The organism is Mycetocola sp. CAN_C7, from assembly GCF_015752285.1.
Classification (GTDB): domain Bacteria; phylum Actinomycetota; class Actinomycetes; order Actinomycetales; family Microbacteriaceae; genus Mycetocola_A.
The window spans coordinates 1-57,202 of the sequence record NZ_JADOUY010000007.1 but is presented as its reverse complement, the minus strand read 5'-3'; the positions used below and the strand labels follow the sequence as shown (position 1 = coordinate 57,202).

The 57,202-nt window shown below is 65.5% G+C and carries 55 protein-coding genes and 1 pseudogene (1 of these 56 cut by a window edge); 40 read left to right on the top strand and 16 right to left on the bottom strand.

Features of this window, described 5'->3' with window-relative positions; genetic code table 11:
• Both IWX78_RS14540 and IWX78_RS14535 read right to left on the bottom strand, forming a co-directional pair.
• On the bottom strand, positions 1–940 hold the 5' portion of the coding sequence (locus IWX78_RS14540) for a glycoside hydrolase family 15 protein (RefSeq protein WP_196834354.1). 851 nt of this gene lie to the left of the window's left edge; 940 of the gene's 1,791 nt are visible here — the first part of the coding sequence; it begins with the start codon at positions 938–940; the stop codon falls past the left edge of the window.
• 67 nt (positions 941–1,007) lie between these two features.
• Positions 1,008–1,724: a TIGR00645 family protein gene (locus tag IWX78_RS14535; RefSeq protein WP_334684760.1), complete on the bottom strand. Its 717-nt coding sequence runs from the start codon at positions 1,722–1,724 to the stop codon at positions 1,008–1,010.
• Positions 1,725–2,036: 312 nt separating this feature from the next.
• On the opposite strand from IWX78_RS14535, the gene IWX78_RS14530 reads away from it, so the two are divergent.
• From IWX78_RS14530 to IWX78_RS14500, 7 genes are all read left to right on the top strand, one after another.
• Positions 2,037–3,038, top strand: coding sequence for a TerC family protein (locus IWX78_RS14530; protein ID WP_196834353.1), 1,002 nt, complete (start codon positions 2,037–2,039; stop codon positions 3,036–3,038).
• 212 nt (positions 3,039–3,250) lie between these two features.
• The gene (gene leuC / locus IWX78_RS14525) at positions 3,251–4,732 is read left to right on the top strand and encodes a 3-isopropylmalate dehydratase large subunit (RefSeq protein ID WP_334684759.1); all 1,482 of its coding nucleotides are present in this window, start codon (positions 3,251–3,253) and stop codon (positions 4,730–4,732) included.
• A 2-nt stretch (positions 4,733–4,734) separates the two neighbouring features.
• Entirely contained in the window at positions 4,735–5,331 is a 597-nt protein-coding gene (leuD, locus tag IWX78_RS14520) for a 3-isopropylmalate dehydratase small subunit (RefSeq protein ID WP_196834352.1), read from the top strand.
• Positions 5,332–5,395: 64 nt separating this feature from the next.
• A complete protein-coding gene (gene murA / locus IWX78_RS14515; protein WP_442929259.1) occupies positions 5,396–6,721 on the top strand; it encodes a UDP-N-acetylglucosamine 1-carboxyvinyltransferase in 1,326 nt (441 codons plus the stop codon).
• 7 nt (positions 6,722–6,728) lie between these two features.
• The gene (locus tag IWX78_RS14510; RefSeq protein ID WP_334684758.1) at positions 6,729–7,490 is read left to right on the top strand and encodes a lysophospholipid acyltransferase family protein; all 762 of its coding nucleotides are present in this window, start codon (positions 6,729–6,731) and stop codon (positions 7,488–7,490) included.
• A 32-nt stretch (positions 7,491–7,522) separates the two neighbouring features.
• On the top strand, positions 7,523–8,614 hold the full coding sequence (locus tag IWX78_RS14505) for an NAD(P)H-dependent glycerol-3-phosphate dehydrogenase (RefSeq protein ID WP_196834350.1): 1,092 nt from the start codon (positions 7,523–7,525) through the stop codon (positions 8,612–8,614).
• A complete protein-coding gene (locus IWX78_RS14500) occupies positions 8,517–9,617 on the top strand; it encodes a D-alanine--D-alanine ligase family protein (protein ID WP_196834349.1) in 1,101 nt (366 codons plus the stop codon). The genes IWX78_RS14505 and IWX78_RS14500 overlap by 98 nt, the downstream gene beginning before the upstream one ends.
• Positions 9,618–9,631: 14 nt before the next feature.
• Here the strand turns inward: IWX78_RS14500 and IWX78_RS14495 are convergent, their stop codons facing one another.
• Entirely contained in the window at positions 9,632–10,141 is a 510-nt protein-coding gene (locus IWX78_RS14495; RefSeq protein ID WP_196834348.1) for a DUF3515 family protein, read from the bottom strand.
• A 24-nt stretch (positions 10,142–10,165) separates the two neighbouring features.
• On the opposite strand from IWX78_RS14495, the gene thiL reads away from it, so the two are divergent.
• The gene (gene thiL / locus IWX78_RS14490; protein ID WP_196834347.1) at positions 10,166–11,188 is read left to right on the top strand and encodes a thiamine-phosphate kinase; all 1,023 of its coding nucleotides are present in this window, start codon (positions 10,166–10,168) and stop codon (positions 11,186–11,188) included.
• A gap of 5 nt (positions 11,189–11,193) precedes the next feature.
• Here the strand turns inward: thiL and rsmD are convergent, their stop codons facing one another.
• Positions 11,194–11,760, bottom strand: a complete 567-nt coding sequence (rsmD, locus tag IWX78_RS14485; RefSeq protein WP_196834346.1) for a 16S rRNA (guanine(966)-N(2))-methyltransferase RsmD — start codon at positions 11,758–11,760, stop codon at positions 11,194–11,196.
• 57 nt (positions 11,761–11,817) lie between these two features.
• On the opposite strand from rsmD, the gene IWX78_RS14480 reads away from it, so the two are divergent.
• From IWX78_RS14480 to mutM, 9 genes are all read left to right on the top strand, one after another.
• Positions 11,818–13,998, top strand: a complete 2,181-nt coding sequence (locus tag IWX78_RS14480; protein ID WP_196834345.1) for an ATP-dependent DNA helicase RecG — start codon at positions 11,818–11,820, stop codon at positions 13,996–13,998.
• A 63-nt stretch (positions 13,999–14,061) separates the two neighbouring features.
• Complete coding sequence (gene coaD, locus IWX78_RS14475) at positions 14,062–14,544, top strand: pantetheine-phosphate adenylyltransferase (RefSeq protein WP_196834344.1); 483 nt, start codon at positions 14,062–14,064, stop codon at positions 14,542–14,544.
• Positions 14,541–15,578, top strand: a complete 1,038-nt coding sequence (locus tag IWX78_RS14470) for an AAA family ATPase (RefSeq protein ID WP_196834343.1) — start codon at positions 14,541–14,543, stop codon at positions 15,576–15,578. Before coaD ends, IWX78_RS14470 begins: the two co-directional genes overlap by 4 nt.
• A 5-nt stretch (positions 15,579–15,583) precedes the next feature.
• Positions 15,584–16,924, top strand: coding sequence for a DUF58 domain-containing protein (locus IWX78_RS14465; protein WP_196834342.1), 1,341 nt, complete (start codon positions 15,584–15,586; stop codon positions 16,922–16,924).
• Positions 16,911–19,217 (top strand): transglutaminase family protein, encoded by a 2,307-nt coding sequence (locus IWX78_RS14460; RefSeq protein WP_196834341.1) that lies wholly within the window; start codon positions 16,911–16,913, stop codon positions 19,215–19,217. Before IWX78_RS14465 ends, IWX78_RS14460 begins: the two co-directional genes overlap by 14 nt.
• Before the next feature lie 151 nt (positions 19,218–19,368).
• The gene (locus tag IWX78_RS14455) at positions 19,369–19,863 is read left to right on the top strand and encodes a YceD family protein (RefSeq protein ID WP_196834401.1); all 495 of its coding nucleotides are present in this window, start codon (positions 19,369–19,371) and stop codon (positions 19,861–19,863) included.
• 3 nt (positions 19,864–19,866) lie between these two features.
• The gene (rpmF, locus tag IWX78_RS14450) at positions 19,867–20,070 is read left to right on the top strand and encodes a 50S ribosomal protein L32 (protein ID WP_108391343.1); all 204 of its coding nucleotides are present in this window, start codon (positions 19,867–19,869) and stop codon (positions 20,068–20,070) included.
• A 33-nt stretch (positions 20,071–20,103) separates the two neighbouring features.
• Complete coding sequence (gene rnc / locus IWX78_RS14445; protein WP_196834340.1) at positions 20,104–20,802, top strand: ribonuclease III; 699 nt, start codon at positions 20,104–20,106, stop codon at positions 20,800–20,802.
• Positions 20,786–21,682: a bifunctional DNA-formamidopyrimidine glycosylase/DNA-(apurinic or apyrimidinic site) lyase gene (mutM, locus tag IWX78_RS14440; protein ID WP_196834339.1), complete on the top strand. Its 897-nt coding sequence runs from the start codon at positions 20,786–20,788 to the stop codon at positions 21,680–21,682. Before rnc ends, mutM begins: the two co-directional genes overlap by 17 nt.
• A gap of 102 nt (positions 21,683–21,784) precedes the next feature.
• On the opposite strand, the gene IWX78_RS14435 is transcribed toward mutM, so the two are convergent.
• Positions 21,785–22,873: a GNAT family N-acetyltransferase gene (locus IWX78_RS14435; RefSeq protein WP_196834338.1), complete on the bottom strand. Its 1,089-nt coding sequence runs from the start codon at positions 22,871–22,873 to the stop codon at positions 21,785–21,787.
• Between the two features lie 251 nt (positions 22,874–23,124).
• On the opposite strand from IWX78_RS14435, the gene smc reads away from it, so the two are divergent.
• From smc to IWX78_RS14420, 3 genes are read left to right on the top strand one after another with little or no spacing between them, the layout of a single operon-like run.
• Complete coding sequence (gene smc / locus IWX78_RS14430; protein ID WP_196834337.1) at positions 23,125–26,682, top strand: chromosome segregation protein SMC; 3,558 nt, start codon at positions 23,125–23,127, stop codon at positions 26,680–26,682.
• A 36-nt stretch (positions 26,683–26,718) separates the two neighbouring features.
• On the top strand, positions 26,719–27,594 hold the full coding sequence (gene ftsY / locus IWX78_RS14425) for a signal recognition particle-docking protein FtsY (protein ID WP_196834336.1): 876 nt from the start codon (positions 26,719–26,721) through the stop codon (positions 27,592–27,594).
• Positions 27,594–28,091, top strand: a complete 498-nt coding sequence (locus tag IWX78_RS14420) for a DUF2004 domain-containing protein (RefSeq protein ID WP_334684757.1) — start codon at positions 27,594–27,596, stop codon at positions 28,089–28,091. Before ftsY ends, IWX78_RS14420 begins: the two co-directional genes overlap by 1 nt.
• A 1-nt stretch (position 28,092) precedes the next feature.
• On the opposite strand, the gene lipA is transcribed toward IWX78_RS14420, so the two are convergent.
• Both lipA and lipB read right to left on the bottom strand, forming a co-directional pair.
• Positions 28,093–29,112, bottom strand: a complete 1,020-nt coding sequence (lipA, locus tag IWX78_RS14415; RefSeq protein ID WP_442929257.1) for a lipoyl synthase — start codon at positions 29,110–29,112, stop codon at positions 28,093–28,095.
• Positions 29,109–29,762 (bottom strand): lipoyl(octanoyl) transferase LipB, encoded by a 654-nt coding sequence (gene lipB / locus IWX78_RS14410; RefSeq protein WP_196834335.1) that lies wholly within the window; start codon positions 29,760–29,762, stop codon positions 29,109–29,111. The genes lipA and lipB overlap by 4 nt, the downstream gene beginning before the upstream one ends.
• Before the next feature lie 103 nt (positions 29,763–29,865).
• On the opposite strand from lipB, the gene ffh reads away from it, so the two are divergent.
• Complete coding sequence (ffh, locus tag IWX78_RS14405; protein WP_196834334.1) at positions 29,866–31,425, top strand: signal recognition particle protein; 1,560 nt, start codon at positions 29,866–29,868, stop codon at positions 31,423–31,425.
• Here ffh and IWX78_RS14400 read toward each other — a convergent pair.
• A complete protein-coding gene (locus IWX78_RS14400; RefSeq protein ID WP_196834333.1) occupies positions 31,422–32,564 on the bottom strand; it encodes a glutamate--cysteine ligase in 1,143 nt (380 codons plus the stop codon). The two genes, ffh and IWX78_RS14400, sit on opposite strands and share 4 nt — an antisense overlap.
• 73 nt (positions 32,565–32,637) lie before the next feature.
• Between IWX78_RS14400 and IWX78_RS14395 the strand changes: the two genes are divergently transcribed.
• The 4 genes and pseudogenes from IWX78_RS14395 to rimM all read left to right on the top strand — a co-directional run.
• Complete coding sequence (locus IWX78_RS14395) at positions 32,638–33,426, top strand: LLM class F420-dependent oxidoreductase (protein WP_196834332.1); 789 nt, start codon at positions 32,638–32,640, stop codon at positions 33,424–33,426.
• A 178-nt stretch (positions 33,427–33,604) separates the two neighbouring features.
• On the top strand, positions 33,605–34,027 hold the full coding sequence (gene rpsP, locus IWX78_RS14390; protein WP_196834331.1) for a 30S ribosomal protein S16: 423 nt from the start codon (positions 33,605–33,607) through the stop codon (positions 34,025–34,027).
• A 3-nt stretch (positions 34,028–34,030) separates the two neighbouring features.
• Positions 34,031–34,267: an RNA-binding protein gene (locus IWX78_RS14385; protein ID WP_090709355.1), complete on the top strand. Its 237-nt coding sequence runs from the start codon at positions 34,031–34,033 to the stop codon at positions 34,265–34,267.
• Positions 34,224–34,865 (top strand): annotated as a pseudogene (rimM, locus tag IWX78_RS14380) (ribosome maturation factor RimM); the annotation flags it as partial. The gene IWX78_RS14385 and the pseudogene rimM, both read left to right, overlap by 44 nt.
• A 567-nt stretch (positions 34,866–35,432) precedes the next feature.
• On the opposite strand, the gene IWX78_RS14375 reads toward rimM, so the two are convergent.
• Complete coding sequence (locus IWX78_RS14375; protein ID WP_196834329.1) at positions 35,433–35,891, bottom strand: molybdenum cofactor biosynthesis protein MoaE; 459 nt, start codon at positions 35,889–35,891, stop codon at positions 35,433–35,435.
• Between the two features lie 119 nt (positions 35,892–36,010).
• On the opposite strand from IWX78_RS14375, the gene moaA reads away from it, so the two are divergent.
• Both moaA and IWX78_RS14365 read left to right on the top strand, forming a co-directional pair.
• Positions 36,011–37,102: a GTP 3',8-cyclase MoaA gene (gene moaA / locus IWX78_RS14370; RefSeq protein WP_196834328.1), complete on the top strand. Its 1,092-nt coding sequence runs from the start codon at positions 36,011–36,013 to the stop codon at positions 37,100–37,102.
• A 3-nt stretch (positions 37,103–37,105) separates the two neighbouring features.
• Entirely contained in the window at positions 37,106–37,372 is a 267-nt protein-coding gene (locus tag IWX78_RS14365; protein WP_196834327.1) for a MoaD/ThiS family protein, read from the top strand.
• On the opposite strand, the gene IWX78_RS14360 is transcribed toward IWX78_RS14365, so the two are convergent.
• From IWX78_RS14360 to nirB, 4 genes are read right to left on the bottom strand one after another with little or no spacing between them, the layout of a single operon-like run.
• Positions 37,336–38,445: a ThiF family adenylyltransferase gene (locus IWX78_RS14360; protein WP_196834326.1), complete on the bottom strand. Its 1,110-nt coding sequence runs from the start codon at positions 38,443–38,445 to the stop codon at positions 37,336–37,338. The two genes, IWX78_RS14365 and IWX78_RS14360, sit on opposite strands and share 37 nt — an antisense overlap.
• Before the next feature lie 6 nt (positions 38,446–38,451).
• Positions 38,452–39,585, bottom strand: coding sequence for a uroporphyrinogen-III synthase (locus IWX78_RS14355; RefSeq protein WP_196834325.1), 1,134 nt, complete (start codon positions 39,583–39,585; stop codon positions 38,452–38,454).
• Positions 39,582–40,361 carry a uroporphyrinogen-III C-methyltransferase gene (gene cobA / locus IWX78_RS14350; protein WP_196834324.1) on the bottom strand — a complete coding sequence of 260 codons (780 nt, stop codon included), beginning with the start codon at positions 40,359–40,361 and terminating at the stop codon, positions 39,582–39,584. Before cobA ends, IWX78_RS14355 begins: the two co-directional genes overlap by 4 nt.
• The gene (gene nirB, locus IWX78_RS14345; protein ID WP_196834323.1) at positions 40,361–42,970 is read right to left on the bottom strand and encodes a nitrite reductase large subunit NirB; all 2,610 of its coding nucleotides are present in this window, start codon (positions 42,968–42,970) and stop codon (positions 40,361–40,363) included. The genes cobA and nirB overlap by 1 nt, the downstream gene beginning before the upstream one ends.
• A 237-nt stretch (positions 42,971–43,207) precedes the next feature.
• Between nirB and nirD the strand changes: the two genes are divergently transcribed.
• The 8 genes from nirD (at position 43,208) to IWX78_RS14305 (ending at position 47,998) form a co-directional block, all read left to right on the top strand.
• A complete protein-coding gene (nirD, locus tag IWX78_RS14340; RefSeq protein ID WP_196834322.1) occupies positions 43,208–43,573 on the top strand; it encodes a nitrite reductase small subunit NirD in 366 nt (121 codons plus the stop codon).
• Entirely contained in the window at positions 43,570–44,316 is a 747-nt protein-coding gene (locus tag IWX78_RS14335) for a sirohydrochlorin chelatase (RefSeq protein WP_334684756.1), read from the top strand. The genes nirD and IWX78_RS14335 overlap by 4 nt, the downstream gene beginning before the upstream one ends.
• Before the next feature lie 111 nt (positions 44,317–44,427).
• Entirely contained in the window at positions 44,428–45,156 is a 729-nt protein-coding gene (gene trmD / locus IWX78_RS14330) for a tRNA (guanosine(37)-N1)-methyltransferase TrmD (RefSeq protein WP_196834320.1), read from the top strand.
• Positions 45,157–45,165: 9 nt separating this feature from the next.
• Positions 45,166–45,669: a hypothetical protein gene (locus tag IWX78_RS14325; RefSeq protein ID WP_196834319.1), complete on the top strand. Its 504-nt coding sequence runs from the start codon at positions 45,166–45,168 to the stop codon at positions 45,667–45,669.
• A gap of 173 nt (positions 45,670–45,842) precedes the next feature.
• On the top strand, positions 45,843–46,187 hold the full coding sequence (gene rplS, locus IWX78_RS14320) for a 50S ribosomal protein L19 (protein WP_196834318.1): 345 nt from the start codon (positions 45,843–45,845) through the stop codon (positions 46,185–46,187).
• 75 nt (positions 46,188–46,262) lie between these two features.
• Complete coding sequence (gene lepB / locus IWX78_RS14315; protein WP_196834317.1) at positions 46,263–47,018, top strand: signal peptidase I; 756 nt, start codon at positions 46,263–46,265, stop codon at positions 47,016–47,018.
• Positions 47,018–47,662: a ribonuclease HII gene (locus IWX78_RS14310; protein ID WP_196834398.1), complete on the top strand. Its 645-nt coding sequence runs from the start codon at positions 47,018–47,020 to the stop codon at positions 47,660–47,662. Before lepB ends, IWX78_RS14310 begins: the two co-directional genes overlap by 1 nt.
• 12 nt (positions 47,663–47,674) lie before the next feature.
• Positions 47,675–47,998 carry a DUF2469 domain-containing protein gene (locus IWX78_RS14305; protein WP_196834316.1) on the top strand — a complete coding sequence of 108 codons (324 nt, stop codon included), beginning with the start codon at positions 47,675–47,677 and terminating at the stop codon, positions 47,996–47,998.
• Positions 47,999–48,012: 14 nt separating this feature from the next.
• On the opposite strand, the gene IWX78_RS14300 is transcribed toward IWX78_RS14305, so the two are convergent.
• Positions 48,013–50,598 (bottom strand): DUF4062 domain-containing protein, encoded by a 2,586-nt coding sequence (locus tag IWX78_RS14300; RefSeq protein ID WP_196834315.1) that lies wholly within the window; start codon positions 50,596–50,598, stop codon positions 48,013–48,015.
• 109 nt (positions 50,599–50,707) lie between these two features.
• Between IWX78_RS14300 and IWX78_RS14295 the strand changes: the two genes are divergently transcribed.
• From IWX78_RS14295 to IWX78_RS14275, 5 genes are all read left to right on the top strand, one after another.
• Positions 50,708–51,982, top strand: a complete 1,275-nt coding sequence (locus tag IWX78_RS14295; protein ID WP_334684754.1) for a low temperature requirement protein A — start codon at positions 50,708–50,710, stop codon at positions 51,980–51,982.
• Positions 51,983–52,082: 100 nt separating this feature from the next.
• Positions 52,083–52,439: a YraN family protein gene (locus IWX78_RS14290; protein ID WP_196834314.1), complete on the top strand. Its 357-nt coding sequence runs from the start codon at positions 52,083–52,085 to the stop codon at positions 52,437–52,439.
• Positions 52,439–53,896: a YifB family Mg chelatase-like AAA ATPase gene (locus tag IWX78_RS14285; RefSeq protein ID WP_196834313.1), complete on the top strand. Its 1,458-nt coding sequence runs from the start codon at positions 52,439–52,441 to the stop codon at positions 53,894–53,896. Before IWX78_RS14290 ends, IWX78_RS14285 begins: the two co-directional genes overlap by 1 nt.
• A gap of 272 nt (positions 53,897–54,168) precedes the next feature.
• Positions 54,169–54,654, top strand: a complete 486-nt coding sequence (locus tag IWX78_RS14280; RefSeq protein WP_196834312.1) for a hypothetical protein — start codon at positions 54,169–54,171, stop codon at positions 54,652–54,654.
• A complete protein-coding gene (locus IWX78_RS14275; RefSeq protein ID WP_196834311.1) occupies positions 54,605–55,261 on the top strand; it encodes an HIRAN domain-containing protein in 657 nt (218 codons plus the stop codon). Before IWX78_RS14280 ends, IWX78_RS14275 begins: the two co-directional genes overlap by 50 nt.
• Before the next feature lie 49 nt (positions 55,262–55,310).
• On the opposite strand, the gene IWX78_RS14270 is transcribed toward IWX78_RS14275, so the two are convergent.
• Positions 55,311–55,745 carry a hypothetical protein gene (locus IWX78_RS14270; RefSeq protein WP_196834310.1) on the bottom strand — a complete coding sequence of 145 codons (435 nt, stop codon included), beginning with the start codon at positions 55,743–55,745 and terminating at the stop codon, positions 55,311–55,313.
• Positions 55,746–56,176: 431 nt separating this feature from the next.
• Positions 56,177–57,040 (bottom strand): hypothetical protein, encoded by an 864-nt coding sequence (locus IWX78_RS14265; protein WP_196834309.1) that lies wholly within the window; start codon positions 57,038–57,040, stop codon positions 56,177–56,179.
• Positions 57,041–57,202: the final 162 nt, after the last annotated feature.

The window sequence follows — 57,202 nt, the reverse complement described above, 5'->3', positions numbered from 1 at the left end:
GCTCGCCGCCGATGCCGTACATGATCTGGACATCCTTCGGGTCGCCGGCGATCGCGCGGAGCAGCCAGGCCCTCCAGCGGTCGACGCCTTCGGTGATCCCGCACGACAGGAGCGCGGTGACGGCGAGGGAGGCATCCCGCAGCCAGACGTAACGGTAGTCCCAGTTGCGACTGCCGCCGAAGATCTCAGGAAGCGACGTCGTGGCCGCCGCAACGATGCCGCCGGTCTCCTCGTGCGTCAGCGCGCGCATGACGAGCAGCGACCGGGCCACCTCGTCTGCGTATGCTCCGTGCTGCTCGAAAATGCCCGACCAGTCCTCCCACCAGTCGCGGGTGAGCGCGAACTGGGCCTCAACGTCGAGAGGCACGGGTAGTTCGCGGTGAGAGGGGAACCAGGTCAGGGTGATGTCGACGATCTCGTCTTCGGCCACGGTGAACGAGCCGGCGTGCTCGTGGTCGGTGGCGAACATCTCCGGCCCTCGAATGATGACGGCATCCGGTCCGGCGACCGCAACGATGGCGGTGCTGCCGTCATCGTCGTGCACTTTCCTCACCCACGGCATCGCAGTCGCGTAGTCGAACCTGATGCGCACCCGCTGGGTCATCTCGACCCGCCCGGAGACCCCGCGAACCCGACGGATGACGTCGGCGCGATGATCACCGCGAGGCATGACGTCGGTGACCTCGACCACTCCGCTGCCCGTCGTCCATCGAGTGATGAGCGTGAACGAGTCACCCTCATAACGACGCTGGGCGGTTGCGGTCTCGTCGGCGGGAGCGAGCAACCACCTGCCGTGGTCCTCCGTGCCGAGTACGGCCCCGAACATCGACGCGGAGTCGTAGCGCGGCATGCATAGCCAGTCGATGCTCCCGTCGGAGCCGACGAGTCCTGCCGTGTAGCAATCGCTGATCAGTGCGTAGTCTTCGATTCCGAGGGTCATCAGTTCAGTTTGTCAGCCGCGTCTGCACAGATCCTGCACCCGCCGGGTCAGAGCCACCCCGTCGGATTCAGCGATGGACGCCGGGGTGCTCTGCCGCCCGGGCGATCGCGTCAGGAGCGACGTGCCCGTCGGCCAGTCGGTACTCAGCCGCGCCGGACCCGGCCGGGCCGGAGATTTCAGGTGTTCCTCCGACTGCGACCGGCGGATGCCCCGAATTCTTCGACATCCGATCGATGGCGGCCAGTGCAAGCGCAGACACGATGAACACCATGTGGATGACGACCTGCCAGAGAACCCCCTGTGAGGTGTAGTTCTCACCGGTGAGATCCTGCCCGCTGCCGGCATCCGTCATGTCTCCGACCTCGATGAAGGTCTTGAGCAGGTGGATCGAGGAAATACCGATGATGGCCATGGCCAGTTTGACCTTGAGAACGTTCGCATTGACGTGCGAAAGCCACTCGGGCTGATCGGGGTGGCCGTTCAGGTTGATCCTGGACACGAAGGTCTCGTAGCCGCCGATGATGACCATGATGAGGAGGTTCGCGATCATCACGACGTCGATCAGGCCCAGCACGGCGAGCATCACGCTTGCCTCGGTGACGTCTGCGGAGTGGCTGATGACCTCGTCTCCGAGATGCCACAACTCCTGCACGAAAACCCAGACGTAGATGAGCTGGGCAACGATGAGCCCGAGATACAACGGAGCCTGCAACCAGCGGCTGAGGAAGATCATGTAGCCGATGCTGGAAACGGCAAGGCTGCGTGAGGGCGGGGATGACGACACAGGGGCTCCTGGGGACAGTGAAGGCGAGAGGATGCCGCGGAGATCCGCGCGTCTAGATCTTAGAGCGCCCGACCTGCGAGTTCTCGTCGTCGTGGAACAGCACGACGATTCGCACAGCGGCTGCCGGTGCGAATCACGGTCGGACAATCGACTACAGTAAACCTGCGAAGGGGAGTATCCCTCAGCACGGCATCCGTCATCACGGGTCACATCGATGAGACCCCGGGCGTCGTGGCACGGTCGTATCCGACCGATGCGGGAGAGACTTTCGGGCGTTCGCCGCACCCACACCACCCCCACCGAAAGGCCCGGATGCACCCGGTATTGCCCCTCTGGTTCGAAATCGGCTCGTATGTCGTTCTCGGACTGATCCTTCTCGCCGACCTGCTGCTCGTCGTCAAACGACCGCACATCCCGTCGATGAAGGAATCGACCCTGTGGGTCGTCTTCTACGTCACTCTCGCGCTGGTCTTCGCCGGGCTGATGTTCCTCATCTCAGGCGGTGAGTTCGCCGGTCAGTTCCTGGCGGGATGGCTGACCGAGTACAGCCTGTCGATCGACAACCTCTTCGTGTTCGTGATCATCATGGCTCGATTCTCGGTGCCGAAGAGGCTGCAACAGGAAGTCCTCATGGTCGGCATCATCATCGCCCTGATCTTCCGTGGCATCTTCATCGTCCTCGGGGCGCAGCTGATCGAGAGCTTCAGCTGGGTGTTCTACCTCTTCGGTGCTTTCCTGCTCTACACCGCATGGAAGCAGGCGTTCGGGCACAACGAGGATGCCGAAGACGGCGAAACCGCGCTCATCACCTACATGAAGCGCCACATCAGCATCTCCCCGGAGTTCCACGACTCGAAGCTCCGAACCGTCATCGACGGCAAGAAGGTGTGGACTCCGATGCTCGTCGTGTTCATCGCCATCGGAACCACAGACGTGATGTTCGCGCTCGACTCGATCCCGGCCATCTTCGGAATCACCCAGAGCCCGTTCATCGTGTTCACCGCGAACATCTTCGCCCTCATGGGGCTTCGCCAGCTCTACTTCATGCTCGGCGGACTGCTCGAACGTCTTGAGTACCTCAAGTACGGCATCGCGTTCATTCTCGCCTTCATCGGAGTGAAGCTCGTTCTGCACGCCATGCACGAGAACGAGCTGCCGTTCATCAACAACGGCCAGCACATCGAATGGGCACCGGAGATCGACACCTGGACGTCGCTTGGCGTGATCATCGTCTCGATGGCCGTCGCGACGATCGCGAGCCTGATCAAATCCGGCCGTGACGCGCGCACGAAAGAGTCGGTCTCGATCGACTGACGATCGCGGCTCCAGCCGTCGGCGTTCCGGGTTTCGATCCGGGACGCCGATCGTGCGTTCGGGCGCGGCAGAGGGAGAGGGTAGCGAGCGGATGTTATTCTGGCTGGGTGCTGTTCGGGCTCCTTCTTAGTCGCCGCGACGGGGCCTAACCTCCAGGCCTCCCCGTCGCGGGGTTTGTTTTGCCTGATCCACCCTTTTTTGCGAGGAAACTGATGCAGCAGAACACCGTGCCGTCCGAACAAGTCCAGCCGTCCGGTCCGAGGCACGCAGCCCCGGCCACACAGCCGCGCACGCTGGCCGAGAAGATCTGGGCCGATCATCTCGTCGCCAAAGGTGAAGACGGAACCCCCGACCTCATCTACATCGACCTGCACCTTGTCCATGAGGTCACCAGCCCTCAGGCTTTCGACGGGCTGCGGCTCGCCGGCCGCCCCGTGCGCCGGACCGACCTGACGATCGCCACCGAAGATCACAACACCCCCACGCTGGCCATCGACAAGCCGATCGCCGACCTCACCAGCCGAACGCAGATCGAGACGCTTCGACGTAACGCCGCCGAGTTCGGTGTTCGACTGCACTCCCTCGGAGACATCGAGCAGGGCATCGTGCACGTCGTCGGCCCGCAGCTCGGTCTGACGATGCCGGGGATCACCGTCGTCTGCGGCGACTCCCACACGTCGACCCACGGCGCTTTCGGTGCGATGGCATTCGGGATCGGAACGAGCGAGGTCGAGCACGTGCTCGCGACGCAGACCCTACCGCTCAAAGAGTTCAAGACCATGGCGATCAACGTCGAGGGCACCCTCCGCCCAGGCGTCACAGCGAAAGACATCATCCTCGCCGTCATCGCCAAGATCGGCACAGGAGGCGGTCAGGGTTACGTGCTCGAATACCGCGGTTCAGCCATCCGGGCGCTCTCGATGGAGGGCAGGATGACGATCTGCAACATGTCGATCGAGGCAGGCGCCCGCGCCGGCATGGTCGCACCTGACGAGACCACATACGCCTACCTGAAGGGCCGTCCCCACGCCCCGATCGGTGCGGACTGGGACGCAGCCGTCGCATACTGGAACACGCTGCCGACCGATGAGGGCGCGACGTTCGACGCCGAGGTCTTCCTCGACGCAGACACACTCGATCCCTTCGTGACCTGGGGGACGAACCCCGGCCAGGGTGTGTCTCTCAGCGACTCTGTACCGGACCCGCACGACTTCGCCGATCCGAACGAGCGTGCTGCCGCCGAGCGTGCGCTCACCTACATGGACCTCACCGCAGGCACGCCGATGAAGCAGATCCCCGTCGACGCCGTCTTCATGGGCTCGTGCACGAACAGCCGGATCGAGGACCTGCGCGCGTTCGCATCCGTGATCGAAGGCAAGAAGAAGGCTGATGGCGTGCGCGTCATGGTCGTTCCCGGGTCCGCCCGGGTGCGGCTCGAGGCAGAGGCGGAAGGCCTCGACAAGGTCATCACGGACTTCGGTGCCGAGTGGCGTTTCGCCGGTTGCTCGATGTGTCTCGGCATGAACCCCGACCAGCTAGCACCGGGGGAGCGCTGCGCGTCGACGAGCAACCGCAACTTCGAAGGCCGCCAGGGCAAGGGCGGACGCACCCACCTCGTTTCACCCGTCGTGGCTGCAGCGACCGCCATCCGGGGAACACTGTCCAGCCCGGCCGACCTCGATGGAGCGATCTGATCATGGAGAAGTTCACCACTGTCACCGGCATCGCCGCACCCCTGACCCGGTCCAACGTCGACACGGACCAGATCATCCCCGCGGTGTACCTCAAACGCGTCACGAAAACCGGCTTCGAGGATGCCCTCTTCGCCGGCTGGCGCCAGGATCCCGAGTTCGTGCTCAACCAGCCGGCCTTCCAGGGCGCCAAGGTCCTCGTCGCAGGCCAGGACTTCGGTACCGGATCCTCGCGGGAGCACGCGGTCTGGGCTCTGCGTGACTTCGGCTTCCAGGTCATCCTCAGCCCGCGCTTCGGCGACATCTTCCGTGGCAACTCAGGCAAGCAGGGCCTGTTGGCCGCGCAGATCTCCGAAGACGACACCAAAAAGATCTGGGCGCTGATCGACGCGCAGCCGGGAATAGAGATCACGGTGGATCTGGTTGCACAAACAGCTGCTATCGGTGACCTCACGGTTTCATTCGAGATCGATGATTACACTAGGTGGCGGCTCCTCGAGGGGCTCGACGACATCGGCCTCACCCTGCGCAACGAAGCGCAGATCACACGGTTCGAGGCCGCACGCGAGTCGTGGCGCCCCACGACTCTTCCCATCCCGTAATCAGGCAGCGCAGGTAACGCATTTGACTTCACTTCTTCAGGACGCATCACGGGCAGGAGCCAGCGTGGGTCTCACAGGCGACACGATCACCATTCACGGCGGACGCCCGCTACGCGGTCGGATCGAGCTGAAGGGGGCGAAGAACCTGGTCACCAAGGCCATGGTCGCTGCCATCCTCGGCGAAACCCCCAGCGTGTTGCGCGACGTTCCTGACATCAGTGATGTCCGCGTCGTTCGTGGTCTGCTCGACGTACACGGCGTCAAGGTGACGAGTGACGTCGACGGCGTGCTGCACCTCGACCCGTCCAACGTCGAGAGCGCCCACATGGCCGACATCGACGCTCACGCGGGCTCCAGCCGTATTCCCATCCTGTTCTGCGGACCGCTGCTGCACCGACTCGGCGAAGCCTTCATCCCCGACCTCGGTGGGTGCCGCATCGGCGACCGCCCGATCGACTACCACCTCGAGGTGCTCCGCCAGTTCGGAGCAGACGTCGAGAAGCTGCCGAGCGGCATCCGGATGTCTGCGCCCAACGGGCTCAAGGGCACGAAGGTGCACCTGCCGTACCCGAGCGTCGGCGCGACCGAGCAGGTTCTCCTGACGGCGGTGCGTGCTGAGGGCATCACCGAGCTTCGTGGCGCGGCGATCGAGCCGGAGATCATGGATCTCATCAACATCCTGCAGAAGATGGGTGCCATCATCACGGTGGATACCGACCGGGTCATCCGCATCGAGGGCGTCGAGCGCCTCGAGGGGTATTCGCACACAGCCCTCTTCGACCGCAACGAAGCCGCGAGCTGGGCTGCGGCCGCACTCGCCACCGAGGGAGACATCTTCGTCGGCGGCGCGCGCCAGCCCGAGATGCTGACCTTCCTCAACGTGTACCGCAAGGTCGGTGGCAAGTTCGACATCGCCGATGACGGCATCCGGTTCTACCACCCGGGCACTGCACTCAACCCGGTCATCATCGAGACCGATGTGCACCCCGGGTTCATGACGGACTGGCAGCAGCCGCTCGTCGTCGCGCTCACCAAGGCCAAGGGTGTGTCGATCGTCCACGAGACCGTCTACGAGCAGCGCTTCGGCTTCGTCGACGCTCTCGTCGAGATGGGTGCGACGATCCAGGTCCACAAGGAGTGCCTCGGTGGCCAGGCGTGCCGGTTCGGTCAGCGGAACTTCAAGCACTCAGCGGTCATCTCCGGCCCGACGCACCTGCACGGTGCAGACATCGTCGTTCCCGATCTCCGCGGCGGCTTCTCGCACCTGATCGCCGCTCTGAGCGCCGAAGGGACCTCCCGGGTCTCGAACGTCGGCATCATCAGCCGCGGATACGAGAAGTTCATCACCAAGCTGGAACAGCTGGGAGCCGACTTCGTTCTCGAAGGCTGATCTCTCCGTGACGACATCAGAGAAGCGTCGGCGATCGAGCCCGGAGAAGTCCCGGCCGTCGATCTACTGGCTGCTGGCGACGATCGCGTTGCCACCAGCCGGTCTGATGATGAAGATTCGGATCCGCGATGGGCACAAACTGCCCATCGACGGACCCTTCATTCTTGCCCCCAACCACTTCAGCGAGATCGACCCCATCGTCGTCGGCGTCGCCGTGTGGAAGATGGGGCGCGCGCCCCGCTTCATGGCGAAAGCCGGACTGTTCACCGTTCCGGTGATCGGCTGGCTCCTCACGAAGTCCGGCCAGATCCCGGTGGAGCGTGCGGGAACGACTCGGGGCAACGACCCGGTCCGTGCCGGCGGGGTGCTCGTCGACAAAGGGCAGGGCGTCGTCATCTACCCCGAGGGGTCGCTGACCCGAGATCCCGACCTGTGGCCCATGCGCGGTAAGACCGGCGCCGTCCGGGTGGCGTTGACTCACAACATCCCGATCACCCCGATCGCCCACTGGGGCACAGACAAGGTGATGGCGCGGTACTCGCGCAAGATCAGTTTCTTCCCGCCGAAACGGATCGACGTCAAGGTCGGAGACCCGGTCGACCTGTCTGCCTTCGCGGGTCGACCGCTCGATTCGGCTACGCTCGCTGAGGCGACGGCCGTGGTGATGGAACGCATCACGGCCCTGCTCGAGGACCTCCGCGGTGAGAAAGCACCGGAGGAACCCTGGGATCCCAGCAAACACAACCAGAAGGACACAGGTCGATTTTGAGCCGACGACTGACAGCACACGCGCGGGTCGCAGTGCTCGGGACCGGCAGCTGGGGTACCACGTTCGGCAAGATCCTCGCAGACGGCGGCGCTGACGTCACCATGTGGGCGCGACGCCCCGAACTGGCGCGCGAGATCGCCAAGCAGCACCGCAACAGCGACTACCTTCCCGGCGTGCAGCTTCCGCCCAACCTCACGGCCACCTCGAACCTTGCCGACGCGCTCCGCGGTGCCCAGCAGGTGTTCATTGCCGTGCCCAGCCAGTCACTGCGCGACAACCTCGTCGCCATCCGCCCGTTCATCGAGCCGGACGCCATCGTGGTCTCGCTCATGAAGGGCGTCGAGAAGCGGTCGGGCCTGCGCATGAGCGAGGTGATCCGCCAGGGTCTCGAGATCGACCCGTCGCGCATCGCCGTCGCATCCGGTCCGAATCTCGCTCTCGAGATCGCCAGGGAGCAACCCACGGCAGCCGTGATCTCGTCGGTGAGCCTCGAAACAGCTCACGCCGTCGCGATGCTCGCCCGCAACCGTTACTTCCGCACGTTCGTGAACACGGATGTCATCGGCACCGAATTCGGCGGGGTACTCAAGAACCTCATCGCCGTGGCCATCGGCATCGTCGACGGAGTGGGCTACGGCGAGAACACGAAGGCGTCGATCATCACCCGTGGGCTGGTCGAGATGACCGACTTCGCGGTGGCGCAGGGGGCACAGGCCGAAACGCTGTCCGGTCTCGCCGGGCTGGGCGACCTCATCGCCACCTGCCAGTCGCCGCTGTCGAGGAACAACACGGCCGGTCGACTGCTTGGTCAGGGTTACAGCTATTCCGCCGTGGTCAAGCAGATGCAGCAGACGGCTGAAGGGCTCGCATCCGTTGCGCCCGTTCTCGAACTTGCCCGGTCGATCGGCGTTGAGATGCCGATCGTCGAGCAGGTCAAGCAGGTGCTCGACGGCACCCTCGACCCCAAAGACATTGCACCGCACCTCACGACAGACAGCGACGAGCCGCAGGGCGAAAGGACGAACGATGACGCAGAAGCGCCTGGTGGTGGTGTTGTTTGGAGGTCGATCAAGCGAGCATTCGATCAGCTGCGCGACGGCGGGCGGGGTTCTCACCGCGATTGACCGGTCGCTGTTCGACGTGATCCCCGTCGGGATCACCCGTGACGGCGCGTTCGTGCTCGAACACGACGACCCGTCGAAGTTCGGCCTCGACCCCGAGCACCTGCCCGAGGTGATCGACAACGGCTCGCGTGTGCGCTGGCCGGACAGTATTCGCTCCCGTGAACTCCGGGTGACCGATGCGGATGGCGCCGAACGGTCACTCGGCAGCCCTGACATCGTGTTCCCGATCCTGCACGGGCCGTTCGGTGAAGACGGCACCCTGCAGGGCATGCTCGAACTGGTCGGCTACCCGTACGTCGGCAGCGGCGTGCTCGCTTCTGCTCTCGGCATGGACAAGCACTTCACCAAGACCGTTCTCGAACACGCGGGAATCACCGTCGCGCCGTGGCGAACGGTGACAGCGGCCGAGTACCAGGCCGAGCCTGAAGTCGCCATCGGCGCCCTCGACGCCCTCGGCTCGCCCGTCTTCGTCAAGCCGGCGCGTGCCGGGTCGAGCGTGGGAGTGAGCCGCGTGTCGCAGCCGTCTGAGCTCGACGCCGCCATGCGCGTCGCCCTGGCTGAAGACTCGAAGGTGCTCATCGAGGCCGGTGTGCCCGGCCGTGAGATCGAGATCGCCGTGCTCGGTGGCCGCATCGGTGAGCCGGCACGGGCATCCGTCGCCGGAGAGATCGTGCTCAGCGGACGGGAGTTCTACGACTTCGACGCCAAATACCTCGACGCGCCCGGTATCGACCTCGTCTGCCCGGCAGACCTGACGGATGACGTGCTCGCCGAGCTGCAGTCCATCGCGATCCGCGCCTTCGACGCGATCGGGGCTGAGGGGCTCGCCCGCGTGGACTTCTTTGTGCAGGCCGACGGACGGATCGTCGTCAACGAGGTGAACACGATGCCCGGATTCACGCCGATCTCCATGTTTCCGACCTGCTGGATCCGGTCAGGGCTCAGCTACGAGAACCTCATCACCGAACTGCTCGACGTTGCGGCGGCACGCCGACCGGTGTGACCTCTGCGTGGGACCTACTCGACGTCGAGGTCTTCCGCGCCCACGCACGCCGCGGTAGCCGGTATCGCCTGCACGGCCGCGGTGAGGTCGATGAGTGCCGTGGTTCCTGAGACGCCCCCTGTTTCGGCATCCGCGTTGATGACGACCTCGACAGCCGGGTCGCGCCCGTACGTCGTGTAGCGGTACCGGTCCTCGGACGCTTCGGACTCGTCAGCGATCCAGTCGACCCCGTTGAGCGAGATGCACGGGTCGGTCGTCGGCCCTGGGACGGCGACGCCGCAGTGCAGGATCACGGCCGCAGGGTTTCCCCAGGCTCCGGTCGCCTGCGCGTCTGTCTCGCGTTGCTCCTTCTCGGCGACGACCTCGGGCAGGCGGACCGTGACATCGGCGCAGGCCGGGTTGTTCGCGTCGGCCGCGCCGGTGAGCGCGACGGACTGCGTACAGCCGGTGAGGAGCACGATCGCGGATGCCGCGACGATCGTCGTGGAGGCGAGGGAGCGGAGGAGCTGTGTGCGGGGAGACATCCCTCTCAGGCTACCGTTGAACGCATGACAGACAGCTCCGAGCGACCGGCAGACGACGCCGGTGCGGACACCGTCCACGCAGTGCACGAATCAGCGATCCTGGAGCGGATTTTTCCCCGGCTTCCCGTCGCAGGCGGCCAGCTGCTCGGCCCTGGCGATGACGCCGCTGTCGTGGCCGCACCCGATGGACGGTTCGTCGTCACGACGGACATGATGATCCACGGTCCTGATTTTCGAATGGCGTGGTCGACGCCGCACGACCTCGGCTGGAAGGCCGCCGCTTCGAACCTTGCAGACGTCGCCGCGATGGGCGCTCGACCCACTGCGCTCGTCGTCGCGATCGCCGCGACCCCGGATACTCCCGTGGCCACGCTCGAGGGAATCTCCGATGGGCTGAGAGACGCGTGCGCTGCCCTCGCCCCCGGCTGCGGGGTAGTCGGGGGAGACCTCTCGGTGTCGGACACCCTCACCATCGCTGTCACCGCGTTCGGGGATCTCGGCGGTCGCCCGCCCGTTCTGAGATCGGGTGCGTGTGCGGGCGACGTCATCGCCCTCGCCGGGGATGCGGGCCGTGCTGCTGCGGGGCTCCGTCTGCTCTTCGAGCGCGGAGTCGACGCAGACGGGAACCCTGACGAGGAGGCATCCGCGGTGTTGCGCGAATCCGAGCCAGGACTCATCGGGGCGCAAGTCGCGCCGGCACCGCCGATTGCCTCGGGTGTCGCTGCTGCGCGCGCGGGAGCGACAGCCATGCTCGACGTCTCAGACGGGCTCGCCCTGGACGCCGGGCGGCTCGCCCGGGCGAGCGGGGTGCGTGTGGATCTGTCGGCCGACGCGCTCGGCGCTGGTGAGGTCGGAGTGGAACTGGCGTTGCGTGGCGGGGAGGACCACGCCCTTCTGGCGTCCTTCCCTGCGGATGCCACGCTTCCCGAGAACTTTCGCGTGATCGGGCGGATCCTCGACGGCGATGGTGTGACCCTCGACGGGAAGGAAATCGCAGGGGTGCTCGGCTGGGATCCTTACGTCGGCTGGGACGGCCGCGCGGGCTGAGCCGGTTATGCGGCGACGGGCTCCGCCCACCAGACCAGGGTTTCGCCGTACTTCTTCGAGCGGATCGGGCTGAGCCCCGCCGGCCACGAAGGCTCAGGAGACCGCGAGCTTCGCTCGACGACGACGAGCGCATCTCCGGAAAGCAACCGGACAAGCGCCGCAAGGTTCGATTCGAGCTCGGGTTCTGGCAGGTCGTATGGGGGATCGAGGAATACGAGGTCGAATGAGCCGACGGCAGCATCGAGGTAGCTCTGCGCCGATCGCGCGGCCACCGTCACGGTGAGCTTCGACGGTGCCGCTTTCTGCACCGCTTTCGCGTTGTCACGGCACACGGCCGCTGCCGTTGCCGCCCGTTCGACCAGCACCACCTCGACAGCCCCTCGGCTCGCCGCCTCGAGCCCGAGCGCTCCCGATCCGGCGTAGAGGTCGAGCACCTGGGCACCGTGGACAGCGTCCCGCGCCTCGAGAGCAGAGAACATCGCCTCGCGCACCTGGTCGCTTGTCGGTCGGGTTCCGGACTTCGGCACTCTGAGGGTCAGGGACCCGGCGTAACCCGACACGATTCTCGTCACCCGCTCAACAGTACCCGTGCGCAACGCCTCGTCCGTGGTGGTGCCTAGACTCGACGTATGCCGACCGACCCCACCGCGCTCAAGCTCGACGGCGTGCTCGGTGGCCGAACCGCAGCAGCATTCAAGCGGGCATTCGGCGTCGTCACCGTCGGTGACTTCCTCGAGCACTATCCCCGCCGTTACGCGAGTCGCGGCGAGCTGACAGCCCTCAGCCGCATCCCCGTAGGCGAGAGCGTCACCATCGTCGCCGAGGTGCTCGACGTGCGGGAACGCCCGATGAAAGCCAGGCGAGGATCGATTCTCGAGGTGCGCATCACCGACGGCCAGGGCATCCTCATCCTCACCTTCTTCAACCAGGCCTGGCGCGCGAAGGAACTTGCCCCTGGCGTTCGTGGAATCTTCGCAGGCAAGGTCGGCGACTACAAAGGCGCCCTGCAGCTCGCCCACCCGGACTACGAGCTCTTCGAAGCCGCCGAGCAGGGCACCAGCGACGAAACCGCCCGCGCGTGGGCGCTGACGCCCATCCCGATCTATCCGGCCACGGCCTCAGTGGCCAGCTGGCAGGTGGCCAAAGCGATGGCGATCGTCCTCGACGGACTCGGCGAGCTCCCTGACCCTCTGCCCGCTCCCGTTCGCGAGCGCGAGGGACTGCTCGGTTATCGGCAAGCGATCGAGCAGATCCACCGACCGAAAACGGATGCCGACTGGCAGGTCGCGCGCGACACCCTCCGCCATCGCGAAGCATTTCTCCTGCAGGCGGCACTGCTCCAACAACGCCAGCTCGCGCGGTTCGAAGAAACCACCCCTCGCGTTCCGACGCCAGGCGGCCTGCTCGAGAGATTCGACGCCGCCCTGCCGTTCGCTCTGACCGGAGACCAGACCACCGTCGGTGCTGAGATCGCCGCGGACATGGCCGAGCAAATTCCGATGAATCGACTCGTTCAGGGCGAGGTCGGGTCGGGTAAGACCCTGGTGGCGCTCCGCGCCATGCTCGCCGTCGCCGACTCGGGTGGGCAGGCGGCGCTGCTCGCCCCGACCGAGGTCCTCGCCGCCCAGCATCTGCGCTCGATCGTTCGGTCACTCGGCCCGGACCTCGCCGCCGCCCTCGCCCCGACCCTGCTCACCGGGCAGCTTCCCGCAGCCGAACGCAAGCGCGCCATGCTCCGGATCGTCTCCGGCCAGTCCCGGATCGTCATCGGAACCCACGCCCTCCTCAGCGAGAACGTCACCTTCTTCGACCTCGGGCTCATCGTCGTCGACGAACAGCACAGGTTCGGCGTCGAGCAGCGCGAGGCGTTGAGACAGAAGGGCAGGAGGCCCCCGCACGTGCTCGTGCTCACGGCCACGCCCATCCCGCGCACTGTCGCAATGACGGTGTTCGGCGACCTCGACGTCAGCACCATCCGCGAGCTCCCGGCCGGCCGGGCGGGCATCGACTCGTTCGTCGTCGGGCTCGTCGACCACCCGGCATGGATCCACCGGGTCTGGGCCCGCGTCGCCGAAGAGGTCGCTGCAGGCAGGCAGGCGTTCGTGGTGTGCCCGGCGATCGACGTCGGCGAGCCCGAAGACGATGGAGAAGAAACCGTCGCAGACGACGCGCCGGCACCCGGCGCTCCGGAACGTCCGCGGGCCACCGTCGTCGGCACCGTTGCCGAACTCGCTCACACCGCTGCTACCCGCGACCTGCGGATCGCCTCCCTCCACGGACGGATGCCCAGCGACGAGAAGGATGCCGTGATGCGGCTCTTCGCGGGCGGCGGGATCGACGTGCTCGTGGCCACGACCGTGATCGAGGTGGGCGTTGACGTTCCGAACGCGTCTGCGATGGTCGTGCTCGACGCCGACCGTTTCGGGGTGTCGCAGATGCACCAGCTCCGCGGGCGGGTCGGGCGGGGGAGCCTGCCCGGGCTGTGCCTGCTCGTCACAGCAGCCGAACCGGGCAGCATCGCCCGCGACCGGGTCGACGCTGTCGCGGCCACCCTCGACGGGTTCGAACTCGCACAGGTCGACCTCGAACTGCGCCAGGAGGGCGACGTCCTCGGCAGTGCGCAGTCTGGCGGCCGTTCGTCGCTCCGACTGCTCCGGGTCATTCACGACGGCGATCTCATCACCAGGGCAAGGGCCGAAGCCGCCGCCGTGCTCGACGCTGATCCCGCGCTGTCAGAACATCCGGAATTGCGTGAGGCGCTGGAACAGCGCGTCGACGCGTCCGCCCGTGCTGCCCTGTCGAAGAACTGACAGACCCTGACCATCTTCTGTCTGTCGTGGCTTCGCGATTGACGCTCCCGCTAGTCTGGAGCGATGAAGAGGATCGCTGTCGTTCCGGGTTCGTTCGACCCTGTCACCCTTGGTCACATGGATGTCATCCAGCGCGCGGCCGGCCTTTTCGATGAGCTCCATGTGCTGGTCGTGCACAACCCGGCGAAAACCGCACTGCTGCCGATCACCGAGCGCGTAACCCTCCTCGAACAGTCGATCGACGAGGCTGGTTCTCCCGGAACCATCATCGTCGCCTCGTGGAGCGTCGGGCTGCTCGTCGACTACGCGACCGACGTCGGAGCATCCGTCCTGGTCAAAGGCATCCGCTCCCAGGTGGATGTCGCCTACGAGACACCGATGGCGATCGTCAACAGACACCTCGCCGGAGTGGAGACGATCTTCATGCTGCCCGACCCCGCCCACGCCCACGTTTCCAGCTCGCTCGTGCGTCAGGTGTCGTCCCTCGGAGGCGATGTGACCCCGTACGTGCCCGCGCCCGTCGCGCGATTCCTCAACCGATCATGACCAGCCTTCCGACCCACGCGCTGACCGACGGCTCCTCGGCGTTCGCGCCTGCCGTCGACACGCTACCGACGGCCGAAGCCCACAGGCTCGCATCGGAGATCATCACCAACGTCGAATCGGTGATCGACGGCAAGCGCACAGCCGTGCGGACCGCCCTCACCGTACTTCTCGCCGAGGGGCACCTGCTCATCGAGGACGTCCCCGGCGTCGGCAAGACGATGCTCGCCAAAGCCCTGGCAAGGTCGGTCCACGCCACCGTCAGCAGGATCCAGTTCACACCCGACCTGCTGCCAAGCGACGTCACCGGCATCTCGGTCTACAACCAGGCCGACCGCCGGTTCGAGTTCAAACCGGGAGCCGTCTTCGCGAACATCGTCATCGGCGATGAGATCAACCGTGCTTCGCCGAAGACCCAGTCAGCGCTCCTCGAATGCATGGAGGAGCGGCAGGTCACCGTCGACGGGTCAACCTATCCGCTGTCGAGCCCGTTCACCGTCATCGCCACCCAGAATCCGATCGAGATGGAGGGCACGTACGCGCTCCCCGAGGCGCAGCGCGACCGGTTCATGGCGCGCATCTCGATGGGGTATCCAGACGCAGGTTCCGAGCTGAGCATGCTCAACACCCGTGACACGTCGAACCCCCTGTCGACCCTCGAGGCGGTTGTCTCCGCCTCGTCGCTGCAACGAATGATGGCATCCGTTCGCAACGTGTACGTTTCTCCGAGCGTCAAGGAGTATGCCGTGGGGATCGTTCGGGCGACCAGGAACCACGCCGACCTGCGCCTCGGCGCCAGCCCGCGCGCCACCCTGCAACTGGTTCGCGCCGCAAAAGGACTCGCCCTCGTCGCCGGCCGGGACTTCGTTCTGCCCGACGACATCGACGAGCTCGCCCTGCCGGTGCTCGGGCACCGGCTCATGCCGACAAGCAGGGCACTCGGGCACCACCAGCACAGCGACGAACTCATCGCCGATCTGATCAGCGGCATCGTCGACCGGGCGGTCGTGCCGACGGCAGCCCCGAACACGAGGTAACCGTCATGCGCGCGCCGCAGACCAGCCGGTTCCGGGCCGTTCGCCCGACAGTGCGCGGATGGACGGTCATCGTCGTGGCCTCCGGTCTTCTCGTCGCCGCAACGGTCATCGACCGGCGTGAGGGATTGTTCTTCTTTCTGTTCCTCATCCTCCTGTTCGCCGGGTCAGCCGTCTACGTGCGCACCCACCGCCCGCGGCTCACCGCCACCCGCAGCTTCACCCCTGGGTCGGTCTCGGTCGGCGAACCCGCTCTCGTCCGCACCGTCGTCGAAACCCGCGACGAAGACGTCGCTGCCATCAACTCATGGCGTGACGAGGTCCCTCCCGTGTTCGCCCGGGTGCCTAACGGGGACCTGCCCCGTCGGCCTCCCGGTTCGGTCCGCGGCTACCGTGGCGTGCTCGAATACGAACTGCGATCCTCCCACCGCGGTCGCTTCGCGATCGGACCCTTCCGGGTAACCCACGGAGACCCCTTCGGACTCGTCACCACCGAGCGCAGGATAGCCGGGCCGCAGGTGTTCACCGTCACCCCGCGGGTCACGAACCTCATCGACGCCGGGCTGCGATCGTCGAGCGGAGACGGTGCCAAGCACGAACTCAATCACCTCGCCACCCAGCGGGCAGACGAACTCATCGCCCGCGAGTACCGACCGGGTGATCCGCTTCGCCGGGTGCACTGGAGGCAGACCGCCCGTCGCGGTGAACTGATGGTGCGCCAGGAGGAGCAGGAGGGCGACCCCGAGGCCGTTCTCCTCCTCGACACCGCCATCCCAGCGAAGAACCTGGCCGCAGGCGCCGTCTCGGCAGAACACTTCGAACGAATGGTCGAGCTGACCGCCTCGCTCGGCGTGCATCTCCTCGACGCCGGCTATGTCGTCTCGTTCGTCGAGACAGCGACGGATGCCGTTCCGTTCGCCGACGGAACGGTCCCGTACCGCATCTCGCGCTTCGCGCCAGGGGATACCGGGGGACTGCTCGATGCCCTGGCCGACACCGAACGATTCCCGGTCTCCGACCTGTACGACGCGAGCGTCGGACTGAGCCCGGTGATCAGGCGGACGGGGAAGGTGATGCCGGTCTTCGCCGTCCTCGGACGACTGTCGCCGCTCGGAGCGAGACGACTCGTGTCGTCCAAGGTCAACGCCGACCCCGCCGTCGCCTTCCTCACCGGCGGCCGAGCGGCGGCGCGACCCGGGTTCGATGAGATCAGGACGCTCTCCGACGCCGGCTGGCGGACCGCTCTCTTCGACGAACACACCAGCGTCGCGGACGCCTGGTCGCGGGTGGCGTTCGGAAACTCGGCTGCTGCTGCGGCGGAACGGTCGGTCGGTCATGGCCGTCGTTAGCCCACCCCGACCGGCGACCGGTCGCAAGCCCCAGCAGCGAACCAGGGCGCAGGTCGATCTGGCCGCTCGGCGTGACGCCGCGTCCCGGCTCTGGCCGCTCAGCCTGACCCTCGTTCTGTTCTACGTGATCACGGTGTCGACGCTCAGCCCGTTGCTGGACGGGGCATCCTGGTGGCTCGGCATCAGCCTGCTCGGCAGTGTCCTGCTGTGCGCCGCAGCCGCTGCACGCTCCATCGGCGCGAAGACCTGGCTCGCCTCGCTTCTTGCGGCCGGCGTCTGGCTGGTGTTGCTCGTGCTGTTCTTCGCCCCGGACGATTCGTTCGCGTTGATCGTGCCGACCTTCGACACCATTGCGGTATTCGGCGAACTCGGCAGGGACGGGATGCAGTCCATCGCGACGCAGGGCACGCCCGCAGACGCCGACATCGGCATCCGTTTTGTTCTCGCCGTCGGTGCGGGGCTGTTCGCGCTGCTGCTCGACGTCGTCGGCGTCGCGGCCAGGATGCCCGCATTCGTCGGTGTGCCAGCGGCGGCCATCGCCCTCGTGCCCGGTTTCGTGCAGGGCGACATCAACCTCGTCGCTCTGGCGCTCTGCAGCACCGCGTACCTCATGGTGCTCTGGGCCGACACCCGGGTTCGGAGAATGTCCGGCCGTCGTGCTGGCGTACTCGGGATCGGAGCGCTCGCGGTCATCGGGTCGCTCGCGTTCTCGGTGATGGCCCCCGGATACAACGGCGAGAGCCTGCTTCCCTCGAGCGGGGGCTCGGTCTTCGGGCGTGGGATCAGTCCGCTCGTCGACCTCGGAAAGGACCTGCGGCGCCCCGGAGTTGCCCAACAGTTCTCCTACACGACGACGAGCGATGAATCGCTCTACTTCCGGCTGCTCACCCTCGACGAATTCAACGGCACGACCTGGTCGGCCGGACGCGACCGTGAGCGGGAGCCCAACAACCCGGGAACCATGCTCGAGGTCCCCGGGCTCACCGATGAGATCGCGACCGAACCGACGACGACGACCGTCCAGGTCGACGGCATGGTCGCCCCCTGGCTGCCCGTACCGTTTCCCAGCGTCAGGGTGTCCGGTGCCGACGGTCGCTGGCAGTGGGACGTCGAGGGCCTCACTCTGTCGAGCAGGCTGTCGAGCGCCAGCGGGCAGACCTACATCGCTGAGAGCGTGCTGATCCAACCCACGCGGGATCAGCTGATCGCGGCTCAGCCGGAAACCCCGGAGAACGTGAGCCGCTTCCTCGAACTGCCGGACGACATCCCGCCGATCCTCACCGAGACTCTCGCAACGGTGACGGCCGAGAGCACGAACGCCTACGACACAGCGTTCGCCATCCAGCAGTACCTGCGGAGCACCGAGTTCCTCTACTCGGTCGAGGCCCCCGTCGACGACGGGTACGACGGGGACGGGTTCGCGGTGATCGCCGAGTTCCTCGAGAAGAAGAGCGGATACTGCGTGCACTTCTCATCAGCGATGGCAATCCTCGCGCGCATGGCCGACATCCCCGCCCGGGTATCGCTCGGGTACCTGCCCGGCGAACGCGTGGTGGGGGCCGACACCCGGCTGAGCTACACGGTGGGGACGGACGACTTGCACGCCTGGCCGGAACTGTACTTCGCCGGAGTCGGGTGGGTTCCATTCGAGCCCACTCCCGGCCGTGGTGTGGTCCCCGACTATGCGCGCGCCGAGACGAGCGGTGCAGACGGCAGGGACACCGGTGATGCCGGCGTGTCCGAGCGGCCCCAGCAGGAACAGGCACCGGTCGCGCCGGAAACGGACACATCGTCGGCGGGCGGCGCCACTGCAAACCCGCCGTCGGCCGGCGTTCTCACCGGCGCGGCGCTCGTCGTTCTCGTCGTGCTGTCTACTCCCGCGATTGTCCGGCTGGCGCGCCGCCGCCGTCGTCTGGGCGCTCTGAGATCCGGTCGGGTCGGCGCCGTGACCGCATGGCAGGAGATCGCAGACACCGCGCAGGACATCGGCCTCCCGGTGAGCGACGCAGACACGCCCAGGGGGTTCGCGGATGCCCTCGCGCGCCGTGCAGCGACATCGACGCGGGAGGCCGCCGCACTCGCAGAGCTCCTCGACGCCGTCGAACACGAACGCTTCGCCGACCCCAACATCGAGAACGCACGGCTCTCCGGGAACAGCGTCGCCGCGTCGACCGAGATTCTTCTCGCGTCGATCCGGAAGAGTGCGGGCATCGTCGACCGGGTTCGTGCGACCTGCGCACCGGCATCCGTTCTGTCGCCGATTCGGCCACGCCGCACGGCGACGATCGCCTGACCGCGAGGGAGTCAGCGCAGAGGATGTCACGGAGGACTCAGCGCGCACGCAGGTGGTGTCCGCTGCCGACGATACAATCGACGACGTGAGTTATTACAAGAAGCTGCCGTTCGCGATCAACATCCGCGACATCGTGCGGCACCCGGGCGAGATGCGCGAGCACACCGTCACCGTCGACGCTCCCGAGCAGTGGGGTGAAGGCCTTGTCGCCGTCCGCACGGGAACACCGATCAACCAGCAGGTGCGTCTCGAGTCGGTCCACGAGGGAATCCTCGTCACTGCCGACGTCACGACCACAGCCGCCGGTGTGTGCGGCCGGTGCCTGATCGACATTGAGCAGGGCGTCGAAGTCGAGATTCAGGAACTTTTCGCGTACTCTGGTGACGAAGCCTCTGATTACGAAGTTCACGATGACCACGTGGATCTTGAACCTCTCCTCAGAGACGCAGTGGTTTTGTCACTGCCGTTTCAGCCGGTATGCCAACCGGATTGCCCTGGACTCGACCCCGAGACCGGTGAGCGGCTGGCAGAAAACCCGGACATCGAACCCCAAGAGATCGTCGATCCTCGCTGGTCTGCGCTCGCCGGGTTCTCCCCAGACCCAGGCTCCGACAACTCGGATGCTGTAAGCAAAGAAGAGAGATAAGTCATGGCTGTTCCGAAGCGGAAAATGTCACGAGCCTCTACCCGTGCACGCCGTGCGCAGTGGAAGGCTGAAGCGCCCACCCTGGTGAAGACCGTTGAAAACGGCAAGGTCACCTACAGCCTTCCTCACCGTGCCAAGGTCGTCGAAGACTCCGCAGGCACCGCGCTGTTCATGGAGTACAAGGGCCGCAAGGTCGCTGACGTCTAGTCAGCGCCTGGGCTGAACTCCATCGCAACGCCGATGGCAGAGAGCTTGACAGACCGAGGGTCGCTTCTGGCGACCCTCGGTGTGTCACTTAACGCTTCGGTGCTCGAGCATGCGCTCACGCACCGCTCCTTCGCGTACGAAAACGGCGGCATCCCGCACAACGAGCGCCTCGAGTTTCTCGGCGACTCCGTGCTGGGCCTGTCAGTGACGCAGAAGCTGTACCGAGAGAACCCCGACCTCCCGGAGGGCTCCCTCGCCAAGATGCGCGCGAGCGTCGTCTCGACCGTCGCACTCGCCGAGATCGCCCGCGCCATCGACCTCGGGCCGCATTTGCGCCTCGGTCGCGGTGAAGAACTCACCGGCGGTCGCGAAAAGGCGTCGATTCTCGCCGACACGATGGAAGCACTCATCGGTGCCGTGTACCTCGACCAGGGACTCGACGTCGCCAGCGCCCTCGTCCTTCGGCTCGTCGAACCTCTTCTGGAGGATCCGGCACGCTTCGGCGCAGCCATGGACCCGAAAACGAGTCTTCAGGAAGCTGCGGCAGCACACCACGCCCCCGCGCCGGTGTACACGATGGAGAGCTCAGGGCCCGACCACGACCGGGTCTTCGTCGCAACGGTGACCGTCGGCGACCTCGTCACCGCTGTCGGGCAGGGTTCGAGCAAAAAACACGCTGAGATGGCGGCTGCGCTGTCGGCATGGACCGAGCTGAGTGCCCGAGCTTCCTGAGGTCGAGGTCGTGCGATCCGGTCTCGAGCCTGCTATCACCGGCGCGCGGATCAGTGTCGTCGACGTTCTCGATCAACGGTCACTGAAACGCCACCAGGCGGCATCCGGCATCTTCGCCGACCTGTTGCAGGGGCAAACGGTGACGGCCGCAGTGCGGCGTGGCAAGTTCCTCTGGTTTCCGCTGGCGAACGGGACTGCGCTCGTCACCCACCTGGGGATGAGCGGCCAGATGCTCTTGCGCGAACCGGGCACGGACGACCCGCTCACGCGCATCCGCCTGGCCATCGACTCACCCGTCCATGGCGAACTGCTCGTCAACTTCGTGGACCAGCGCATCTTCGGCGGCATGGCGATCGACCGGATGCTTCCGACGGACGACGGATTCCCCGGCGGTTTCTCCGGCTCCGTCGTCGGTCCGGCTCTCGTGCCGAGCCAGGTGGCGCACATCGCTCGCGACCCGCTCGACCCGGCATTCGACGACGATCGGTTCTTCGCTGTGCTCGGCCGCAAAGCGACCGGGCTGAAGCGGGTGCTTCTCGACCAGACCGTCGTGTCAGGAATCGGCAACATCTACGCGGACGAAGCCCTCTGGGCGGCGAAGATCCACTACGAACAACCGGCGTCGTCGCTGTCCGGCCGGCGTGCCCGGCTGTTGCTGGTCGAGGTGCGTTCGGTGTTGCAGAAGGCTCTCGCCGAGGGAGGGACGAGCTTCGATGCGCAATACGTGAACGTGAACGGGGCGTCAGGCTACTTCGCGCACAGCCTTCATGCGTATGGGCGCAGCGGTGAACCGTGCGCGCGCTGCGGAACTCTGATTCGGCGCGAGAAGTTCATGAACCGCTCCTCCCACTTCTGCCCGCGCTGCCAGCGACGCCGCTGAGGCGCGCGAGACGGTCTGAGCGTCGAGTCGCCACAAATCGTCGTCTGGACCCTCGGCGAACGACGATCTGTGGCACATCGAGCCGTGCCTGCGCTGGCTGCGTCAGACGCTCTTCTTCCAGGCCGCCTCGTAGCCGGCCGGCACGAAGCCGACCGCCTCGTTGACGTCGAGCATCGGACGGTTCTCCTCGGCGTTGAACGTCACGATGCGGTTCGTGGCCGGTGACACCCGGCCGAGCTGCTCGATGTTGGCGATCTTGAGGAGCATCCCGAGTCGGTGCCCCCGATGCTCTTTGAGCACGAGCGTGTCTTCCTGCGTTGCCGGGCGCCCCTGATGCTCGGGCAGCGCCAGGTCGGTGAACCCGACGAGACTGTTCGTCGGCAGATGGATCGCGGCCGAGGTCAGGTTCAGCCGACCTCCTGTGACATTCATGTCGTCGAGATTGCGCATCCGCTCTTCATCCCAGTCCTCCTCGGCGTACTCGATCCCGGCCATCGGGGCATCCGTCGACATCCTCCGATGCAGGTGAGCCATGTCTGCGAGCCATTCGACCGGGCACCGGCCGATCCACTGCACGACGGCGTAGTCGGCCGCGTGCGCCGCGGCATCCGCTTTTCGGCGCGCAAGCACCTCAGGGGCGACGGGCAGGTCGATGCGCGACATCCGATCCACCTGCTCGATCCGGTACCCGTTGGCGAGCGCGAACGCCACGGCAGGCGAGTCGCGATCGATGGCGCCGAAACCGGTCGGCGGCGTCAGGACGTCGTTCGACACCGGCGACAGGTGAGAACTCCAGGACTGGAAGACCCGCCAGCCGTCAGCGGATGCCGCCGCCTCGACGGCAGACAACAGTGCGGTTCCGACACCACGGCGCCTCGCCTCCCTGATGACCTGCACCTCGACGAAGGCGGCGGTCGCGTCCTCCTCGAGTTGCCACTCATACACGGCCCGTCCGACTGGCCTGCCCGCCAGCCTGGCAAGGAAGACCCGTTTCGGTGAGAACCGGTCATGGTAGAACGGCAACAGTTCCCGTGCCGTGATGGTCAGATCATCCGTGCCGAGGATCTCGGCCTCGACGTCGTTGCGGATCCGGGTCATCTCGGCGAAGTCGGAGCCCCCGGGGGCGTCGAGTGTTGCGGGGATGGTCAACTCGTCGATGGTGAGCCCATCGGTCACGGTGGCGGCAGGCATGACGACTCCAGCGGTGTCTGTGCTGCACCGGACGGGGCAGCCCACCAGTCTAACGAAACGGCGGCCACACGACCAGAGGCCCCAGACGACCGGAGATCCCACACGACGAGAGAACCGCTTGCGCACGTCAGACAGGCGGGTTCGCTCGCGAGAGCGGGTCGGTGAGCCGGGTTTCGGGCAACCTTGGGTACGGTAGTGCTCAGCTTCGCGCGCCCGCGCGACCACACACGTGCGACACGGAAGGACCCGCGGTGTATTTGAAGAGCCTCACTCTCAAGGGCTTCAAATCATTCGCGCAACCCACGACGTTCGCTTTCGAACCCGGCGTGACCTGCGTGGTCGGGCCCAATGGGTCCGGCAAGTCCAATGTCGTCGATGCCCTCGCCTGGGTGATGGGGGAGCAAGGGGCGAAAACCCTCCGCGGCGGGAAGATGGAAGACGTCATCTTCGCCGGTACCTCGACCAGGGGTCCCCTCGGCCGTGCACAGGTGATCCTCACCATCGACAATTCCGACGGTGCCCTCCCGATCGAGTACACCGAGGTCACGATCTCACGCACGCTGTTCCGCAACGGCGGCAGCGACTACGCCATCAACGGCGAGAACTGCCGGTTGCTCGACGTGCAGGAACTCCTCAGCGACTCCGGCCTCGGACGCGAGATGCACGTCATCGTCGGACAGGGCCAGCTGGATGCCGTGCTCCGCGCCAGCCCCGAGGAGCGCCGTGGCTTCATCGAGGAGGCGGCAGGCATCCTCAAACACCGGCGTCGCAAGGAAAAGACCCTCCGCAAGCTCGATGCCATGCAGACCAACCTGACCCGGCTGAGCGACCTCGCCGGTGAGATTCGCCGTCAACTCAAACCACTCGGCCACCAGGCCGAGATCGCCCGCGAAGCACAGACCATCGCCGCGATCGTTCGGGATGCCAGGGCACGGCTCCTCGCGGACGACGTCGTTACCCTGCGTCGCGCCCTCGACGACCACGGCCGGACCGAAAGTGAACGCCACACCGAACGCATCGTCCTGCAGGAGCAGCTGGAGCAGAAACAGCTGCGGATAGCCCGCATCGAGCAGGCCCAGGTCGGCGACGCCGTCGACGGCGCGCGGCGCACCAGTTTCGCCCTCGAAAGCGCACAGGAGCGACTGCGCAACCTGTACACCCTCGCGAACCAGCGCCTGGCACTCCTCGGCTCACAGGGCGACGCACAGGATGCCGGGCCGAGCGTCACCCGGTCGATGGTCGACGATGCGCGCGCCGAGGTCGCACGCCTGAAAGACCTGATCGGTACGACGGAAGGCGGCTGGAATCGTGCGCGGGCCGAGACCGCGTCGGCGCGGAGCAGGCTGGACGCCGTCGATACGGAGATCGCCGCGCAGAGCGCACTCGTTTCCCGTCACGATCTCGAGATCACGAAGCTGTCCGGGCAGGCCGACACAGCTGCATCCCGCCTCGCCGCTGTCCGCGGTGAACGACTGCGGCAGCAGAACGCCCTCGACGCCGCGACCGACCGGCGCCGAGGAGCCCAACTCCAGCTCGACGAGGTCGAGGAATCCGCCGGGGACGTCGACGCAGGCGAGAGCGGACTCGACGAGGCCTACGAGCTGGCGCAGGCCGCAGTGTTCGAAGCGGAAGCCGAGATCGAACGTCTCCGCGAACTGCTCCACGGCCACGAGCGGGAACGCGACGCACTGGCCGCACAGACGAGTGCCCTCTCCAGGGCACTCGACATCAAGGACGGCTCTACCGATCTCGTCGCCGCGGGGCTCGCCGGCATCCGGGGGGTCGTTGCCGACGCGGTGCAGGTCCAGCCGGGCTTCGAGACCGCGATCGCCGCCGCGCTCGGCACCCTCGCCGATGCCGTGCTCGCCGACGACCGTGCCGCAGCTGAGCGGGCGATCGAACACGCCAGGACTCACGAACTCGGACGCGTCGAAGTCGTCATCGCTGAGACCTCAGGCGCCCCAGTGTCGTGGCCGTCGATTCCCGGGGTGCGGCCGGCGGCATCCATCGTCAGCGCTCCGGACGGCGTTCTCGGCATCCTCAACTTTCTCGCGATCGCAGACGATGTCGACGCCGCGCGGGCAGCCGTCGACACGCTCGCCGCAGCCGATCTGGGCGGACCGGTCACCCTCATCACCCGCGGCGGCGACGTGCTCACCGATTTCGTCCTCCGTGGAGGGTCGGGTGGCAAACAGGGTCGCATCGAACTCCTCGCCGAACGTGACTCTGCTGCCGAACGACTCGCCGAAGTGACCACCCTCCTCGACACCGCCCGGTTCGACCTCGCCGAACACCGCGGACTCCTCAGCGCGGCCAAGGAACGCTCGAAGAATGCGCTCGGTGCCCTCCGTGAGTTCGATTCGCAGGTCGCCGCGCAGGCCGAACGGCTCAACCGTGCACGCGTGCAGGTGGAGGCATCCGCCGCCGAATGCGAACGTCTCAGTGCGGCATTCGCCCTGTCAGGGGATGCTGTCACCGACGCGGAGAACGCGGCGTCCCGCGCGAGGTCCGAGCTCGAGACCGCGAAATCCCGCCCGCGCCCGATCCTCGACCTCAGCGCACGCGAATCGCTCCTCGTCGAACTCGAAGCGGCGAGGGAACGGGAGCTCGAAGCGCGCCTGCAGCTGGAGACCGCGCGGGAACGCGTCAGGGCCGAGGAGGAACGCACCCGCACCCTGATCGCGCAGATGGAGGCCGACCGGCTCGCTGCTGAGGCGGCCGCCCGCCGGGCCGTGATCCGTGCCCGGCAGGTCGAAGCAGCAACGGGGGTCGCCGACGCCCTGCCGGCCGTGCTCGCGTCCGTCGACCGCTCCGTCGCCGAGGCCAAACTGGTGCTCGAGCGGGCTGAGCACGAGCGTGCCAGCCAGAACGCCGAACTCGTCGCCCTCCGTCGTGAGGAAGCAGCGTTGCGTGAACGGCTTCAGGCCATCACCGAGAACGTTCACGGACTCGAGTTGCAGATCTACGAGAAGAAGCTGCACCTGTCGAGCCTGCTCGAGCGCGCCGGATCAGAGCTGGGACTCGTCGAGGACGTGCTCGTCGCCGAATATGGTCCAGACATCCCCGTCCCGCCGGACGACACACAGTCCCAGCACTCCGAGGGGAACGCGCAGGATGCCGCGTCCGATGGCATCCCGTTCGACCGCGCCGTCCAGCAGAAACGGCTCGAGAAGGCTGAGCGCACGTTCGCGCAGCTTGGCAGGGTCAATCCGCTTGCCCTCGAGGAGTTCGCCGCCCTCGAACAACGCCACGCCTTCCTGACCGAGCAGCTCACCGACCTCACGAACACGCGCAAGGATCTGCTCGCGATCATCGACGAACTCGATGAGAAAATGCAGGTGATCTTCGGCGATGCCTTCGACGACACGAAGGCCGCGTTCGCCGAAGTGTTCCCCGTGCTTTTCCCTGGCGGAACAGGCAGTATTTCTTTGACCAACCCGGATGACCTGCTCACCACGGGCATCGAGGTCGCCGTGAAGCCCGCGGGCAAGAAGATCGAAAGACTGTCACTGCTCTCGGGCGGCGAACGGTCGCTCGCCGCCGTCGCGCTGCTGATCGCGATCTTCAAGGCACGGCCGAGCCCGTTCTACATCATGGACGAGGTCGAGGCCGCACTCGACGACGCCAACCTCGGCCGGCTTCTGACGATCTTCGAGGACCTCCGCCGCACCAGCCAGCTCATCGTCATCACCCACCAGAAACGCACGATGGAGATCGCAGACGCCCTCTACGGGGTCTCGATGCGTCAGGACGGCGTCTCGGCGGTCGTCGGACAGCGGGTGGCGGCACCCGAAGAGAAGGCCGGCTGAACGCAGCGGTCCGCTTTCACTCGATAGTCTGGACACATGGCAGAACGCACGCCCTGGTCACTCTCCGGCGCCCTCAAGGGCATGTTCCAGAAACCGACAATCGACGACGACACCTGGGAGGACCTCGAGACGGCCCTGCTGAGCGCCGATTTCGGGCCAGACGTGACCGAGGCCGTCGTCGACGACCTCCATGCCAAGGTCGACCGTTACCGCACGACGGACCCGCGGGATCTGCAGCGGATGCTCCGCGAGTCGATCGAGGAACGACTCTCGAAATACGACACGACACTGAAACTCTCCGAGCGTCCGGCCGTCGTGCTCGTCGTCGGCGTGAACGGGGTCGGCAAGACCACCACGATCGGCAAGTTCGCCAAGTTCCTCGGCACCTACGGACGCAGCGTCGTCGTCGGCGCCGCAGACACCTTTCGTGCCGCGGCCGTCGAACAGCTCGCGACCTGGGCCGAACGCGGGGGAGCGCAGATCATCCGTCCCCAGCAGCAGGGCCAGGACCCGGCATCCGTCGCTTTCCAGACCGTCGACTACGCCAAGCGCACCGGCGTGGAGATCGTGCTCATCGACACCGCAGGTCGCCTGCAGACGAAGAGCGGGCTCATGGACGAATTGTCGAAGATCCGCCGGGTGATCGAGAAGCAGGCACCCATCTCTGAAGTGCTGCTGGTCCTCGATGCCACGACCGGGCAGAACGGGCTTGCCCAGGCAGAAGCGTTCATCGAGCACGCAGGCGTCACCGGGCTCGTCCTCACCAAGCTTGACGGGTCGGCTCGTGGCGGGTTCGTACTTGCCGTTCAGGAACGCACCGGCATTCCGATCAAACTGGTAGGGCAGGGTGAGGGCATCAACGACCTCACCGGTTTCACCCCGCACGTCTTCGCACAGAAACTGGTTGGCTGATGATCGAACATGACTTCTTCGGGGCGATCGACACGGATGCCACCGGTGGGCTGTACTGGTCGGAGACCGTCGAGGTGGGTGACCAGGCGGTCGACGTCTCACTGAGCGCTCCCGGCGGAGAAACCATCTCCCCGGACGCTCTCGACACGGCGGCAGGGGTGATCAGCTCGCTCGACGGCCTTGACCTGCGTGCCCGCGAGGCCATGCTCTCCGACGTCGATGACCGCAACTCCGACGTCACCCAGTTCATCGAGCAGACCATCGATGAGGTGGGTGATGATCTCGTCGACCTGCTCGTCGACCACTCCGGTGACAATGACGTCGACATCATCCGGTCGCTGCAGCTCATCCGTGTAGCGATCTCGCCTCACCAGGCCGGTGAGAGCGCCCCGTTCGCCTCATTCGAGTTCGCGTTCGACCCTGACAATTCCGATCTGGCACTCGTCGTCTACCTGTCGACCCGCGGTGAGTCCGTCGGTATTGAACTGCTGAGCTGACTCAGCCGACCGCCTGCGCGAAGCCGAGCGCCGGGTCGGCCAGATGGTCGAGCCCCGCCGGAATCGGGCGGCCCTTGCGATGCATCGACTGGGCCCACAGCCGTCCGGCGCGGTAGGAGGATCGGACGAGCGGTCTGGCGAGAACGCCGAGGAACCCGATCTGCTCGGCGAGCTCCTTGAAGGCGACGAACTCCTCCGGATGCACCCATCGCGCCACCGGGAGATGCCGCGGGGTGGGCCGGAGGTACTGGGTGATCGTGATGATGTCGGTGCCGGCGTCGTGAAGGTCACGGAGAGCATCCGCTACCTCGGCCTCGTCTTCGCCCATGCCGAGGATGAGGTTGGACTTGGTGATGAGCCCGGCCGCGCGGGCCTGCGACAACACGTCGAGTGACCGCTCGTAGCGGAAGGCGGGACGGATCCGTTTGAAGATGCGCGGGACGGTCTCGACGTTGTGGGCGAACACCTCAGGCTGTGACGCGAACACCTCGCCGAGCAGGTCAGGATTTCCGGAGAAATCGGTTGCGAGGATCTCCACGCCGGTTCCCGGGTTGTCGGCGTGTATCCGGCGAACCGTCTCCGCGTGCAACCAGGCGCCTTCGTCGGGGAGGTCGTCGCGGGCGACACCGGTGACCGTTGCGTAGCGCAGATTCATGGTTGTGACGGATGCCGCGACGCGGCGCGGTTCATCGGTGTCGTAGTCGGCGGGCTTGCCGGTGTCGATCTGGCAGAAGTCGCAGCGGCGCGTGCACTGCGACCCGCCGATGAGGAACGTGGCCTCCCGGTCTTCCCAGCATTCGTAGATGTTGGGGCACGCAGCCTCCTGGCACACCGTGTGCAACCCCTCGTCCCTGACGAGTTTCTGCAGGCTCTGGTACTCCGGTCCCATCCGGGCCTTCGTTTTGATCCAGTCAGGCTTCTTCTCGATCGGGGTGGCGGCGTTTCTGACCTCGAGACGGAGCAGCTTGCGGCCATTCCCCGTCACCTGCGGTGACGGGCCCGGGCTGCCGCAGGCGCTCACGCGGCCGACTCCGTTTCTGTCACGTCGACCGCGCTCGACAGGAACGCGGCGACGACGGAGTCCAGCGCATCTGAGGGAGTGACGGTGCGGCCGGATTCGATGCTCACCGTCGTGACCCCGGCGTCGGTGATGCCGCACGGAACGATGCGGCTGAACGGTTCGAGGGAGTTGCTGCAGTTGAGAGCGAAACCGTGCATGGTGACGTTGTCGGCCACGCGCACACCGACTGCTCCGATCTTGCTGTAGCCGTTCCCACTCGCCACCCACACGCCGGAGCGTCCGTCGACTCGTTCGCCTCGCACGCCAAATCCGGCGATCACATCGATCATCACCTGCTCGAGACGGCGCACGTGCTCGATCACGTCCACGGGTTCGGGCAGACGCAGGATCGGATAGCAGGTCAACTGGCCCGGACCGTGCCAGGTGATCTTCCCGCCCCTGTCGACGTCGACAACGGGAGTGCCATCCGTCGGGCGCTCGGTGGACGATGTGCGCTTCCCTGCCGTGAAGACGTCGACGTGTTCGCACAGAATGAGTGTGTCCGAGGCCGAACCGTCGGCGACGCTCCGATGGGTGCGGCGCTGGAGTTCCCAGCCGTCGATGTAGGTCAGGTAGGTGGGCGCGAGTCCGGCAACGAGAACGTCGGTCATGTGGTCAGCCTAGTATTAAATAGACCGAGTCCAATAACACCATCCGGCGACTCGGGCGATTGCGGTGCGAGAGGGGCGCGAGGCTCGGTAAACTGGACCTCAAATGGCTACTTTTGGAAACCTCTCAGACCGGCTCTCCGAGACCTTCAAGAATCTCCGCAAGAAGGGCTCGCTCTCGGCGTCAGACGTCGACGGCACCGTACGTGAAATCCGTCGCGCCCTTCTTGAGGCCGACGTCTCTCTCGATGTGGTGAAGGACTTCACCGGCAAGGTGCGCGAGCGCGCGCTCGGCGACGAGGTCAACAAGGCGCTGAACCCTGCCCAGCAGGTCGTGCAGATCGTCAACGAAGAGCTCGTCGCGATTCTCGGCGGCGAGCAGCGCCGGCTCGAGTTCGCGAAGACCCCGCCGACGGTGATCATGCTCGCCGGCCTTCAGGGCGCCGGTAAGACGACCCTTGCCGGGAAGCTGGCCAAGTGGCTGGCGAAGGACGGCCACACGCCGCTCCTCGTCGCCGCCGACCTCCAGCGCCCCAACGCCGTCACCCAGCTCAGCGTCGTCGCCGAGCAGGCCGGTGTCGCGGTCTACGCCCCCGAGCCCGGCAACGGCGTCGGTGACCCCGTTCGCGTGGCGAAGGACTCGATCGCCTACGCCAGGCAGAAGCAGTACGACACCGTCATCGTCGATACGGCCGGTCGCCTCGGCGTCGACGCCGAGTTGATGAAGCAGGCGTCGAACATCCGCAAGGCCGTCGACCCTGACGAGGTGTTGTTCGTCATCGACGCGATGATCGGACAGGATGCCGTCGCAACGGCGAAAGCGTTCCAGGAAGGTGTCGACTTCACCGGCGTCGTTCTCTCCAAGCTCGACGGTGACGCCAAAGGTGGCGCGGCGCTCTCCGTGGCATCCGTCACCGGTCGACCGATCATCTTCGCCTCCACCGGTGAGGGACTCGACGATTTCGAGCCGTTCCACCCCGACCGCATGGCCAGCCGTATCCTCGACCTCGGTGACATCCTCACCCTGATCGAGCAGGCCCAGCAGGCATTCGACGAGGACGAAGCCCGCGAGATGGCCGAGAAGTTCTCCACAGACAGCTTCACGCTCAACGACTTCCTCAAGCAGATGCAGCAGCTGCGCAACATGGGGTCCATCAAGAAAATGATGGGCATGCTCCCCGGCATGGGTCAGATGAAGCAGCAGCTCGATGCGTTCGACGAGCGCGAGATCGTTCGCACGGAGGCGATCATCCAGTCGATGACCCTCGCCGAGCGGGAGAACTCCAAGTTGCTCAACGGATCCCGTCGGCTGAGGATCGCCCGCGGTTCCGGTTCGACAGTGACCGAGGTCAACGCGCTGGTCAACCGCTTCGAACAGGCGGCGAAGATGATGAAAACCGTCGCAAAGGGAGGCGTTCCGCAGATCCCCGGCATGGGCCCCATTCCCGGCGGTGGAGGCGGAAGCTCACGCAAGCCTCAGCCGAAGAAGAAGGGCTCGAAGTCAGGGAACCCGGCGAAGCGAGCGACCGAGAACGCGGCGCTGGCATCCGGTGTGAAACCGGCAGCGGCGTCGACCGGTGGAGGATTCGGTCTCGGCGGTGCGCAGAGCTCTGCGACCCCGACCGAGGAAGAACTCGCCAGCCTGCAGAAGTTCCTCGGACGCTAACGGGACGGCGCCGAACCGGCGCGCAGTTCCTGCGCCAGCGCCTTGACGACAGCGCTGAGGTCGCCGTTGTTCTCGTCGGCGACCCGCAGTTGCCGGATGTAGCTGGCTCCGTGGTCGATGATCGAGGCGATGGAGGCCAGTTCTTCGGCGCAGCCGAGCCGGTCGGCGACGGGGGAGAGCAACGTGAGAAGCTCACGGATGTCATCGGTGACCGGGCGTTCATTGCCCGCGTTGTCGAGGATGATTTCGGCATCCAGTCCGTAGCGGGCGGCACGCCACTTGTTCTCGCGCACGTACCAAGGCTGAAGGACCATCAGCTTCTCGCCGTTGTCGAGACGGGTCGAGAGATGCTCGACAAGACAGTGGATGAGCGCGGCGACGGCCGCGAGTTCACGATGCGTCGACGCCCCGTCACAGAACCGGACCTCGAGCGTTCCCCAACGTGGGGACGGGCGGATGTCCCAGCGCACCTCTGTGTAGTCGTCGATGATGCCCGGGGTTGTCATGTCTGCGACGTACTGCTCGAATGCCGCCCAGTCGGCCAACTGGTACGGCAGGCCGGCGGTCGGGAGCTGCTGAAACATCAGGGATCGGTTCGAGGCGTACCCCGTGTCGATTCCGGTCCAGTACGGACTGGATGCCGAGATCGCCTGCAGGTGGGGGATGTAGCTGAGCATCGCGTTGAGGATGGGCATCACCTTGTCGCGGTGCTCGATGCCGACGTGCACGTGCACGCCCCAGATCATCATGTTCCTGCCCCACCACTTCGTGCGCTCGATGAGCTTGTGGTACCGCTCCTTGTTCGCAACGGGCTGGTCATACCACTGGCCGAACGGGTGGGAGCCGCTCCCGATGATGTCGATGCCGCGGCCGAGCGTCACCGTGCGGAGCTCCTGCAGCTGGCCGTCGAGGTCTGACACAGCGGCAGCCACCGTCCTGTGGACGTTGCTGACGAGTTCCACCGTATTGAGTAGCAGTTCGCCGGTGATGTTCGGGTGCGGCGAACCGTCGGGCTGGGAGAGTGCGAGCAGCACCTCATCTGCGGCCGAAACCAGTTCGCCGCTGTCGCGGTCGACGAGAGCGAGTTCCCACTCGATCCCCACAGTCGATCGTTCCGATCGTGCGAAGTCGATGCCCATGTGTGACCGTCCGCTCCGCCGGGCGGGTGCACGGCACGCATTTATCCTTCCACGTCCCACCTAGGCTTGAGGCATGTCATCTTCGCAGAGCCGCCCCGTCCGTATCGGCGTACAGATCGCACCCCAGCACGCGATGTACCCCGCCATCCGCGACACCGTCGCCGAACTCGAAGAACTCGGCGTCGACATCCTCTTCAATTGGGACCACTTCTTCCCGCTGAGCGGCGACCCTGACGGGCTCCACTTCGAGGCCTGGACGATGTTGGGAGCCTGGGCGGAGCAGACGAGCCGAGTCGAGTTCGGCACGCTCGTGAACTGCAACAGCTACCGGAACGCCAACCTTCAGGCCGATATGGCGCGCACGCTCGACCACATCTCGGGCGGTCGGTTCATCTTCGGCACCGGCGCCGGCTGGTTCGAGCGTGACTACGACGAGTACGGCTACGAGTTCGGAACGCCTGGCAGCCGGATCGCGGCGCTCGGAGAAGCTCTCCCGGTCATCACAGACCGCTGGTCGAAGCTGAACCCGCCGCCATCGAGGAAGATCCCGGTCATGATCGGCGGAGGTGGCGTGAAGAAGACGCTGCGCATCGTCGCCGAGCACGCAGACATCTGGCACAGCTTCTCGTCTCCGGAAATCCTCACCGAAAAGCTCGAGATTCTCGGTCAGCACGGTGAGAACGTCGGTCGCGACGTCTCTGAGATCGAGGTCTCGACCGAGCTGAAAGGCAGGGATGAGGCGACGGCGGATCGTCTGCTCGAGCTCGGCACGACCATGTTCACTCTCGGCATCTCCGGGCCCGATCACGACCTCGCCGCGGTGCGCAGATGGCTGTCCTGGCGTGACAGCGTCACATCCTGACATCCGTCTGATCCTGCTGGTAACGGGAGCCCGGAAAATCTGACAGAATGGTTAGTCGAGTCTGCACCCGCCCGACCCTCTAATCAGGCGCTGCAGCAAATAGAGCTTTCGGACCGAGTGTGCCCCCACGCAGCCGGTGACGAGCACAATCACACAACAAATAACTTTCAGGAGAATTGTGTCTGTCAAGATTCGTTTGAAGCGCCTGGGCAAGATCCGCGCACCGTACTACCGCATCGTCGTCGCCGACTCACGCACCAAGCGTGATGGCCGTGTCATCGAGGAAATCGGCCAGTACCACCCCACCGAGGAGCCCTCGTTCATCGAGGTCAAGTCCGAGCGTGCACAGTACTGGCTGTCGGTCGGCGCACAGCCGACTCCTCAGGTCGAAGCCATCCTCAAGCTCACGGGCGACTGGGGCATGTTCAAGGGTGACAAGGACGCTGTTTCGACCGTCAAGGTGAAGGAGCCCAAGGCTGCCTTCGTCGCAGACGAGAAGAAGAAGCCCGTCCTCAAGCCGAAGGCTGAGAAGCCGGCCGCCAAGGAAGAAGCTCCCGCTGAGGCTGAGGCCGCACCGGCAGCTGAAGAAGACAAGGCGTAACAATTGCTCGCACCTGCTCTCGAACACCTCGTCAAGGGGATTGTTGACAATCCGGACGACGTGACCGTCGTAGCGCAGAGCTCACCACGCGGTGAGGTCCTCGAGGTTCGTGTGAACCCCGAGGACCTCGGCCGTGTGATCGGTCGCTCCGGCCGAACGGCCAAGGCACTTCGCACGCTTGTCTCCGCTCTCGCCGATGGCCGACGCGTTCGCGTCGACGTCGTCGACACCGATTCCTGACGTGAACGCTGCCCAGACGCCGAAGACCCAGTTGCGGGTCGGACGGCTCACGAAGGCCCATGGCCTCAAAGGGGCCATCAAGCTCGAACTCTTCACCGACGACCCCGAACGCCGGTTCGTGCCGGGGGCCGTTTTCACCCTCCAGGTTCCGACCGGTTCGTCCTGGCACGGGAAATCGCTCACCCTGACCGAACTGCGTTGGTACAACGGCCACCCGGTCGGCTTCTTCGAGGGCGTCTCAGACCGAACCGAGGCCGAAACTCTCGTCAAAGCCATCCTCTGGATCGAGCAGGACGTCTCTGAGGCTTCCCCGGAAGAGGACGCCTGGTACGACCACCAGCTCGTCGGACTCGCCGTGCACCGTGACGGCGCGCGGGTCGGTACCGTCGCGCGGGTCGATCACTTCCCCGCCCAGGACCTCCTCATCGTGACGACGGCGTCCGGCGACGTGATGGTGCCGTTCGTGAAGGCTCTTGTGCCTGCGGTTGACATCGCTGCAGGGATCGTCACCGTCACTCCTCCGACAGGCCTCTTCGAAGAGCTTCCGGATGATGACGACGACGACGTGGATGTCGCCGCTGCGGCCGCTGGCCCTGCTGATGTCGCCTCTGGTGATACAGATGGTGATGTCGCCCTCGCGAACGCCGGCGCTGCTGATGTCGCGTCTGGTGATTCAGATGGTGATGTCGCCGTCGGGAACGCCGGCGCTGCTGATGTCGCGTCTGGTGATTCAGATGGTGATGTTGCCGTCGACGAGCCAACGACCGACGAGCAAAAGTAACCTCGCCGCCGCTTCTCCAGACCACAAATTCAGGAGATTCTGCCAGCGCGAGACGTCAAATTCAGGAGATTCTCTCGACACGCCGGCCCGCCGGCATCCGTGGACGGCGTGTCGCGGCGTTTCTCCTGAATTTGGAGCAATCGCCTGAATGTGAGGCTCAAGACCTTCACCGTTGCTGTCGACAGGACGCAAACGGCTGGATAGAGCCGCGCACAGCCACCATTTGTGTCGGATGAACGGATGCCTCGGTCGTCGCGTTGTTCATCGGACGCAAACGGCTGGCTAGAGCCGCGCACAGCCACCATTTCTGTCTGACCAGGGAACGCGGCTGGGTCCTTCGGAGAGCGAGGCTTCGACCACGAGCAGGCCGGATGGCTCACCGCGTCAGCCGATCGCCTGCACCCACTCGGTGCCACCGTCGACGAAGGCCTGCTCTTTCCAGATCGGCACGCTCTCCTTGACCCGATCCACGAGAGCACCGCAGGCCTGGAACGCCTCGGCTCGGTGAGCACTCGCAACAGCACACCCCAGAGCGAGGCCGCCGACCTCGAGACGCCCGATCCGGTGCGCGACAGCGACAGCGACGGCCGGGAAATCCTGGCAGACAGACTCGGCGGCAGCTCGGAGCGCGTCTTCGGCACTCGGATGCCCCGAGTAGCTCAGCCACGCGACGCTGCGGTCGTCGTCATGATCGCGCACCACCCCTTCGAAGGTGACGACAGCACCGCGAGAGTCATCTGTCACCGCAGCCCGGAGGGCATCCAGCTCGATCGGATCGGCTGTCACCGACGCGACTCGCACAGTGCCCGTGGCGCCTGCTGTGACGATGTCGTCTGGTGTCATGAGGATCCTTCGCTCGACGCTGGGAGCGGACGGCGTCTCCACCTCCGTATCGTGCCGAGTTTACCGGCACGATACGGCACCGGGGCTCTGACATGAGCGGTCTCGGCTACGCTTACCGAATGACCGTTGCACTGGGGATCCCGCGCACCCGTCAGAGTGCCGTGATCACGGACGCGGCGACGTTGCCGGCCGACCGGCCGCGAACGGATGCTCTCGTCGACCGGTTCGGTCGGGCCGCCACCGATTTGCGGATTTCCCTGACTGACAAGTGCAACCTGCGGTGCACCTATTGCATGCCGGCTGAGGGACTCCCCAGCCAGCCGGTCGACGCCCTGATGACAGCTGACGAGATCAGGCGTCTGGTCGGAATCGCCGTCACCACGCTCGGGGTTCGCCAGGTCCGTTTCACCGGCGGCGAGCCTCTGCTCAGGGCGGATCTCATCGACATCGTGTCCGCGTGCGCAAGCCTTCCGAACCGGCCGGAGATCTCACTGACCACCAATGCCATCGGTCTCGGCTCGCGGGCCGGAAAGCTCGCCGCGGCCAGACTGGACCGGCTGAACATCTCCCTGGATTCGCTGCACCCCGATGTGTTCGCGCTTCTCACGCGGCGTCCGTTCCTGCAGCGCGTGCTCGACGGCATCACGGCAGCGGGCGACGCCGGTTTCGCATCCATCAAGATCAACGCCGTCCTCGTCCGCGGTGTCAACGACGATCAGGCCGTCGAGCTCCTTGACTGGTCGTTGCGTTCCGGCCACCAGTTGCGGTTCATCGAGCAGATGCCGCTCGACGCCGACCACAGCTGGACGAGGGACGGCATGGTGACCGCGGCGCAGATCAGACAGATCCTGTCTGAGGGATTCGACCTCACCCCCGATTCCGCCCCGCGGGATGGTGCCCCCGCTGAACTCTGGCAGGTGCGGCGGCCCGGCTCCGACCTGCTTCTCGGCTTCGTCGGAATCATCGCGTCGGTGACCGAGCCGTTTTGCGACGACTGCAGGCGCACGCGGCTGACCGCCGAAGGAGGAGTCCGCAGCTGCCTGTTCTCCAACGATGAGACCGACCTGCTCGGGCCCATGCGTGCCGGCGCCGATGACGAGACCCTCGCGCGGCTCTGGCAGGGCGAGATGTGGCGCAAGACCGCAGGCCACCAGGTGAACAGCCCGGATTTCGTGCAACCGGAACGCACGATGAGCGCGATCGGTGGCTGAAAAATGACCGTGACCATCGGCGTGCGGTACTTCGCCGGCGCTGCTGCCGGAGTGGGGCGCACCGAGGAGCGCAGGCGGTACGCCGCTCCGATCTCGATCGACAGCGTGCTCGGAGATGTCGAACGGTCGTCGGAATCCGGAGACGACCGGTTGGGCACCGTCCTCGGGCGTTGCTCGTTCATCGTCAACGGCCTGACCACGCGCGATCGCTCGGTGCTCCTCGCCGACGGCGATCAGCTCGACGTGCTCCCGCCGTTCGCCGGCGGCTGACCCCGACGCCAGGCGCGGATGCCCCCATCCAGACTTCTCGCCTGGTGTCCCTGCGCGAGAAGGTAGTCGACAGCGGCAGCGGACCGAACACCGCTCTCGCAGTAGACGACGAGAAGGTGGTCGTTGTCGAGACGGCGGAGAGCATCGGGCAGGTCGGTCTGCGGGATGTTCACCGAATCGGGGATGGCTGACTCGCGATGTTCGGCTGGCTCACGCACATCGATCACCGTCACCGACTGACCACCATCGCGCAACCGGTGGAACTCCTCGGCGCTCACGGTTGCGGGCTCCGCTGCTGACGGCGTGTGCAGGCGAGCGCCACCGGACTGCAGGGGGATTTCACGAAAGCCCGCCGTGAGGGCGTCGATGACGAGCACCCGGCCGACCAACGGCTCGCCGAATCCGACGACGAGCTTCATCACTTCGGATGCCATCACCCCGGCGACGAGGGCACTACTCGTTCCGAGCACGCCGACGAGCTCGCAGGATTCGGCGGTGTTCGACGCGGATTCGTCTGGGAAGAGATCGCGAAACCCCGGAGAGCCGGGGACCGACCCGGGATCGAAGACGGAGACCATCCCGTCGAAGCGCAGGACCGATCCCCAGACGAGTGGGATTCGGTGCGTCGCGGCGGCATCCGCCACGAGATAGTGGGTTTCGAACGTGTCTGTTCCATCGACGATGACGTCGTAGTCGGCCGTGAGCGTGAGGGCGTTGTCTGTGTCGAGTCGCATCGGATGCTGCACGACCGTGACGTGCGGATTGACCGTTGCCAGGGTGCGTGCCGCCGAGACGGTTTTCGCTTCGCCGACGCTGTCTGACCGATGGACGGTCTGTCTGGCCAGGTTCGACTCGTCGACGACATCGTCATCGACAAGTCCGATCGTTCCGATCCCCGCTGCGGCGAGGGAGATCAGGAGCGGCGAGCCGAGGCCTCCGGCTCCGACGACCAGAACCCGGGCCGTCGAGATACGGTGCTGCCCGGCGGCGCCGACTTCGGGCAGTACCGTCTGGCGCTGGTATCTCACCGGCACCTCGGTGACGGGCTTCGGTGGTTCGAATGACAGGGTCATGGGGCGTCAGACGTCGATCCGGTAGCCGCGCTTGACGATGGTGCTGACGAGCCCGGAGATCCCCAGGGCCTGCCGGAGCCGACTCATCGACACCTCGAGAGCGTGTTCGTCGACGTTCCCGGGCAGCGCGGCGGCGAGTTCGGCGCGGGAGATCACGTCGCCGCCAGCGAGCATGAGGCGTCGGAAGAGAATGAGCGCAGACGGAGCGAGCTGCACCCGTCCTGTCTGCAGTTCGACCAGGCATCCTCGCAGCGCGACAGGTCCGTGACGGGTGTCGAGCCTGATCACTCCGTGCTGCTCGAGGTGCTCGCAGACGAGGCGGATCAACGCCCCCATCCGGTAGCGCTCCGGAATGATCGGGGTGATGCCGTACGACAGCAGGGGAGCCGCGGTGACCGGACCGACCGCCGCGGTGATGACCCCGCCGGTAAAAGCGCCGAGGAGGTCCGAATCCTGGCCGAGCGCCTCAGCGGTGCTGAACAGGGCATCGACTGCCGGCGCACTGGTGAAGGTGACGACGTCGATGCCGCCGGTGAGAACGGCATCGATGAGCTTCTTCACCCGATCGTCGGTCTGGTCGGGATCCGCCCAGCGGTAGGGCGCGACGGTGAGCACCTCGGCATGGACGGCGCGAAGCCTGTCGAGTTGAGCCTCATCGGTGTAGCCATGCAACTGCACGGCGATGCGGAGCCCCGGTGGAAAGTCGGCGAGCACCTTGGTCACCAGCGAGGCGGTCGTCTCTTCGTCGCTCATCCCGATGTCGTTCAATCCCGTGGCGCGGATGGCGCCGCGAGCCTTGGGACCGCGGACGAGGATCGCGGTGTCAGACAGGGCATCGACGAGATCGTGGCCGAGGCCCGCGGTGTCTGCGATCTCGAACCAGCGACGGATACCGTACGACGTCGTCGCGAGGAGAACATCCGGTTGGGCAGCGAGAATCGCCCGGGTGTCTGCGATCAGTGGTTCATCGTGGTCCGCATGCGCGATGCGCAGGGTCGGTGCGTGGACGACCGAGGCTCCCCGTCTTTCGAACGAGTCGATCAGGTCCTGGGAGCGCCGGTCGCTCGTCACGCCGATGCGGAATCCTTCGAGTTGATCCGCGCGGAAGCCCGGGACGGTGCCCGTCGTCCCGTCACTCACTGGAACGCCGCCAACCGGGAGGCGCGATCCATGAGCGCGGCGGCATCGAGGTGACCGTCGAAAGCCAGGTCGACGACCCGTCCGATCACCAGGACGGCGGGGGAGCGCACCTCGACCTGGGCGGCGACGTGCACCACCGAGCTGAGATCGGCGATCGTGGTGCGCTGCTTTTCGCTGAACCCGCGCTCGATGATCGCGACCGGGGTGTCCGGTGCGAGTCCTTCACGGAGCAGACCCTGCGTGAGCGTCGCGAGGGTGCCGACTCCCATGAGAACGACGATCGTTCCCCCGAGGCCGGCGAGGTGCCTGTGCTCGGCGTCGGTGAGCGGGGCGTGCCCACTCACAACGGTGAACATGTGACTCACCCCGCGGTGGGTGAGCGGGATCCCGGCGGAGGCGGGAACGGCGACAGCGCTGGTGACGCCGGGAATGACCTTCACCGGGATGCCTTCCCTGTGGCAGGCGAGTACCTCCTCGCTTCCTCGCCCGAAGACGTAGGGGTCCCCGCCCTTGAAACGGACCACGTTCGAACCGCCGAGCGCGTGTGCGACGATCTGCGCCTCGATACCGCCCTGGCCGATCGGGTGATGGCCGGGGCGCTTGCCGACATCGATGAGGGTGGCGTTCGGTGCGAGCTCGGACAACCGGTGGTGCGGGGCGAGCCGGTCGTACAGGACGACATCTGCGCGGCCGAGGGCGGCGAGTGCTGCTGCTGTCAGCAGGCTCTCATCGCCCGGTCCTCCGCCGACGAGCGCGACCGTTCCGGCATCCGTCATTACGCCCCTTCCCTTACAGGAATGGTAGGCCCTGTCAGGTAGACGGCGTCTCCCCTCTCCACCTCGACGGCCGTTGCCGGGCGCATCTGACCGCGTTCGTGCACCCGCGCGACGCCGGTGTCTGTCGCAGACGCGTCGTTGACGAACGGACGGAACTTCTTCAGCCGTTCGGGGTCGGCGAGGGTCGCTGCCCACTCGTCCTCATAGTTGTCGACGTGCTTCGCCATCGACGCTTCGAGCTCGTCGCCGAGCCCGAGCGAGTCATCGACGACGACCTCCCTGACGTGGTCGATTCCGCCGTCGAGGTCCTCCATCCATCTGGCCGTGCGCTGCAGCCGATCGGCGGTGCGGATGTAGTACATGAGGTAGCGGTCGATGTACCTGATGAGGGTGTCGTCATCGATGTCACCGACGAGGAGCTGCGCGTGAGTGGGCTGGAAGCCACCGTTGCCGCCGACGTAGAGGTTCCAGCCCTTGTCGGTTGCGATCACTCCCACATCCTTGCCCCGCGCCTCCGCACATTCGCGTGCACACCCGGACACCCCGATCTTGAACTTGTGCGGGGCACGGAGCCCGCGGTACCGCAGTTCGAGGGCAACGGCCATGCTGACGGAGTCCTGCACGCCGAAGCGGCACCAACTCGAGCCGACGCAGCTCTTGACGTTGCGGAGCGACTTGCCATACGCCTGCCCGGACTCCATCCCGGCGTCGACGAGGACTTTCCAGATCTGGGGCAGCTGGTCGAGCCTTGCGCCGAACAGGTCGATCCGCTGGCCGCCGGTGATCTTCGTGTACAGGCCGAAGTCCGTGGCCACCTGTGCGATGACGGCCAGCTTCTGGGGCGTGATCTCACCTCCGGGGATGCGGGGGACGACCGAGTACGTACCGTCCTTCTGCATGTTCGCCATGGCACGATCGTTGGTGTCCTGCAGCGTGCCACGGCCGGAGTCGAGGATGTGTCCGTCGTGCTGGCTGGCGAGGATCGACGCGACGGCCGGCTTGCAGACGTCACAACCCCTGCCGTGGCCGAAACGGGCGATGATCTCGTCGAACGAGGTCAGCTCGTAGACACGGACGGTTTCAAAGAGCTCCTGGCGTGAAAGCGCGAAGTGCTCGCACAGGGCGCGGGACACCGCGATCCCCGACTTCGTGAGTTCGGTCTCGAGGATCTTTTTCACGAGCGGGACGCACGAACCGCACTGGGTGCCGGCACGGGTGCAGGATTTCAGCTCCCCGAGGTCCGTGCAGGCATCGGTGTGGACGCCGTTGACGGCGTCGCGCACCGTTCCGACACTCACGTTGTTGCAGGCGCAGACCAGCGCGGCGTCCGGGAGGTCGTCACCGGCGGGCGCCTCCATTCCGGATGCCGAGAGGTAGGCTGCCGGTTCGCTCGACAGCTCAGACCCGAGCATGGGGCGCAGAGACGCATACGGTGAGGCGTCGCCGACGAAGATGGCGCCGAGAAGCGTTTTTGCATCATCCGTCATCACGAGCTTCTGGTACAGGCCGCGCGCGGGGTCCGCATAGACGATCTCCAGGCAGTGCTCGGTCGTGGCGAGTGCGTCTCCGAAGCTCGCGACATCGACCCCGGAGAGTTTGAGTTTCGTCGCGTCGTCCACCGTGGTGAACTCTGCCGCTCCGCCGAGGATCCGGTCGGCGACGACCTCGGCCATCGCATTCGCTGGAGCAACGAGGCCGGTGCACCGGCCTTCGAAGCAGGCGACCTCGCCGATCGCCCACACGTTCTCGAGCGATGTCCGGCAATCGGTGCCGATGACGATTCCTCCGCGCTCACCGACGGTGATCCCGGCCGTTGCGGCCAGTTCGTCGCGGGCCCGGATGCCGATGGCGAAGACGACGAGGTCCGCGGCGATCTGCTGACCGCTCGAGAACTTCACGCCGGAGACCGTTCCGTCTTCTGCGTGCAGGATACTGCGGGGCCTGGTACCGAGGTGCAACCCGATGCCCTGCGACGCGATGATCCTGCCGAGGGCACGACCGGCGCCCTCGTCGAGCTGGGCAGACATCAGCCACGACCCGGAGTGGACGACGCTCGCATCGGCTCCACGTCGAGACAACCCCCCGGCGGCCTCGAGCCCGAGGAGGCCGCCTCCTGCGACGAGCACGCGCGCCGGGCGGCCGAGCTCGAGCGCAAGCCGGTCGACCTGACCGGCCAGGTAGTCGACGTCGTCGATGGTGCGGTACACCTTCGCTGATTCGTGGCCGGTGATCTCCGGAACGGGAGCGGACGATCCGGTAGCGAAGACGAGTTCGTCGTACGGCAGGGTCCTGCCGAGCGACGTGGTGACCGTGCACGCAGCCGGGTCGACGGCATCCGCACGCTCGCCGAGAAGAAGCGTGACGTGGTCGTTGTCCCACAGGTTCGACGGCTGCAGGGTGAGGTCGGCGTCATGCTCGAGACGCTTGCTCAGTGCGACGCGGTCGTAGGGAAGATACGGCTCCTCACAGACGACGGTGACGTGCAGGGTACGGGCGTCGTCCCTCGAGTGGACGGCGTCGGCGAACCGGTGAGCGGCCGGGCCACCCCCGATCACCACGATCTCGCGAACGGCCGCTGGTCGAGCTGAATCCATGGGAGTGCCAGTCATCGTTCCGTACCTCCAAGTAGCTGGTGTCCGGCGAGCGTAACCGTCGGCGGTTTCGCCCCAATTTCCCGCACATGTCAGCGGGTTGTCTGGCACCGCACAGTGCCGGCGGCACGGTGAGAGGACGGATTCACACGACAGAAACATCCCAATGCTCTTCGCGAAACAGGGGGCGCATAGCGTCGCTGGTGACCGGAAAGGCTCCAACCGAGCCGGAACACGATGGGCAGGGTGGTTCGCATGACCATAGCAATCGACAGGGACGTACGCCGGACCCCGGTGACCACGTGGGAGAGCGTCTGCGCCGTCGACGAGCTCGAGCCCTCCTGGGGTGAGGTCGCTCTTCTCAAAGCGCAGCAGATCGCGTTGTTCCTGCTCTCGCCGTTCGAGGTGTACGCCGTGTCACACCGTGACCCGCACACCGAGGCTCACGTCATGGCGAGGGGCATCGTCGGTTCGAAGGGTGACAGACCCACCGTCGCATCTCCGCTTCACAAGGAGGTCTACGACCTGGCAACCGGAGAATGCTTCAGCAATCCCGACTTCGTGCTTCAGACCTACCGGACCCGCATCGTCGGCGGCATGATCGAGGTGGAACTGTCGTGACAGTGCTCTCGCTCTCACCCCGCACCGCAACGACCGCTGCCCTCGTCGCCATCTCGCACGGCACGAGCTCTCCTGCCGGCCAGGCGGCCGTCGCCGGGCTGGTCGACGCCGTCGGAGTGAGCTTGCCGTCGTCGATCGTCGAGGGAGGATTCGTCGACGTGCAGCAGCCGGACGTGCAGGCGACGCTCGGCAAACTGGACGCCGACCGGCCTGCTGTTCTCGTTCCCCTGCTGCTCTCGGCCGGATACCACGTGCACGTCGATCTCGTGAACGAAGCGGATGCTTCCGATCGGGTGACCGCGATCTCGCGTGCGCTCGGGCCTGACGATCGACTGGTCGACCTCCTGGCTCGCCGTCTCGCTGAGTCCGGTCTCACCGAGACGGATGCCGTTGTGCTGTGCGCTGCCGGTTCGACTGATGCGCGAGCCGTCGCCGACTGCCGTGAGACCGCGGTTCGGCTGGGCGTGGTGCTCGGCCGGCCCGTGAGTGTGGGATTCATCTCGGCTGCACAGCCGCCGATCGAGACCGCCGTCAGCGATGCACGGGCCAATCACCCCGGGTCACGGGTCGTCGTCTCCACCTACCTGCTCGCCCCCGGCTACTTCGCCGATCTCGCTTCCGCGACCTCCGCGGACCTCGCAACGCCTCCGCTCCTCACCGCCGGCGGAGAAGCCCCAGCCGAGCTGATCGACATCGTGCGCGACAGGTATGTCGACGTGCTGACCGGAGCCGACGCATCCTGAGCTGACTCCGCGGCGTCCGTCTACGGTGAGCACACACGGCCCTGCGCGGCAGTTCTCGGAGCGGTTCCCACACTGAACAGCCGCCGGGAGGGGCTCCCCTAGGATTTCAGCATGCGCATCGACATCGTCACGATCTTTCCCGAGTTCTTCGACGTGCTCGACATTTCCCTGCTCGGCAAGGCGAGACAGGCCGGCATCATCGATCTCGGTGTGCACAACCTGCGCGACGCGACGACCGATCGGCACCGCACCGTCGACGACACACCCTACGGCGGGGGCGCTGGAATGGTGATGAAACCGGAACCGTGGGGGACGATTCTCGACGGCATCCTCGACAGCGACCCGGATGCCGGCCCTCTCGTCATCTTCCCGTCGCCGGCTGGCGAGGTCTTTACCCAGTCGATGGCCCGCGAACTCGCGACGGAGCACCATCTCGTGTTCGGGTGTGGACGGTACGAGGGGATCGATCAGCGCGTGTTCGACGACACGGCGACGCGTGCCCGGGTGCGCCTCGTCAGCCTCGGCGACTACGTGCTCAACGGGGGAGAGGTGGCGGTGATGGCGATGGTCGAGGCGATCGGCCGGCTCATCCCCGGAGTGGTCGGCAACCCGCACTCGCTCGTCGAGGAATCGCACGAAGACGGCCTGCTCGAAGCCCCCAGCTACACGAAACCGGCATCCTGGCGCGGTCTGGACGTGCCGGGGATCCTGCTGAGCGGCAATCACGGAGCAATCGCCGCCTGGAGAAAAGAGCAACAGCTGGAACGCACCAGGCGGGTGCGTCCTGACCTGCTCGCTCAAGCCGACGATCGGCGGGATTCTCCCAGCGCACGGCCGTAGGCTGGAGTCATGATTATTCGCCGCGCTTTCCGCACCTGGATGGTCATCGCCGCCGTGGCTCTTCCGATCTGGCCGCTCATCGGCTGGGGGATCTTCGGTGGAGGAGGCTGGCAGTTCCTCGTCCTCGTCATTTCGATGCCCATCCTGTTCGTCGCGATGCTCATCGTCGCCGGGCTGATCCGAGCGCGGCCCACCGTTCGGCGGGAGAAGGCGGTGTCGTGGCTCGACGTCGGCATCCTCACCCTGTGGCAGGCATCCGTCATCGGATTCGGCCTCTTCGGGCCGTCGTCGGACGCGTTCGCGGTTCTCGGAGTTCTCACCGGCCTGGCCGCCTTCTGGATCGTGCTCTGGGAGTTCTTCACCGATGCCCGGAACCGCGCCCGCGAGACGATGGCCGAGTTCGAGCAGATGGCCTCGCGTCCGACAGCCCGTCCGAACGGACTGAATGGTCCGGTTCGCGACGGCGAAGAGCTGATCGTCGTCAAGGAAACCCGGATACCACCGAAGGACTGAGCCGGAGCTTTTGCGCCGGACCGGCCATTCATGGCAGAATAGACGATTGTGCCGCGGCCAGACTCTGCCACAGGGGAGCCAGCGCCACTGCCTCGATTCTCGAGGCGCCGGACACACCCCCATCATCCCTGAATTCGTAGTCGACCTGTGGCGGTTACAGAGAGCGAAATATCATGCACATCCTCGACAGCGTCGATGCAGCATCCCTCAAGTCCGACATCCCCGAATTCCGTGCCGGCGACACCGTCAAGGTGCACGTGAACATCGTTGAGGGCAGCCGTTCTCGTATCCAGGTCTTCCAGGGCATCGTTATCGGCCGTCAGGGCGAGGGCGTCCGTGAGACGTTCGCCGTCCGCAAGGTCAGCTTCGGTGTCGGCGTGGAGCGTAAGTTCCCGGTGCACTCCCCGGTGATCGACCAGATCGAGGTCATCACCCGCGGTGACGTGCGTCGCGCCAAGCTCTACTTCCTCCGTGAACTCCGTGGCAAGAAGGCGAAGATCAAGGAAAAGCGCAACTAATCCCGTTCGACTCCAACCGGAGTGAAAGAACCGAAGCTCCCCGCCGATAAACTGGTGGGGAGCTTTGGCGGTTAAATGACTGAAACAATCCAGCCGGCAGACGACGTGTCTGCCGGACCACGACGGCGTTCCCGGAAGAAGGGGGCGCTCCTCTTTCTGCGCGATGTCCTCGTGATCTTCGTGGTGGCGCTCCTCGTGTCGTTCCTCGTCAAGACGTTCCTGGTGCGGTCGTTCTACATCCCGTCCGCGTCGATGGAGCAGACCCTTCGAATCGACGACCGCATTCTGGTGAACGAACTCGTGCCCGATCTCGTCGGGCTCGAGCGCGGCGACGTCATCGTGTTCCGTGACCCGGGCGGCTGGCTTCCGCCGTCACCGGAACCGGATCTCCCTCCGCTCACCGCCGCAGCCGACTGGGTGCTCTCTCTCATCGGGTTGTCGGCATCCGACAGCGACGATCACCTCATCAAACGGCTCATCGGGCTGCCGGGCGATCACGTCGTGTGCTGCAACGCGCTCGGCCAGATGACCGTGAACGATGTTCCGCTCAGCGAGCCGTACATCACCATGCCTGCAGGCAAGACGGATGTCTCCGAGGTCGCCTTCGACGTCGTGGTTCCGGAAGGCTCCCTGTGGGTGATGGGCGACAACCGCTACAACTCCCGTGACTCCCGGTACAACCGCGAACAGCCGGGCAACGGCTTCGTTCCGGTCGACAACGTCGTCGGGCGAGCCTTCGTGATCAGCTGGCCAACGGCGCACTGGGACTGGCTCGACAACCACCCCGACGTTTTCTCGGGCGTCAGGGACCCGGAGAACGCGAAGCAATGATGGGTGTCTGTGACCCGACAGACGCGGTGGAACGGGAGCTGTTCGGTGCGGGGACCCGCTACGTGATCGGCTGCGACGAGGTCGGACGCGGTGCCCTCGCCGGACCCGTCGCCGTCGGCATGGCCGTCGTCGCCGCTGACTGCGGACCCCACCCCGACGGTCTGCGCGATTCCAAGATGCTGAGCGAGAAGCGCCGGGTGGCGCTCGACCCGGTGGTGCGGGACTGGGTGCTGTTCTCTGCCGTCGGACTCGCGGATGCCGCGGAGGTCGACGAACTCGGGATCACTCACTGTCTCGGGCTGGCGGGGAAGCGAGCTCTTCGCATCCTGTTCGACCAGGGTGCAGACATCGCGGCAAGCGTCATCCTGCTCGACGGTAATTCAGACTGGCTCAACCCGGTGCTCGCCAGCCCGCTCGACGTGCGGACCCGCATCAAAGCCGACCGCGATTGTGTGTCGGTCGCCGCGGCATCCGTCATCGCAAAGGTGCACCGCGACAGCATGATGATCGCCTCAGACAGTGTGTCGCCCGGATACGGCTGGAGCGGTAACAAGGGCTACAGCAGTTCGACCCATCTGGATGCGATCCGGTCGCTCGGGGTCACGTCACTGCACCGGAAAAGCTGGCTCGTCGCCTACGCGTAGGATGGATGCACCATGGAAGAAGACGAGTTCGAGGACTACGACCGCGAGGTCGAGTTGGCCCTGTACCGGGAGTACCGCGACGTCGTGTCGCAGTTCAAATTTGTGATCGAGACCGAACGACGGTTCTATCTCGCCAATGACGTCGACCTCGTCCGGAGGGACACCGAACACGACTTCTATTTCGAGATCACGATGAACGATGTGTGGGTCTGGGATGTCTACCGTTCCGATCGGTTCGTGAAGAGTGTGCGCGTGCTCACTTTCAAGGACGTCAACATCGAAGAGTTGTCGACCCGGGACTTCGAACTGCCCAAGGAGCTCGCGCTCGACGAGTAGGCGCTTGCGCCCCCTCACTCGGAGTGAAGGGCGTAGACCACCGCTTCGTCGATCGAGAGCGCTTCGCCTTCTGTGCGGACCTTGTCGAGGGCTTCCGCGTCGTTCCCGGCCAGGATCGGCGCCAGGTACCGCTCGTGGAATGAGAATCGGTTGGCGCCGTACAGTCCGGTCTGTTTGCGGAGGTCGTCTGCGGCGTGGAGTAGTCGTCCCGCGCGCCTGAGCTGGCGACTCGCGGCGGCGATCGCCGTGAGCCCTTCGAGCCCGTAGACCACCCCCTCGGCATGACCGATGTGCGCGGCCGTCTCCAGGCTCTCTTCGAAGAGGATTCGTGAATCGACGGTCTGCCCGTTCGCAAAACGAGCCCAGCCCAGATGCTGCAGGGCGACCGTCGTGCCGAGGTCGTCGTGGCCCTGCCTGGTCAGTGTCAGGCTCTCCTGGAATCGACCGATGGCATCAGGCACTGCGTCCTGCATCAGGGCCAGTCGACCGAGGGTTACCAGAGCCATGGACTCGCCCCACCGGTAGCCGGCACCCCTGAGCAACTCCACGCTGCGCCGGAGAGACGTCTCCGCCCGCTCGGTGTCGGGGTTCTTGTCAGCGACCACGGCGAGCGCGAGGAAGATGAGCGCGAAACCCTCGCCGACGCGGTCGTCGATGCGCCGGAAGAGTTCCACGCTTTCGGCCAGACCGGGGACGACCCGATCGTTCGCCTCGTGCCAGAGCAGGATGGACCGGGAGAAGTACAGAGCGATGGCGCGTGTCCTGTCGGGGATGCCGTCGGTCTCGAGCACCTCGTCCATCCAGGCTCTGACCTCACCGAGGAGTCCGCCGACCCACCAGTAGATGAGCAGGCACCAGGTGAACTGAGCGACGGCGACCATCTCTTTCGAATCGAGCAGATACCTGGCGGCCGCGCGCAGGTTGTCTCGATCGTCGTTGAGCAAGGCGATCACTTCACGTTGACGAGTGCCCTCGAGCTCGTCCTCGAGCGCCGCGGCAAGCCCGACGTAATACGTCGCGTGGGCGGCGCGGGCGTCGGTGAGCTGCCCCGTCGCCTCGAGCTGTTCGAGCGCATACTCGCGGACCGTTGCAAGCATCGAGTAGTAGGGAAGGTCACCCCGGTCCAGTTCGCGGACCAGGCTGTTGTCGACGAGCGCGCCGAGGGCGGTCATGGTGTCTGCGTCAGGATCATCACCCGCCACGGTTTCCACCGCATCGAGGGAGAAGCCACCGGCGAAGACACCGAGCCGGGCCAGCAGGTTCTTCTCGTCGTCGCCCAGAAGCTGGGTGCTCCATTCGATCGTGCTCCGGAGCGCCTGCTGACGCAGTGGGAGATCCCGTGGACCACCGGAGAGCAGCGACAGGCGGCGGTCGAGCCGCGCCAGGATGGCCGCTGGAGGCAGCATCCGGATACGGGCTGCCGCCAGTTCCAGCGCGAGGGGAACCCCGTCGAGAGCAACGCAGATGGCGGCGATCGCGTCGACGTTGTCCGGGGTCGCCTCGAAATCCGGTTTGACGGCCCTGGCGCGCTCCACGAAGAGCGCAACGGCTGCCGAGGTCATCGCGCCACGGGGATTCAACGATCGGGCCGGGTCCGGCAGACCAAGCGGGCCGACCTCGACGGCGTGTTCGCCGGAGACCCGCAGGAGCGACCTGCTCGTGACAAGAAATTTCACATCTGGTGCAGAGGCGAGGAGCGTGGTCAGTATCGGGGCGGCCGGGAGGATCTGCTCGAAATTGTCGAGCACGATGAGCATCTGCCTTGTGCTCAGCGCTGTTTTCAGTTTGTCGAGAACAGGTTCGTCTCCGGTGTCGAGGACCCCGAGAGCTTCGGCAATGGCATTCGGAACGAGCGCGGCATCCTGTACCGATGACAAGTCGACGAAGGTGACCTCGATGTCAGGAAGGGCTCCTGCCCGACCGGCCACTTCGAGGGCGATCCTCGTCTTGCCGATGCCGCCCGAACCGAGAAGGGTGACCAGCCGGATCGAGTCTTTGCGGAGCAACGCGGCCACGTCGTCGAGCTCGCCTTCACGGCCGATCAGCTGGGTCAGGGCGGCCGGAAGTGCAGAACTCCGCTCGCCGAGCACGATCGGGTTGGTTTCGAGCGGCACCGGCCGACTCTGGTCGAAGCGCTCGGCCAGCAGGGTCGCCAGGTCGGCTTCGAGGAGCTTGCGCAGTTCCTGCGGGGTCGAGAACGTCTTGAATGACGCCCGGTCATCGTCACGCACCCGGGCGAGCAGGTCGACGAGCCGCGCCTCCCGGTGTGGGGCCGGGTCGCGAACGTAGATGAGTTTCGGGAAGTCGGGAGCCAGGTTGTATTCGTCTTCGAGGCCGGAGACGGTCTCTCCCGGTGCGACCCAGCCGTACTTCTCGGCGTAGATTCCGACGAAGACGTCGCTCTGCTCGAGATACGCCCGGTAGAGCTGCCGCGGCGGGTGGGGTCTGGCGCCGAGTTCGAACATGACGGGGGCGAGGTGAAGTCGTTCCACCGCGAGGCGCGCGTACTTCCGCTCGACCGCGAGTTCTTTCAGAGTGGAACTGACAAAGACTCGCAACCTCTGGTCGGGCGTTCGGATGGCACCCGTGGTGTGCGTCATGACTCGCATTCTCCCCAATTCGATGCGCCCGGTCCAGCCCTCTCCTGAGCGGGCCTCACTTTTCGTTCGGCCTGCCCCGACTGCACGCGGTTCGTGTCACGATGGTGCAATGTCCGAGATCGTCGATCCGCGTCGAAGGCGGGGACTCAGCCACCGCCTTGTCCCGATGAGCGGGCGGGACCCGCAGGAGTCGCATCGGGCCGCAACGCCTCTGGAGTTGCTCTTCGACCTCACCTTCGTCGTCGCGTTCGGCATCGCCAGTTCCGAACTCGCCCACCTGCTGGCTGAGGGCCACGTGGCATCCGGGCTCGGGGCGTTCGTGTTCTCGATGTTCGCGATCTGCTGGGCGTGGATCAACTTCTCGTGGTTCGCGTCTGCGTACGACACCGACGACTGGTTCTACCGGATCACCACCATGGTGCAGATGATCGGCGTCATCGTGCTCGCCCTCGGCCTCCCGGCGGTTTTCGATTCACTCGACGAAGGCGCGCATCTCGACAACGGCGTCGTTGTCGCCGGGTACGTCATCATGCGCGTCGCCATGGTCGCCCAGTGGTTGCGGGCGGCGCGGCAGGACCCGGAGCGGCGCAGCGTCTCACTCAGCTACGCCGGATTCATCATTCTCGCGCAGGTGGGCTGGATCATCACGGCCATCCTCGACCTGTCCGTCGCCGTTGTCTTTCTCGTCGCTCCGCTTCTGTACCTGGTGGAACTCGCCGGACCTGTCGTCGCCGAGCGGCGTTTCGGAGGAACCGCGTGGCATGCGCGCCACATCGCCGAACGGTACGGGCTGCTGACGATCATTGCGTTGGGTGAGGGCGTCATCGGAACTGTCGCATCAGTTTCGGCTGTCATCGAGGAACAGGGCTGGAGTTCAGAGGCAATCCTCATCGTCGTCGCTGGAACGGGTCTGACCTTCGGGCTGTGGTGGAACTATTTCGTGCTTCCGTCCGGTCGGATACTGGAGCGGTACCGGGAGCGCAGCTGGGTGTGGGGTTACGGTCATATGGTCGTCTTCGCGTCGATCGCGGCGACGGGTGCTGGGCTTCATGTCGCCGCGTACGTCGTCGAAGGGGTCGCCCACATCGGGGTGGTCGGGGCAGTACTGAGTGTTGCCATACCGGTGCTGATCTTCAGTGCGGCGTTGTTCGTGCTCTACGGACTGCTCCTTCGCGAGTTCGACCGATTCCACATCGGATTGTTCCTCGGGACTGTTTTCGTGCTCGCCCTGTCGGTCATGATGGCGGCGGTTGGAGTATCGATGGGAATCTGCCTGCTCGTCGTGATGGCGGCGCCCGCTGTCGTTGTCGTCGGATATGAGTTGCTCGGCTACCGTCACCAGGCCGCCGTTCTCGTCCGGGTCCTGGGGGAATCGGCGGAGTAGCCCTCCACAGGCCCTCGCAAGGGTCGTCCGATCCACGGGTACCAGTCGGCCCAGACCCGACCAGCCCGCCATGCGCCATCCTCGACGGATGGAGGCGATCATGGCCAGCAAAGACGAACTCGGCCGCCGGGGTGAAGCGCTCGCTGCACGATTCCTCGAGGATGCCGGTTACCGGGTGCTGGAACGTAACTGGCGGTGCGCCCGCGGCGAGATCGACATCATCGCGCAGACCGGCAACACGATCGTCTTCGTCGAGGTGAAGACGCGCTCCGGTCTGGCATTCGGGCATCCGTTCGAAGCGATCACTGCCACCAAACTGGCGCGACTCCGGATGCTGGCCGGATCGTGGTGCGCCGATCACACCCCGGGAGCGGCACAGATCCGACTCGACGCCATCGCGGTCATCGCGCCACGGCGGGGATCGCCGACCATCGAGCACCTCCTCGGGGTGTTCTGATGCCGGTCGGGCGTACCTGGTCCGTTGCGCTTCTCGGTCTCGAAGGATCGCTCATCGAGGTGGAGGCAGACATCTCGTCCCAGCTGCCGAGGTTCGTCATCATCGGTCTCGCAGACAAGTCCCTGGGGGAGGCGGAGGGGCGTGTGCGTCAGGCCGCGACGAACTCCGGATGCCGGCTCTCCGGCCAGCGGATCACCGTGAACCTCTCGCCGGCGAGTCTTCCGAAGAATGGGTCGGGGTTCGACCTCGCCATCGCGCTGTCCTGTCTGGCTGCGGATGCGGTGATCTCCAACGAGTCGATCGACCGGGTGGTTCACATCGGCGAACTCGGGCTCGACGGCCGGTTGCGACCGACGCCCGGTATCCTTCCTGCCGTGCTCGCCGCCATGCGCGCCGGGCGGGGCACCGTCATGGTACCGCGAGGAAACGAAGACGAAGCGAGCCTCGTGCCTGGCATCCGGGTGGTCGGTGTCGCGTCGCTTCGGGAGGCGGCGATCTGGCACGGTGCCGAACTCGATCCGATCCCGGTGGAACCGATCCTGCAGCCTGACCCGGGCGACGTCGGAGAGAACGAACCCGACCTCTCCGACGTCGTCGGCCAGGACGACGCCGTCCAGGCACTGCTCGTCGCAGCGGCCGGTGGCCACCATGTGATGATGCTCGGGCCACCCGGTGCGGGCAAGACCATGCTCGCCGCGCGGCTCCCTGGCATCCTGCCAGACCTGACGGTTCCTGAAGCCCTCGATGTCACCTCGATCCGGTCGTTGGGCGGGCAGAGCGTCGGTCGCAGCCTCGCCTTTCGGCCACCGTTCGAAAACCCCCATCACACGGCGACAACCGCAGCCATCCTCGGCGGAGGGAGCAAGGTGATCCGGCCGGGAGCCGCAGCGCGGTCTGCTCACGGTGTCCTGTTTCTCGATGAGGCCCCCGAGTTCCAGGCCAGCGTGCTCGACGCGCTTCGGCAGCCTCTCGAATCGGGGACGATCAGCATCCACAGAGCCAACGCCATCGCCCATTTTCCGGGCCGATTCCAGCTCGTTCTGGCCGCCAACCCCTGCCCGTGCGGACAGTACGGCGCGAAGGAGAACACGTGCACCTGCCCGCCGAGTGCAATCCGCCGCTACCTCGGTCGGGTGTCCGGCCCGCTGATGGACCGGATCGACATCCAGCTGCGGGTGCGAAGAATCACGTCGGCAGAGCTCGCGGTATCGGCCGAGGCTGACCGGCTGACGAGCGCAGATGCACGACGGGTGGTCGCTGACGCCCGTCGACGCACTGCAGCCCGACTGGTCGCGACACCGTGGACCACCAACGGTCAGGTTCCCGGTCCGTGGCTGCGGAGTGGAGAACGGATGCTGCCCCGAACGGTGACCGCTCCGATCGACCGTGCACTCGAGCGGGGCGCGATCACCATGCGCGGCTACGACCGGGTACTGCGGGTCAAGTGGACACGCTAAAAGCATATTTATGAGTGAGAGGATGGACGGCATGGAGAGCGATCTCGACACTCCGAACTGCCCGCGCTGCCTGGTGCGCATGGAGCCAGAGTATTGGGGGCGAACTGTTGTATGGGTGTGCCCAGAATGTGGCCTAATGCGCCTATAGCTCAATCGTGCTCTAACCGACGATGCCCCTCTAAAGCGGGCTGAGTGGCGCGGCGTCAGCGTGGATAAGCTCAGCGCGCGTTGCTAGCCTCGCAACGCTCGACACTGCCGCGCAGGAAGTCGCTGTGACGATGATGCTGGATCAGGCGCGTCAGTGGCTGGAGCGGGCGAAAGCGTCTACGGCTCCGGCGCAAGACGTTGCGGAGTTCAAGGCGTTCGTCGCGACGGTGGCCGAGGCCGCGAAGCAGAAGAAGCTGAGCCTCGATATCCAACTGGACGCCGTTGAGATGGTGCGCCGCTCTGAGCGTGCGCTTGGTGTCGCCATTCGTGAGGGGCAGGAGGCTAAAGAGATCACGGACCGAGGCAATCGCGAAAATTATGGTGGGCCCAACCATCGACAAAGTCGAGATGCGACTTTGTCGTCTCCCAGCGATTTCCTTGCAACCGGAACGGATCGGGCACTGACCTACGCGGTGACGGACAACGTGACCGAAGAAGAGTTCGAGGTCGCCCTGTCGGTAGCGAAGGACGAGGGCAACCTGTCCCGCGCGGGCATGGCGGATGCACTCCAGAGCAGACGCGAACGAGAATGCGCACAACGTCGCTACTGACAAGAACTTGTCACCTGAGCCTCGTCCAGTTGCGCGTGTCGTAACGGCTGACGCAGAAACGGGCGAAGCCATCGAGAACGAGGCGCGCACAATCACCGGGCTGGCGCCCGACAAGTTTGAATCTCGTTATCTACACAGCAGCAGGTGGGCCGATTTGCTGATTCTCAAGAACGGGCTCCCACCGCTTCACCTTGTCAAAACGGGTGAAGAGTATTGGCTTGCTGAAGACACAACAGGGTTGCTGGTGAACGTCGCAAACACAACCCTTAGGAAGATGGGCCTCTGGACATTCAAAATTCGCGGCCTGAACCATCACACAGCGGCGGCTAGAGCGGGAAACTTCTCCCCAGGCAGTCGAGTATTGCTAGTACGCGAGCCCGATAACGAACACGACAGCAACGCTGTAGCGGTGCACGCAGCAAACGTGAGCGGAGTTGTTGGCTATGTGAACAAAGGTATGGCTCCCGGCATAGCGAAAGCGCTTGATGCCGGCGAACAGCTCACGGCGATAGCGTTGCGCGGTTCATTGGCGGGACGCAACAATGACGCAGTGAAGGTTATCGCAACCTCACCAAAGCTGATGGCGCACCTCCAGCGGCGGTTCTAAGGCGGTGGCATCGGTCGACCTACGGCAACCTTAGAGGGAGCCTGTCGCGTCACAAAGAAACTTGGAGTGGCTTCAACGTCGCCACGGTGCCTTTCAGCGGTGCCCCCAGAGCGATGTAGCGACCCTGCGAATAGATCTCGATGCTGCGGCCGTCACGGATTACCCGACCGCCAGACGCCGGCAGAAGGCCCCAGACGTGCAGACCCGTCCCTGAGATGGAAACCTCAGTGAAAGTACCCGGGTTAGCGTCCAACACGTCCTGTGCCCACGTTGCGATAACGCCACCCTCAATACAGTGGTCGAGGTCGATTACCCCGATTCCGTCGCCGTTCAGAACAAAGCCGACGCCGACGCCTCGAGTGCTTGCTTTTGCCTCGTCATACGTCGCCCAAGTTGTCGGGTCAATCGTTGAGGCTTGCCCGCCATTGACCGCAAGTGGCACCTTTCTGGCCGAAAAACGGACAAAATTAGGCAAAATACGCATGTTTTGAGGCAGTCTCTGAGCAGAACGCGCAGAATAGACGCGGCATCGTGGTGTGCAGAACCTGGCCCCTGCACGCACGGTGACCATGCCGCCGCCGCAATACTCACACCTTCTGTCCATGCAACCAGTTTAGCAGGTGTTACGGATAAACGGCGAAATCACGCGGAACTTGAGTCGTTGGAGAATCCTCGGAGCGTAGGGCACCCTCTAAGCGGTTAGGGGTAGGCCGGAGTACCCCCAACGCACAAAAACGCCCCCAAACCGGCACGAAAGGCCAATCAGAAGGCGGAAAATCACCGGGATTCAGCTAGCAGGACCAGAATTGCTATCCGGCGGTAGAGCCAAAACCCGCGAGGGGGGTAGGCCAGGGGGTCAGCGAAGCGAGCAGGTTCGCACCCCCCAAACGAAATGAGGGGTGCGTCCCGGTCGGCTTAGGCTACTACGTCTGCGAGTTCTCCTGGGTGCTGTGCGCGTACGTCAGGCTGTCGTGTGTGTGGCTTGCCGTCGTCGTCGTGCTCTATCTCGGTGGGGTTGGTACTGGTTACCTCGTCCTCTGCCCATAGTCCTGCGGTGAGTCCGTGCTGTGTTGCCCAGATGAAGCTGTCGAGGTCGCCGTCGATCATGCGGTCACGGATGCTGTACTCGTACCCTTCACCTGCACGTCGGATCAGCCCGGTTGCTTCGCCCTTCCATTCGTAGTGGTCATCGCGCTGGAATGTTGAGGGGATGATCTTGTACAGCCGCAGGTGGCGCGTGGTCTTGTACACGAGTGTGAGGCGGTCCCATGCTTCATCCACTGCGGGGTTGAGTCGGAGCCATGCTGTCTTGTCGGTGCGCGCCGAGGCGGGGCCGTTGTCAATCTCGACGGAGAAGCCTTCGGGGATTGCGTCGAGGATCGTTGCAATGTCGGTGGTGACATACGGCTGGAAGTGCTTTACCCATCCGATTGATTCGAGGCGTGCCGCGAATATGCCTGATGCTTTGATCGTTGCCGAGTTGTAGATTCCCGCGAGGGCCGTTGTGCTGGCGAGTGTTGCGACGGATGCGGCAGCGAGGACCTCGGTGATGGTTCCCTTGTTGTTCGCAAGCTTCGTGGCGATTTCGTTTGTGGCGGTGGTGGCGTCCGCGCTCTGTCGGATGGTCCGAATGTTCGCGTCTGCGGCTTCCCATGCGTCTTGGGCTTTGACTGCATCGCCGGGGATCTTGACGCCCTGCTCTGAGAGTGCCGTGAGCAGACGGTCGAGGTGCTGGCCGGCTGCTGCATCGCGGGTGGCGGGTCGAGTGGTTTTGTACATTGTGGTTCTCCTTCTAGTTGTTGTTCATGAGGTCGGCAACCATGTCATTCACGGTGTTGTCGCCTGGTGCGCCCGTATGGTGAATTGAGACAGGCGTTAGGAGGATCTGTTTCATGTCGAATCGTCGTAAGTTCAGTGCCGAGTTCCGGGCCGAGGCCGTGG

Coding starts and splice junctions, on each gene's coding strand:
- IWX78_RS14530 (WP_196834353.1), top strand. CDS start 2,037: ATGCACCCGGTATTGCCCCTCTGGTTCGAAATCGGCTCGTATGTCGTT.
- leuC (WP_334684759.1), top strand. CDS start 3,251: ATGCAGCAGAACACCGTGCCGTCCGAACAAGTCCAGCCGTCCGGTCCG.
- leuD (WP_196834352.1), top strand. CDS start 4,735: ATGGAGAAGTTCACCACTGTCACCGGCATCGCCGCACCCCTGACCCGG.
- IWX78_RS14500 (WP_196834349.1), top strand. CDS start 8,517: ATGACGCAGAAGCGCCTGGTGGTGGTGTTGTTTGGAGGTCGATCAAGC.
- IWX78_RS14495 (WP_196834348.1), bottom strand. CDS start 10,141: ATGTCTCCCCGCACACAGCTCCTCCGCTCCCTCGCCTCCACGACGATC.
- thiL (WP_196834347.1), top strand. CDS start 10,166: ATGACAGACAGCTCCGAGCGACCGGCAGACGACGCCGGTGCGGACACC.
- IWX78_RS14480 (WP_196834345.1), top strand. CDS start 11,818: ATGCCGACCGACCCCACCGCGCTCAAGCTCGACGGCGTGCTCGGTGGC.
- coaD (WP_196834344.1), top strand. CDS start 14,062: ATGAAGAGGATCGCTGTCGTTCCGGGTTCGTTCGACCCTGTCACCCTT.
- IWX78_RS14470 (WP_196834343.1), top strand. CDS start 14,541: ATGACCAGCCTTCCGACCCACGCGCTGACCGACGGCTCCTCGGCGTTC.
- IWX78_RS14465 (WP_196834342.1), top strand. CDS start 15,584: ATGCGCGCGCCGCAGACCAGCCGGTTCCGGGCCGTTCGCCCGACAGTG.
- IWX78_RS14460 (WP_196834341.1), top strand. CDS start 16,911: ATGGCCGTCGTTAGCCCACCCCGACCGGCGACCGGTCGCAAGCCCCAG.
- IWX78_RS14455 (WP_196834401.1), top strand. CDS start 19,369: ATGCGCGAGCACACCGTCACCGTCGACGCTCCCGAGCAGTGGGGTGAA.
- rpmF (WP_108391343.1), top strand. CDS start 19,867: ATGGCTGTTCCGAAGCGGAAAATGTCACGAGCCTCTACCCGTGCACGC.
- rnc (WP_196834340.1), top strand. CDS start 20,104: ATGGCAGAGAGCTTGACAGACCGAGGGTCGCTTCTGGCGACCCTCGGT.
- IWX78_RS14435 (WP_196834338.1), bottom strand. CDS start 22,873: ATGCCTGCCGCCACCGTGACCGATGGGCTCACCATCGACGAGTTGACC.
- ftsY (WP_196834336.1), top strand. CDS start 26,719: ATGGCAGAACGCACGCCCTGGTCACTCTCCGGCGCCCTCAAGGGCATG.
- IWX78_RS14420 (WP_334684757.1), top strand. CDS start 27,594: ATGATCGAACATGACTTCTTCGGGGCGATCGACACGGATGCCACCGGT.
- lipB (WP_196834335.1), bottom strand. CDS start 29,762: ATGACCGACGTTCTCGTTGCCGGACTCGCGCCCACCTACCTGACCTAC.
- ffh (WP_196834334.1), top strand. CDS start 29,866: ATGGCTACTTTTGGAAACCTCTCAGACCGGCTCTCCGAGACCTTCAAG.
- IWX78_RS14400 (WP_196834333.1), bottom strand. CDS start 32,564: ATGGGCATCGACTTCGCACGATCGGAACGATCGACTGTGGGGATCGAG.
- IWX78_RS14395 (WP_196834332.1), top strand. CDS start 32,638: ATGTCATCTTCGCAGAGCCGCCCCGTCCGTATCGGCGTACAGATCGCA.
- IWX78_RS14375 (WP_196834329.1), bottom strand. CDS start 35,891: ATGACACCAGACGACATCGTCACAGCAGGCGCCACGGGCACTGTGCGA.
- moaA (WP_196834328.1), top strand. CDS start 36,011: ATGACCGTTGCACTGGGGATCCCGCGCACCCGTCAGAGTGCCGTGATC.
- IWX78_RS14365 (WP_196834327.1), top strand. CDS start 37,106: ATGACCGTGACCATCGGCGTGCGGTACTTCGCCGGCGCTGCTGCCGGA.
- IWX78_RS14360 (WP_196834326.1), bottom strand. CDS start 38,445: ATGACCCTGTCATTCGAACCACCGAAGCCCGTCACCGAGGTGCCGGTG.
- cobA (WP_196834324.1), bottom strand. CDS start 40,361: ATGACGGATGCCGGAACGGTCGCGCTCGTCGGCGGAGGACCGGGCGAT.
- nirB (WP_196834323.1), bottom strand. CDS start 42,970: ATGACTGGCACTCCCATGGATTCAGCTCGACCAGCGGCCGTTCGCGAG.
- nirD (WP_196834322.1), top strand. CDS start 43,208: ATGACCATAGCAATCGACAGGGACGTACGCCGGACCCCGGTGACCACG.
- trmD (WP_196834320.1), top strand. CDS start 44,428: ATGCGCATCGACATCGTCACGATCTTTCCCGAGTTCTTCGACGTGCTC.
- IWX78_RS14325 (WP_196834319.1), top strand. CDS start 45,166: ATGATTATTCGCCGCGCTTTCCGCACCTGGATGGTCATCGCCGCCGTG.
- rplS (WP_196834318.1), top strand. CDS start 45,843: ATGCACATCCTCGACAGCGTCGATGCAGCATCCCTCAAGTCCGACATC.
- lepB (WP_196834317.1), top strand. CDS start 46,263: ATGACTGAAACAATCCAGCCGGCAGACGACGTGTCTGCCGGACCACGA.
- IWX78_RS14310 (WP_196834398.1), top strand. CDS start 47,018: ATGGGTGTCTGTGACCCGACAGACGCGGTGGAACGGGAGCTGTTCGGT.
- IWX78_RS14305 (WP_196834316.1), top strand. CDS start 47,675: ATGGAAGAAGACGAGTTCGAGGACTACGACCGCGAGGTCGAGTTGGCC.
- IWX78_RS14300 (WP_196834315.1), bottom strand. CDS start 50,598: ATGACGCACACCACGGGTGCCATCCGAACGCCCGACCAGAGGTTGCGA.
- IWX78_RS14295 (WP_334684754.1), top strand. CDS start 50,708: ATGTCCGAGATCGTCGATCCGCGTCGAAGGCGGGGACTCAGCCACCGC.
- IWX78_RS14290 (WP_196834314.1), top strand. CDS start 52,083: ATGGCCAGCAAAGACGAACTCGGCCGCCGGGGTGAAGCGCTCGCTGCA.
- IWX78_RS14285 (WP_196834313.1), top strand. CDS start 52,439: ATGCCGGTCGGGCGTACCTGGTCCGTTGCGCTTCTCGGTCTCGAAGGA.
- IWX78_RS14275 (WP_196834311.1), top strand. CDS start 54,605: ATGCACTCCAGAGCAGACGCGAACGAGAATGCGCACAACGTCGCTACT.
- IWX78_RS14270 (WP_196834310.1), bottom strand. CDS start 55,745: ATGCGTATTTTGCCTAATTTTGTCCGTTTTTCGGCCAGAAAGGTGCCA.
- IWX78_RS14265 (WP_196834309.1), bottom strand. CDS start 57,040: ATGTACAAAACCACTCGACCCGCCACCCGCGATGCAGCAGCCGGCCAG.